Annotated in this window: 42 protein-coding genes and 10 tRNA genes (1 of these 52 running past the window's edge); 32 read left to right on the forward strand and 20 right to left on the reverse strand. The window is 39.6% G+C overall.

Annotated elements, in window-relative coordinates:
* On the reverse strand, positions 1-1560 hold the 5' portion of the coding sequence (gene fadE, locus I6F47_RS16295; RefSeq protein ID WP_197184197.1) for an acyl-CoA dehydrogenase FadE. The gene continues 897 nt to the left of window position 1, outside the view; only the first 1560 of its 2457 coding nucleotides appear in the window; it begins with the start codon at positions 1558-1560; its stop codon lies off the left edge, out of view.
* A gap of 324 nt (positions 1561-1884) precedes the next feature.
* Here fadE and I6F47_RS16300 point away from each other — a divergent pair, with 324 nt between their 5' ends.
* Positions 1885-2649 carry a class II glutamine amidotransferase gene (locus I6F47_RS16300; protein ID WP_197184198.1) on the forward strand — a complete coding sequence of 255 codons (765 nt, stop codon included), beginning with the start codon at positions 1885-1887 and terminating at the stop codon, positions 2647-2649.
* Positions 2650-2687: 38 nt separating this feature from the next.
* On the opposite strand, the gene I6F47_RS16305 is transcribed toward I6F47_RS16300, so the two are convergent.
* The 5 genes from I6F47_RS16305 to cmoA form a co-directional block, all read right to left on the reverse strand.
* Positions 2688-3422 (reverse strand): DUF3108 domain-containing protein, encoded by a 735-nt coding sequence (locus I6F47_RS16305; protein WP_007586948.1) that lies wholly within the window; start codon positions 3420-3422, stop codon positions 2688-2690.
* Between the two features lie 16 nt (positions 3423-3438).
* Complete coding sequence (gene purN / locus I6F47_RS16310) at positions 3439-4086, reverse strand: phosphoribosylglycinamide formyltransferase (RefSeq protein WP_007586949.1); 648 nt, start codon at positions 4084-4086, stop codon at positions 3439-3441.
* Positions 4086-5138, reverse strand: a complete 1053-nt coding sequence (gene purM, locus I6F47_RS16315; protein ID WP_002959993.1) for a phosphoribosylformylglycinamidine cyclo-ligase — start codon at positions 5136-5138, stop codon at positions 4086-4088. The genes purN and purM overlap by 1 nt, the downstream gene beginning before the upstream one ends.
* A gap of 190 nt (positions 5139-5328) precedes the next feature.
* On the reverse strand, positions 5329-6297 hold the full coding sequence (gene cmoB, locus I6F47_RS16320; protein WP_138488804.1) for a tRNA 5-methoxyuridine(34)/uridine 5-oxyacetic acid(34) synthase CmoB: 969 nt from the start codon (positions 6295-6297) through the stop codon (positions 5329-5331).
* A gap of 12 nt (positions 6298-6309) precedes the next feature.
* On the reverse strand, positions 6310-7035 hold the full coding sequence (gene cmoA / locus I6F47_RS16325) for a carboxy-S-adenosyl-L-methionine synthase CmoA (protein WP_007378000.1): 726 nt from the start codon (positions 7033-7035) through the stop codon (positions 6310-6312).
* Between the two features lie 116 nt (positions 7036-7151).
* Here cmoA and I6F47_RS16330 point away from each other — a divergent pair, with 116 nt between their 5' ends.
* On the forward strand, positions 7152-7838 hold the full coding sequence (locus I6F47_RS16330; protein ID WP_007586957.1) for a DUF3334 family protein: 687 nt from the start codon (positions 7152-7154) through the stop codon (positions 7836-7838).
* 148 nt (positions 7839-7986) lie between these two features.
* Here I6F47_RS16330 and I6F47_RS16335 read toward each other — a convergent pair whose 3' ends face one another.
* The 6 genes from I6F47_RS16335 to I6F47_RS16360 form a co-directional block, all read right to left on the reverse strand.
* Positions 7987-8664 carry a response regulator gene (locus tag I6F47_RS16335; protein ID WP_165722930.1) on the reverse strand — a complete coding sequence of 226 codons (678 nt, stop codon included), beginning with the start codon at positions 8662-8664 and terminating at the stop codon, positions 7987-7989.
* Between the two features lie 4 nt (positions 8665-8668).
* Positions 8669-10027: an ATP-binding protein gene (locus I6F47_RS16340; protein ID WP_231609244.1), complete on the reverse strand. Its 1359-nt coding sequence runs from the start codon at positions 10025-10027 to the stop codon at positions 8669-8671.
* A gap of 221 nt (positions 10028-10248) precedes the next feature.
* The gene (locus I6F47_RS16345; RefSeq protein ID WP_165722928.1) at positions 10249-10755 is read right to left on the reverse strand and encodes a hypothetical protein; all 507 of its coding nucleotides are present in this window, start codon (positions 10753-10755) and stop codon (positions 10249-10251) included.
* Positions 10756-10791: 36 nt separating this feature from the next.
* The gene (locus I6F47_RS16350; RefSeq protein WP_197184199.1) at positions 10792-12975 is read right to left on the reverse strand and encodes a YHYH protein; all 2184 of its coding nucleotides are present in this window, start codon (positions 12973-12975) and stop codon (positions 10792-10794) included.
* A gap of 230 nt (positions 12976-13205) precedes the next feature.
* The gene (locus tag I6F47_RS16355) at positions 13206-13706 is read right to left on the reverse strand and encodes a M48 metallopeptidase family protein (RefSeq protein ID WP_165722927.1); all 501 of its coding nucleotides are present in this window, start codon (positions 13704-13706) and stop codon (positions 13206-13208) included.
* A 24-nt stretch (positions 13707-13730) separates the two neighbouring features.
* The gene (locus I6F47_RS16360) at positions 13731-14579 is read right to left on the reverse strand and encodes a DUF72 domain-containing protein (RefSeq protein ID WP_165722926.1); all 849 of its coding nucleotides are present in this window, start codon (positions 14577-14579) and stop codon (positions 13731-13733) included.
* Between the two features lie 247 nt (positions 14580-14826).
* Here I6F47_RS16360 and aspS point away from each other — a divergent pair, with 247 nt between their 5' ends.
* From aspS to I6F47_RS16375, 3 genes are all read left to right on the forward strand, one after another.
* Entirely contained in the window at positions 14827-16605 is a 1779-nt protein-coding gene (gene aspS / locus I6F47_RS16365; protein WP_165722925.1) for an aspartate--tRNA ligase, read from the forward strand.
* Positions 16606-16723: 118 nt separating this feature from the next.
* The gene (locus I6F47_RS16370; RefSeq protein ID WP_197184200.1) at positions 16724-16954 is read left to right on the forward strand and encodes a hypothetical protein; all 231 of its coding nucleotides are present in this window, start codon (positions 16724-16726) and stop codon (positions 16952-16954) included.
* A gap of 16 nt (positions 16955-16970) precedes the next feature.
* Positions 16971-17567 (forward strand): pentapeptide repeat-containing protein, encoded by a 597-nt coding sequence (locus tag I6F47_RS16375; protein WP_197102628.1) that lies wholly within the window; start codon positions 16971-16973, stop codon positions 17565-17567.
* 72 nt (positions 17568-17639) lie between these two features.
* Here I6F47_RS16375 and I6F47_RS16380 read toward each other — a convergent pair whose 3' ends face one another.
* A complete protein-coding gene (locus tag I6F47_RS16380; RefSeq protein ID WP_010555318.1) occupies positions 17640-17963 on the reverse strand; it encodes a hypothetical protein in 324 nt (107 codons plus the stop codon).
* A 129-nt stretch (positions 17964-18092) separates the two neighbouring features.
* Between I6F47_RS16380 and I6F47_RS16385 the strand changes: the two genes are divergently transcribed.
* Complete coding sequence (locus I6F47_RS16385; protein WP_197184201.1) at positions 18093-18848, forward strand: alpha/beta hydrolase; 756 nt, start codon at positions 18093-18095, stop codon at positions 18846-18848.
* A gap of 12 nt (positions 18849-18860) precedes the next feature.
* Complete coding sequence (locus I6F47_RS16390; RefSeq protein WP_197184202.1) at positions 18861-19379, forward strand: hypothetical protein; 519 nt, start codon at positions 18861-18863, stop codon at positions 19377-19379.
* 60 nt (positions 19380-19439) lie between these two features.
* Here I6F47_RS16390 and I6F47_RS16395 read toward each other — a convergent pair whose 3' ends face one another.
* On the reverse strand, positions 19440-20642 hold the full coding sequence (locus I6F47_RS16395; protein ID WP_007586983.1) for a bifunctional alpha/beta hydrolase/OsmC family protein: 1203 nt from the start codon (positions 20640-20642) through the stop codon (positions 19440-19442).
* Between the two features lie 267 nt (positions 20643-20909).
* Between I6F47_RS16395 and I6F47_RS16400 the strand changes: the two genes are divergently transcribed.
* On the forward strand, positions 20910-21749 hold the full coding sequence (locus I6F47_RS16400) for an isopenicillin N synthase family dioxygenase (RefSeq protein ID WP_007586986.1): 840 nt from the start codon (positions 20910-20912) through the stop codon (positions 21747-21749).
* 200 nt (positions 21750-21949) lie between these two features.
* Positions 21950-23344, forward strand: coding sequence for a DEAD/DEAH box helicase (locus I6F47_RS16405; RefSeq protein ID WP_007586988.1), 1395 nt, complete (start codon positions 21950-21952; stop codon positions 23342-23344).
* A 127-nt stretch (positions 23345-23471) separates the two neighbouring features.
* On the opposite strand, the gene I6F47_RS16410 is transcribed toward I6F47_RS16405, so the two are convergent.
* Positions 23472-24215, reverse strand: coding sequence for a DUF3307 domain-containing protein (locus I6F47_RS16410; protein WP_197184203.1), 744 nt, complete (start codon positions 24213-24215; stop codon positions 23472-23474).
* Positions 24215-24838, reverse strand: a complete 624-nt coding sequence (locus I6F47_RS16415) for a hypothetical protein (RefSeq protein WP_197184204.1) — start codon at positions 24836-24838, stop codon at positions 24215-24217. The genes I6F47_RS16410 and I6F47_RS16415 overlap by 1 nt, the downstream gene beginning before the upstream one ends.
* 150 nt (positions 24839-24988) lie before the next feature.
* On the opposite strand from I6F47_RS16415, the gene I6F47_RS16420 reads away from it, so the two are divergent.
* The 8 genes from I6F47_RS16420 to I6F47_RS16455 all read left to right on the forward strand — a co-directional run bounded on the left by I6F47_RS16420 (position 24989) and on the right by I6F47_RS16455 (position 32493).
* Positions 24989-25492, forward strand: coding sequence for a LabA-like NYN domain-containing protein (locus tag I6F47_RS16420; protein WP_007586991.1), 504 nt, complete (start codon positions 24989-24991; stop codon positions 25490-25492).
* A 174-nt stretch (positions 25493-25666) separates the two neighbouring features.
* Positions 25667-26587 carry an NAD(+) diphosphatase gene (gene nudC, locus I6F47_RS16425; protein ID WP_165722920.1) on the forward strand — a complete coding sequence of 307 codons (921 nt, stop codon included), beginning with the start codon at positions 25667-25669 and terminating at the stop codon, positions 26585-26587.
* A 9-nt stretch (positions 26588-26596) separates the two neighbouring features.
* Positions 26597-27778 (forward strand): cystathionine beta-lyase, encoded by a 1182-nt coding sequence (locus I6F47_RS16430; protein ID WP_024608065.1) that lies wholly within the window; start codon positions 26597-26599, stop codon positions 27776-27778.
* A 143-nt stretch (positions 27779-27921) separates the two neighbouring features.
* Positions 27922-28749 carry an ABC transporter permease gene (locus tag I6F47_RS16435; protein WP_024599820.1) on the forward strand — a complete coding sequence of 276 codons (828 nt, stop codon included), beginning with the start codon at positions 27922-27924 and terminating at the stop codon, positions 28747-28749.
* Positions 28746-29654 (forward strand): ABC transporter ATP-binding protein, encoded by a 909-nt coding sequence (locus I6F47_RS16440; RefSeq protein ID WP_007377980.1) that lies wholly within the window; start codon positions 28746-28748, stop codon positions 29652-29654. The genes I6F47_RS16435 and I6F47_RS16440 overlap by 4 nt, the downstream gene beginning before the upstream one ends.
* Positions 29654-30028 carry a PH domain-containing protein gene (locus I6F47_RS16445; protein ID WP_007377979.1) on the forward strand — a complete coding sequence of 125 codons (375 nt, stop codon included), beginning with the start codon at positions 29654-29656 and terminating at the stop codon, positions 30026-30028. The genes I6F47_RS16440 and I6F47_RS16445 overlap by 1 nt, the downstream gene beginning before the upstream one ends.
* 201 nt (positions 30029-30229) lie before the next feature.
* Positions 30230-31024: a putative porin gene (locus I6F47_RS16450; protein ID WP_002962833.1), complete on the forward strand. Its 795-nt coding sequence runs from the start codon at positions 30230-30232 to the stop codon at positions 31022-31024.
* A 665-nt stretch (positions 31025-31689) separates the two neighbouring features.
* Positions 31690-32493, forward strand: coding sequence for a putative porin (locus I6F47_RS16455; protein WP_165722919.1), 804 nt, complete (start codon positions 31690-31692; stop codon positions 32491-32493).
* 67 nt (positions 32494-32560) lie between these two features.
* Here I6F47_RS16455 and I6F47_RS16460 read toward each other — a convergent pair whose 3' ends face one another.
* Complete coding sequence (locus I6F47_RS16460) at positions 32561-34408, reverse strand: M2 family metallopeptidase (protein ID WP_197184205.1); 1848 nt, start codon at positions 34406-34408, stop codon at positions 32561-32563.
* A 167-nt stretch (positions 34409-34575) separates the two neighbouring features.
* On the opposite strand from I6F47_RS16460, the gene I6F47_RS16465 reads away from it, so the two are divergent.
* Complete coding sequence (locus I6F47_RS16465) at positions 34576-36852, forward strand: acyl-CoA dehydrogenase (protein WP_165735706.1); 2277 nt, start codon at positions 34576-34578, stop codon at positions 36850-36852.
* Positions 36853-36933: 81 nt separating this feature from the next.
* Here I6F47_RS16465 and I6F47_RS16470 read toward each other — a convergent pair whose 3' ends face one another.
* Together I6F47_RS16470 and cysK are read right to left on the reverse strand one after the other, a co-directional pair.
* Positions 36934-37368 carry a hypothetical protein gene (locus I6F47_RS16470; protein WP_197184206.1) on the reverse strand — a complete coding sequence of 145 codons (435 nt, stop codon included), beginning with the start codon at positions 37366-37368 and terminating at the stop codon, positions 36934-36936.
* A 142-nt stretch (positions 37369-37510) separates the two neighbouring features.
* Positions 37511-38479, reverse strand: coding sequence for a cysteine synthase A (gene cysK, locus I6F47_RS16475; RefSeq protein WP_002963138.1), 969 nt, complete (start codon positions 38477-38479; stop codon positions 37511-37513).
* Between the two features lie 362 nt (positions 38480-38841).
* Here cysK and I6F47_RS16480 point away from each other — a divergent pair, with 362 nt between their 5' ends.
* The 14 genes from I6F47_RS16480 to I6F47_RS16545 all read left to right on the forward strand — a co-directional run bounded on the left by I6F47_RS16480 (position 38842) and on the right by I6F47_RS16545 (position 44566).
* Positions 38842-39993: a dicarboxylate/amino acid:cation symporter gene (locus I6F47_RS16480; protein WP_007587010.1), complete on the forward strand. Its 1152-nt coding sequence runs from the start codon at positions 38842-38844 to the stop codon at positions 39991-39993.
* A 108-nt stretch (positions 39994-40101) separates the two neighbouring features.
* Positions 40102-40752: a UvrY/SirA/GacA family response regulator transcription factor gene (uvrY, locus tag I6F47_RS16485; RefSeq protein ID WP_002963136.1), complete on the forward strand. Its 651-nt coding sequence runs from the start codon at positions 40102-40104 to the stop codon at positions 40750-40752.
* 9 nt (positions 40753-40761) lie between these two features.
* The gene (gene uvrC, locus I6F47_RS16490) at positions 40762-42585 is read left to right on the forward strand and encodes an excinuclease ABC subunit UvrC (RefSeq protein ID WP_021032122.1); all 1824 of its coding nucleotides are present in this window, start codon (positions 40762-40764) and stop codon (positions 42583-42585) included.
* Between the two features lie 42 nt (positions 42586-42627).
* Positions 42628-43173 carry a CDP-diacylglycerol--glycerol-3-phosphate 3-phosphatidyltransferase gene (gene pgsA / locus I6F47_RS16495; RefSeq protein ID WP_032827134.1) on the forward strand — a complete coding sequence of 182 codons (546 nt, stop codon included), beginning with the start codon at positions 42628-42630 and terminating at the stop codon, positions 43171-43173.
* 212 nt (positions 43174-43385) lie between these two features.
* Positions 43386-43461 (forward strand) — tRNA-Gly (locus I6F47_RS16500).
* Positions 43462-43493: 32 nt separating this feature from the next.
* A tRNA-Cys gene (locus I6F47_RS16505) sits at positions 43494-43567 on the forward strand.
* A gap of 37 nt (positions 43568-43604) precedes the next feature.
* A tRNA-Leu gene (locus I6F47_RS16510) sits at positions 43605-43691 on the forward strand.
* 64 nt (positions 43692-43755) lie between these two features.
* Positions 43756-43831: transfer RNA gene (locus tag I6F47_RS16515), tRNA-Gly, on the forward strand.
* Between the two features lie 39 nt (positions 43832-43870).
* Positions 43871-43957 (forward strand) — tRNA-Leu (locus I6F47_RS16520).
* A 64-nt stretch (positions 43958-44021) separates the two neighbouring features.
* Positions 44022-44097, forward strand: a tRNA-Gly gene (locus tag I6F47_RS16525).
* 39 nt (positions 44098-44136) lie between these two features.
* Positions 44137-44223: transfer RNA gene (locus I6F47_RS16530), tRNA-Leu, on the forward strand.
* Positions 44224-44272: 49 nt separating this feature from the next.
* A tRNA-Gly gene (locus I6F47_RS16535) sits at positions 44273-44348 on the forward strand.
* Positions 44349-44367: 19 nt separating this feature from the next.
* Positions 44368-44441 (forward strand) — tRNA-Cys (locus I6F47_RS16540).
* A gap of 38 nt (positions 44442-44479) precedes the next feature.
* Positions 44480-44566, forward strand: a tRNA-Leu gene (locus tag I6F47_RS16545).
* Between the two features lie 968 nt (positions 44567-45534).
* Here I6F47_RS16545 and I6F47_RS16550 read toward each other — a convergent pair.
* Positions 45535-46950: an alanine/glycine:cation symporter family protein gene (locus I6F47_RS16550; protein ID WP_197184207.1), complete on the reverse strand. Its 1416-nt coding sequence runs from the start codon at positions 46948-46950 to the stop codon at positions 45535-45537.
* Between the last annotated feature and the right edge of the window lie 375 nt (positions 46951-47325).

The following is a 47325-nucleotide window of genomic DNA, read 5'->3' on the forward strand; positions in this document are numbered from 1 at the left end:
TACAAATGGATGACAGCGAATTGCACCTTGACCATAAATAATCATATTACGGGTCAAGATGTTTGCACCTTCAACGGTAATGGCAATAGGTGCACCTTGATAGCCACGACCTAAATAGTTATTTGGCCCAAGCATGATGCCCTTACCGCCAAGTACATCCATTGCATGAATAGTTGCATCACGCATTTGCTCTGTCAGGTGGTATTTAATAATGGCAGAAACAACAGATGGCTTTTCGCCTAAATCAACAGCACCCGTAGACATACTAACCGCAGCATCAGAGCTGTAAGCGTAACCAGCTAATTTAGCTAGTGACTCTTCAACACCTTCCATTTTACCTATAGGTAAACGGAACTGACGACGAATGCGGCTATAAGCACCTGTCGCAATGGCAATCATTTTAATGCCACCGGCAGAGTTTGACGGCAATGTGATTGCACGACCAACCGATAAACATTCAACCAACATGCGCCAGCCTTGACCAGCCATATCTGGACCACCAATAATATAATCAAGTGGTACGAAAATGTCTTTACCGCGAGTAGGACCATTTTGAAATGGAACGTTTAGCGGGAAATGTCGGCGACCAATTTCAACTCCAGGCGTATCCGTTGGAATAAGTGCACAGGTGATGCCTGGCTCTTTATTGTCGCCAATTAGGCCGTCTGGATCTTGTAACTTAAACGCAAGTCCAAGCACTGTAGCCACTGGGGCAAGTGTTATGTAACGCTTATTCCACGTTAAACTAACACCCACAACCTCTTCACCATTCCATTGCCCTTTACATACCACACCGTAGTCTGGAATTGAGCTTGCATCAGAACCCGCTTCTGGCGAAGTTAACGCAAAACATGGAATTTCTTGACCGCTCGCTAGGCGCGGTAAGTAATGATCTTTTTGCTCTTTTGTACCATAGTGTTGTAATAATTCACCTGGGCCTAAAGAGTTCGGTACACCAACAATTGACGAAAGTAATGTTGATTTACTTGTTAGTTTTTGAAGTACACAAGACTGTGCAAATGCAGAAAACTCTAAACCGCCGTATTCTTTTTTGATGATCATGGCAAAGAATTTATTATCTTTTAGATATTGCCATACATCTTGAGGAAGGTCGGTTAACTCGTGCGTTGCTTCCCAATCGTCCAACATGCTACATACTACTTCAACAGGGCCATCAACAAAGGCTTGCTCTTCAATAGTAAGTTTAGGAACTGGATATTGGTGAAGTTTTTTCCAATCTGGGTTACCGCAAAATAAGTCAGCTTCCCACCACGTCGTACCGGCATCAATAGCTGATTTTTCAGTATCAGACATGCTTGGCGTTACTTTTTTAAACGTAGCAAAAATTGGCTTGATGATATATTGCTGACGAAGGCCAGTAACAGAAAGAGGAACCGCGATGATCAAAAAGATCAACCAGCTAATTAAACCAAAAGCACCCGCAAAGGTACCAATTAATAAAGTTATAGCCGAAACACCAAGTGCTGTGTTCCAACTTGCTCTGTGGTAAACCGCAGTGCTAAGCAACGCGATTAGAACCAGTGTAAATATGAGTGTCATTTTTATTCCTTAATAGAGGTCAGACCACCTCACTTAGAGTAGCGCTAGTAACAGTAATTTTCAAGTACATAACGATGTTAAATTGTAGTAGAAAGTAACTTAAATACGATATTTAATTACCCGACAGAGGAACGCACAATAACTATCGTATAGTCAAAGCATTAACCGTAAGTAGTGTTAACGTAAAAATAAATAAATCTAATAGCAAAATGACACTTTTTAAGTAAGTATAGCCGTTATAGCGGGCTGCAAATTAGTGTACGCTTAATACACAAATATAACGCTATTTATTTTAATGTATGGTTTTTAAGGGTTATTTTATTAATGTGTGAATTACTTGGCATGTCAGCCAATGTGCCTACCGATATTTTTTTTAGTTTTTCAGGCCTTTTAGAGCGTGGCGGGAACACGGGACCACATAAAGACGGGTGGGGCATTACGTTTTACGAAGGTAAAGGTTGTAGAACCTTTAAAGATCCGCAGCCGAGTTATCAATCTGAAATTGCAAAGCTCGTTAAAGCATACCCAATTAAAAGTGTCTCGGTTATTAGCCATATTCGCCAAGGTAACCGCGGGCGAGTATGTCTTGAAAATACTCATCCTTTTACGCGAGAGTTATGGGGGCGTGAAATCACTTACGCTCATAACGGGCAGTTATCTAATTATCATGATTTAAAACCGCAGTACTATCGCCCAGTGGGTAACACCGACAGTGAACTCGCTTTTTGTTGGTTACTTGATAAAATTCGCGAAAAATACCCAAAGCGTCCAAGTAATATGGCGTCGGTTTTTAGATACGCTGCTAAGTTGTCGCATACGTTGCGTGAAAAAGGGGTGTTTAATATGTTATTGACCGACGGGGTGTTTGTTTTAGCGTATTGCACTAATAACTTACATTACATAACGCGCCGTGCGCCATTTGGTAAAGCAACGTTGATTGATGCCGACATGGTGGTTGATTTTCAACAAGAGACCACACCAAACGATGTAGTGACGGTAATAACAACAAGGCCATTAACTAACGATGAGCGTTGGCAAAAAATGGAGCCGGGAGAATTTGCATTGTTTAAGATGGGTGAGCTAATTTAGCCCACCTATTTTAAATATTAACTTTAGTTTAATTAAATTTAGTTAGCTTCTTGAGGTTGTTGTGCTGTTGCAGGCGCAACAGCTGTAGGTGCAGTAACAGTAAATGAATTCATTTGAACTTCAAACTGCTCCATACCTTTTTCGCCTTTCCACATACGTACCAGCATGTAATCCATTTCTGGCGCAAACCATGCAATTGCTTGGCGTTTATCGTTATCGTATAAACGTTTTACTTTAATGGCTTCTACATTACCGATAGGTAGGGAGATCATCTCTTTTTCAACAACTTCAAAGTTGTAGTCGCGGCGGTTACCTTTTTTGTCTATAAGCGGGAATGAAAAGCTCGTTTCGCCTTTTTTCAATCCTTCGCGCACTTGCACTTGGTATGAAATAGCATCCTGAAATTCATCAGTCCATTCGCATTTAAGTGGGTATTCGCTAGCGCTGCTAGTCACTACTTTGTTTGTTGTATCAAAATCAATTTTATAATCTTTATCTGGGCCTGTACCGGTGCGGATCATATTGTAATGATGCGGGGTAACCTTGCCATCTTTAAAGGTAAACTTTGATGTTTCTTCACGAGAATCAGAGAAAATCATCCACTCAATATTGCTGTGGTATGTTAGTTCATAAGTATCGTCGCCCATTTTTTTGAGCTCACGAACAGCTTCACCATGATTTTTACCTTTGCGTAAAATATCGTAGTTAGCTTGATATTGGGTCAATTCGCCTGCAATTAGGCTAGTTGGAAGTAAAGCGCCCGCACATAACAACAGGGCACTTATTTTTTTATTGTGAGTAGTGCGCGCCGTGTGCAGGAAGTTGTTTTTTGTCAAGAACTGCATAATCTGCTTCCATAGTAAGTCTGTGTTCACTGAACCACTTGACCACCAAAGGATAAATTATATGCTCTTGCTCATGCACGCGTTTTGCTAATGTTTCTGCTGTATCATCCTTGAGTACAGGTATTTGCGCCTGAAGAATAACGGGACCGCCGTCTAATTCTTCAGTAACAAAGTGAACACTTACGCCATGAACATCGTCTTTTGCATCAATTGCTCTTTGGTGGGTATTCAGCCCCTGATACTTAGGCAACAAAGATGGATGAATGTTCAACATTTTTCCAACATATTTTTGCACTAAGCCAGGAGTAAGAATACGCATAAACCCAGCTAATACAACTAGATTTGGCATAAAAGAGTCGATAACGTTCATTAATTGCGCATCGTACGCTTCGCGCGAGTCAAAATCTTTATGACTGAGCACTTTTGTAGCAATACCTGCTTTTTTTGCACGCTCTAGGCCATAAGCGTCTGCTTTGTTACTAATAACAGCCGCTATATGTCCGTTTATCTCGCCACGTTCGCAGGCATCTATGATGGCTTGTAAATTAGAGCCACTACCTGAGATTAAAACTACCAGACGAGTCGGTGCCATTACTTAGCACCACCTACAATTTCAACTTGCTCTTCGCCAGCTGCTGCATCTTGAATTTCACCAAGGTGCCATGCATTTTCGCCCAAGTCTTTTAGCATTGTTAAGCTTTGCTCAAGTTTGTCTGCAGGAACTACTAAAACCATACCTACACCACAGTTAAATGTACGGTACATTTCGTGTGTAGTAATATTACCGTTTTCTTGTAACCAGTTAAAAATAGGTGGCCACTGCCAGCTATCACCTTTAACTACAGCTTTTGCTGAAGCGGGTAATACGCGTGGAATGTTTTCCCAAAAACCGCCGCCAGTAATATGCGAAAGCGCATGTACGTCAACGTTTTTGAATAACTCAAGTAAAGGTTTTACGTAAATACGAGTAGGCTCAAGTAAAGTTTCGCCTAAAGTTTTACCTTCAAAGTCAGCGCTGGTATCAGCTTTTGACACTTCAAGTACTTTACGAATTAAAGAGAAGCCATTTGAATGAGGACCACTTGATGCAAGTGCAATAAGCTGATCGCCTGCAGCTACTTTTGTGCCATCAATAATTTTAGATTTTTCTACAACGCCTGTACAAAAGCCTGCCATGTCGTAGTCTTCACCATCATACATACCTGGCATCTCAGCTGTTTCGCCACCAATTAGGGCACAACCTGAAATTTCACAACCTTTGCCAATACCTGTAACTACGTCAGCTGCTGTGTCTACATCTAGTTTACCAGTTGCATAGTAATCTAGAAAAAACAGGGGTTCAGCACCTTGAACAATTAAGTCGTTTACACACATTGCAACTAAATCAATACCAACCGTATCGTGTTTTTTTAAGTCGATTGCTAAACGTAGTTTAGTACCAACGCCATCTGTACCTGCAACTAATACTGGTTGCTTGTAGCCTTCAGGAATTTCGCAAAGTGCGCCAAAACCACCAATTCCGCCCATTACTTCAGGACGACGAGTTTTTTTAACTACGCCTTTAATACGCTCAACAAGTGCATTACCAGCGTCGATATCTACGCCCGCGTCTTTATAGCTTAGAGACTGTTTTTGTTCGCTCACAGGTTTTCCTCAAAATAGTTGTTTTGGGTTGCTTAGAAACGCGCGTATTTTACAACAATTGCAAGGTCGCGGCTAGCTCAAATGTAATTTTGAAATAATTAACAAGGACACTTGTCCGCTGTCTGTTGTTTAAATAAACAAAAAAACGCCCGTAGGCGTTTTTTTAGTATTAAAGGCGTTAAATTAACAGCTATGCTTTTGCGGTTAATATGGCTCGAAGTGGAGCGGGGTAGCCTTCAATTGTTTTACTTGTATCGTTTGGATCTAAAAAGTCGATTAACGATTCGTTTTCCATCCAATCGGTTTTGCGTTGCTCTTCAAGCGTGGTAATAGCGCAATCTTTTATTTGCACATCTTTAAAGCCAACGCGTTCCATCCAGAGTTTTAATGCTGCAGTACTTGGAATAAACCAAACGTTGCGCATTTTAGCGTAGCGGTCGGTAGGGACTAATACTGTGTTTTCATCACCTTCAATTACTAGCGTTTCAAGTACGAGTTCGCCGCCTGGGCGAAGCTGGGCTTTTAACTGTGCTAAAAAGTCGATAGGTGAGCGACGATGATAAAGTACGCCCATCGAAAAAACTGTATCAAACGCTTTAAGTTCCGGTAATGCTTCAACACCTAGTGGCAGTAAATGCACATTTTCGTCTGGGTTGTAGTGTTTAATTGCCTGAAACTGACATAAAAATAAATCAGACGGATCAATACCCACTACAAACTCTGCGCCTTCACCACGCATACGCCATAAATGATAACCTGAGCCACAACCAATATCTAAAACAGTGCGACCTTTTAATGGCTCAATATGAGGAAGCAGGCGGTCCCACTTCCAATCACTGCGCCACTCTGTGTCTATTTCAATTCCGTGCACACTAAATGGGCCTTTGCGCCATGGCATCATGCGTTTTAATAAATGCATGGCTTGCTTTTGCTCGCCATCACTCATCTCCCCTGGTGCACCAATTTCTACCTTAGTAGAAATATCAACGTGCGAAGTCGCCACCTCTGGCAAGTTTTTAAGTACTTTTTGCCATTTAGGTAAATCACCGTGGCTAGCCTCGTTTTGCCAATGTTTTAATTGTGCAGGTAGGGTTTCTAGCCAATGACTAAGTGGGCTTTGTGCGATAGATGCGTAAAATTGGTTAAACCATTGAGACATGGATGACTCTCTTTATTTAATTGCTACCATTGAGCAAAAATTAAAACATTGATACCACACTTGAGTTTGGCTAAAACCAATATCTTGTAAGCGAGTAAAGTGAGCGCTTAGTGTATCTGGGCGCATAACGTTTTCGATGGCGGTACGCTTTTGGCTTATTTCAAGCTCAGAGTAACCATTGTGTCGTTTAAAGTCGTGGTGCAAATCAATCAATAAATTATCGCATTGCTCGTTTTCAGCTTTAATTTTTTCGCTCAACAGCAATACGCCGCCAGGTTTTAAATTAGCGTATATTTTTTCAAGCACGGCTTGACGCTGAGCATGCGGAATAAACTGCAGCGTAAAGTTCATTGCTACTACTGAGGCGTTTTGAATCTCAAGTTCGTTAATATCGCCTAAAGTAACAGTAACAGGTACATCTGATTTAAAACCTTGTAAATGTACCTTACAACGCTCAACCATAGCTTGAGAGTTATCTACCGCTATTATATGGCAGTTATCGGTGCGAATATTTCGTCGCATGCTAAGTGTTACTGCGCCCAGTGAGCAGCCTAAATCATAAAGATTTGAGTTACTTTGCGCGTATTCACCCGCAAGTTTACCCATTGTACTTACAATAGTTGCGTAGCCCGGTACCGAGCGCTGAATCATATCTGGAAAAACTTCGACTACATTTTGGTCAAAGCTAAAATCTTTTACTTGTTGCTCAGAGGCATAAATACTGTCTTTTATGGTCACGAAGGCAGTCTCTTTGTAAATAATGGCGCTATTTTAACATTTTATACTGGATAGTCAGTGATAAATTCAGTAGCTTGACTAGAATTATGAATAATAAGTATAAAAGAGAAGATTAAATGAGCAAAAGTAAGGTCATCAGCACAGACGATATATTAGCAACCCTTTGTCATTCAGTGACAGGCGTACTCACTTCAGCCAGTGGTAATGGTATTAGCTACTCAGCCATGGTGCAAAAAATAACACGTACATGTATGCGACCAGATATTGGCTGCTTTGTTTTATTTGACGGCGGTTTTACAGGGCTTGTAATTACCAACTTTACTTCGCAAGCGGCGATGGAAATTTATGGCGATTACATGCGAAACATGGGAATGCCAGAAGATGAAATAGCGCATAGCCATTTATCAGACGACGTATCAAACGTACTAGGCGAGTTGATGAATCAAATTGTTGGCGACTTTACGTCTAAAGTGCGCGAGCAGTTACATACTTCAATTACGCAAAACCAGCCAAAAATGATGGCAATAAACAAGCAAGTGCAAATATCGGTAGATACCACCATGGATCGCCCGCAAGCCCGCCGCGTAACATTCACTACAAGTAAACAAAATATCTTTTACTTGGAATTAGCGATGGATAAAACAGAGTTTATTAAATTACACGACTTTGATATTGCAGAAGCACTAGACCCTGATGACATAATTGAAAACGAAGCACGTAAAAAAGCGGACAAAGAAAAAGCATCTACCGCAGTAGAGCAAGACGATGCCGATGACGACTTTATGGCAGGCTTAGGACTTTAATTATATGTAGGTTGGGTAGAGCGAAGCGAAACCCAACGACTGCTCAGCTATTAATCTTTAGTTATGAGTGTTCGGGTTAGTGATTAAAATAAAAGCGCGATTTATATCGCGCTTTTTCGTCATGTTAGCTTTATTTGAATAAGTAAACCTACTCTTTAAACTTATAACCCACACTATAAACCGCAGCTATTGGGTTTAGTCCTGCTTGAATGTCGTTAATCTTTTTTCGTATATTTTTAATGTGTGTATCTATGTTGCGATCGGAGATGTCGGTTGTGTCGCTGTATACGTTATTAATAATATCTTCGCGGGTAAAAACACGCCCTACGTGACTTATAAATAGTAAAAAGATTTTAAATTCGACGGCGGTAAAGCCAATGCTTTTTCCGTTAAGGCGTGCTTCGAAATCGTCTTTGTGCAATTGAAAATTATTATGATTGATGATATTTGTTTTAGGCTGGCTGGTTCTTCTTAGTACGGCTTTTATGCGTGCTATAACTTCTTTAGGGCTGAAAGGTTTGCATATGTAGTCATCGGCGCCGAGCTCTAAACCCAGTAAGCGGTCTATTTCTTCACTTTTTGCGGTAAGCATAATAATAGGCACACTTGAAAAGACTCTAATTTGCTTACATAGCTCTGTGCCATCAACATCTGGCAGCATTAAATCAAGAAGTATTAAATCTACAGCGTTTTGTTTTACAAAACTAACTACACCTTTGCCGCTATTAAAGTGCTCAGTTTCGTAATTTTGTTGCTTAGCATAGGCAATAAGTACCTCTGCAATGTTTTCTTCGTCTTCAACGATAAGTATTTTTTGTGATGCCATTATTTTAACCTAAAAGTGTCAGCGTTATTTTTACTTCTAGCCCACCAAGTGGTGAGTTGTGCAACGATATTTGACCGCCATGTGCCTCTACTATTTGTTTGCAAAGTGCAAGTCCTAAGCCCGAGCCGCCGTGCTCTCGGCTTCGAGACTTTTCAACGCGATAAAAACGCTCAAACAATTTTTGTAATTCGTTTGGTAAAACACTTGGGGCTGAGTCTTGTAAAATAAGCTCAATGTTATTGGGTGTTTTGTTGGCAAGTATTATTACTTGCCCACCTTTATGCGTGTATCTGCAGGTATTTTCTAACAGGTTTGAAAATAATTGCACAAGGCGTTCTTTATCGCCATTTATTATACATTTGCCGGCTTTGGTTAAACTTTTGCTGTCTACATTTAATTCACGCTCTTTAAAGCGAGCGGTGTAGTTTTCAATTGATTGCTCAAAAATGTTTATTAAATCAATGTGTGCATTGCTATAGGTTAAATTAACGCTATCTGTTTGTGCTAGTTGGGCTAGGTCGTCAACAATGTGACTTAAATTATCTACTTGGTTTATGAGTAAATTAATGCGCTTTGTATCGGCTGTAAATACGCCATCTTGTACGGCTAGTAAATGCGAGCGTAGTACGGTAAGTGGGGTTCTTAATTCGTGGGATGTGTCTGACACCCATTGAAATCGCATTTGTTGGTTTTGCTCAAGCGTGTGGGCTAAGGCGTTAAAGTTGTTGGATAGGGTACCTAGCTCATCTTTACTAGAGGGGATGATTCTGCTGGCAAAATTTCCTTTTGTTAACTCATCGGTGCCAGTCACTATTTGCTTTATTGGTTTTATTAAATGGCGAGATAACACAATAGCCATAATAAATGCGAGCACAATAACGAGTAATGTGATCATAAAATAGTTATGAAATTGCGCTGCTAAAAACGCTTTTGTTGGGCTACTTTGCACAAGTTTTGAAGGGACTAAACCTATCCAGCCTATAACGTTATTGTTTAATAAAATAGGTTCTATATGTGGGTTGTCGTTTAAATTAGCCCTACCAATAACAACCTTTTTATTTTGATCATATAAACTTATACGTTGCCCTGTTTTAAGGGAACCTGCAGGTAAGTGTACCCACAATAAAGAAGGCGTTGCATTGCTGTTATTTGGTTTGGGTGGGGTGCTTGTGTGTTTATTCGCTTTGGGCTCGCCTGGCTTTTTTTGCGGCTCTACAATAGAGCGCCATAATTGCGTGCTTTGTGTAATGGGTTGCCAACTGCCTAATCCGCTATAAAGCTCAATAAGTTGATGCTTAACCATTGCTACATGTTTTGTTTCTTCTTGTTCAACAAAGTCGTTAAAACCTGACGAAAAGGTCATGTATATAAACACAAACATAAGCCCAACAAGGGCGATATTAGTGATAAAAAAAGCTAAAAAGAATTTATGTATTAATTTCACTGATTGGCAAATAGTAAAAATCATGACGTTAACGTACCAAGCAGTATTGCATATTGATTATGTGCCTACAATTAGCGTATTTAGGGAGTTGCTTACTAAAATCCTTTTTAAGTAAGCTTTTAGGTATGTTGATTCTTGGGCTAGAACTTTATTTTTGCGGTATCGCCAGCACCCAGTAACTTATATTGTGGTTTTACAAAGCTTGCGTGTACTGCGCCTAAACTTTTAGGGAACGATATGGCAAGCTCATCTACTGTTGTAAATGTGTGCTTCGCTTGAAAAACAATTTCTAGGTCGTGCGCTTCGTTGCTGCTGGTGGTAAAAGCGACGCGTTCAAACACGATAATTTGCTGATTTACACGTAAGCTCGTTTTTTGTTTAAGTGCATTTTTTACAAACTCTTCTTGTTGCTCGGCACTTAAGTTTGTAGGCATAAGCTTATCAATATCGCCCATAAGCCATGCTTGCTCGCTTTGCAGCGCTGAAATTAAATGCTCAGCATTAGTTAATACTTTAACCTCAACTTGCCCGTCTCTTAAAATTACTTGGGCTGTTGTGTTTTTTAATACATGTGCGCTCACTTGAGCGCACATACTTGTTAAAATACACGCTAGCATTAGCCATTTTAATTTTTTAAAAAAATACATAATTACTACCTTTTATTGAAGCGGAGACCTTTTTGTTTATTGAGGTTGCTCAATAGTTACTTTACAAATAAGGGTGTTGTCGGTTTCTAAGTCTTCGCCCCATATGAACTTTGCGTTTTTATCCCAGTTAATATCGTCGTAACCGTCTTTTGGTCCTACATCGGCAAAGTTGTGCTCTACTGCATTAGCCCAATTCGTATCGTCAAAGTTACTTTGCAGCCAGTTAGTTGGTGCTTCTTTTGACATAAACGCACAAGCGCCTTCGCCCGCTACAGGGTTTGTTTCGCTTTCGCATAATTTGTTAAGCGGCGCTTTGTGAAGTATTTCGCATTTAAAGCTTTTATTGCTTACCGCAATTACTTTATTTGTATCGGTGTTGGTAAGTTGCATAATAAAACCGCCATCACCCATTTGCTGATTTTTAGCACCGATGTATTCAAGCCCTGTGTCGTTTTGCTTAAAGTCTTTAATTATTAAATTAAGCTCAATAGGGTAGTTTGCAGAAAACGTAATGCTTTCGGCATTAAATGAGCGTTCTGTGGTTATAGGCACAGAATCTTCAACAAGTAACTGCTCGCCTATGTAGGCTGTAAACCAGTTATCAGCCCATGCTTCTAGCTTTAAGTTGTGCTTGCCTGTAATGGTAGGATTTGTATTTTTCTTAGTGACTGTAGGAGTAAGGTGATTTGGTTGCGGACCTCTACAAAATGTACCTGTTTGAACTTTGCCACCATTACTGATGGTTTTTTGTTTAAAGCTATAGCAGTCTTTTCCCTGTGATGCAGGGCTGTAGGTAGTAAAGTAGTTTTCGCCTTTATATGAGTAGCTCATTGTACGGCTGCCGTTTTCAGAGATTGTGTGCGTTAAGTTTTCAACGTCTCCTTGTGGCGGGCGCAGATCGGCTCTTATACCTTGAGTATCGCCACTCAGTGGTGCCACTCTTGGTAATTTTGCGGTATCTACTTCACCTACTAAGCACTGAATAATATACGGCGGCGTAGCTGATGTTTGGTAGCGATAGCCAAATGTGTCATCGGTTTGTCCGTTACATACATCAAGGTCACCTTTGGCAATTGCACTACCGTCTGGGTTTTTACTGCTATACAGCGGGTAACCATCGTAAGCCCAACCAATAATGGCATCGCTTGATTGGTTTTTCATTGTGTCAATCATACACGTTGGCGATACATGATAATGGTAGTCATCACCTCGTCCTGCGTGTCCGCCACATATATCTAACTGTCCAAGTGCTAAAGTGTCGTGTTTTTCATCGTAGCTATTTACGTCCAGTTCACCTTGCGAAGAATAGTCGTATATTGGTACGCCATTAACGGCAACACCTACGGCTGCATCAATTGTTGTTATTGTTTTTGCTTTTTTCGGGTTTAACTTTATAGGTGCGGCGTAGTCTTTAGCTGGAACGGGTATTTGCTCGTTAGTACCTGTAATACCTGTCATTACGTCATGATCAGGATAAGTAGATGAGGCAATATAAGCATATTGTTCATCGCACGTAACAGATACGCTTTTATTAAACCCTGCATTACTTACTGATTGTGTAATAGCATCGCAACGAGGTGATTTTACGTTAGCGGTTAAATATGATTTATCAGGCTTTGGTTGCTCATTTGGTTTTAGTCTTGTATTAGGTTTGTGCTCGGCGCTACTGGCGCTTCGCGAGTATTTAACCGTCATACTTGCAGTATCGAGCGTAATATCTTTTACAGCAGCGAGTAATGCTGAGCGATCTACCTTTGTATCGCTATTAAAGGTAACCGGTGCAGATAATGCGTACACAGTATAAGTATAGCTTTTTTCACCCGGGCCTTTAGAGCAAGGTGGCGCGTATTGGTTTAAATCGTTTACGCTATTAGAGCCTACTTCACCGAGAGTTTCGCCCGCTTTAATTTGTGTTTTATTGGCGGTAATATTATACATGGTCCAATACCAATGCATTCCCTCTGGCGCTTTATGATCCATAATTAACGCATAATATTTGGTTGTGTTAGGTGCACCGCTCCAGTTAAGTGGAGGGCTAATGCTTTGCCCATCGCATGTATAAGTAATAGGCAAATCACCGCCATCGCTTACCTTTGAGCTTGTTAGAGTAAAATCATTGAGGTTTGATTGTTCAAGTGATTGGCTGTTTTGCTCGTTGCAGGCACTTAAGGTTAAGCAGCACAGTGCACTGAGTAAAAAGGCATAGGTATTTTTCATCATTTAAAACTCCAAAGATTAAGAGTACATAGAAAGAATTAGCTATTAAGAGTGTAGTTCTCAAATGTAGGGCAATTATGTAGTTTTAAACTTTTTTGTTTTTATTAAGGGCAGGCGTTAAGTTGTGAGTTGCTTACGGGGATAAAAGACTGGGTATGAACGCTTGGTTATGGAAGGAAATATTAACTTAAGCATGGGCGTTATTTTCACTCAGTTAAATAACGGTAAAACCCTTATTTTAAATAAGGATTTTCTCCCATTGCGACGACCACACAAAAAATTCTTAAATCTAACTCTAGCTGGTGATAACTCGGCTCCATATGGCAGCAAAGTTGATAAAAGCCTTTGTTGTGATCTTTTTCTTTAAAGTGGGCGAGCTCATGTACCACTAACGCTTTTAATAATGGCTCGGGAGCGCGCAGTAAGTCGCTGTTTATCGCTAAATCGTGCTTACGGGTTTTACCTTGCATTCGATACGTATGTGTACCAAGTGCGTTGGTGACCATGTCGCCTTGCTTTTTAAATGCTGCGCGCCCAAACGGTGGTGCATTTTTTAAATACTGTTTTTTAAGCTCGGTTGCGTAGTTATAAAGTAGTTTATCGCTAGTAATGGTATGTGCTTGCGGGTACTTTTTAAGTAAGTAGTCACATACCTTTTTGTTATTTATAAGGCTTAATACTTGCTCAACAATGTTAGCTGGGTAGCCGGTAAAGTAACGTGCGTATTCACTCATTATTATTGCTCTGTCGTTTTACTTTTAAAAAAGTGCTTGCTGGTGGGCTTCTTTTTCGCCAGTAAATGGGTTTAATGCTTTGTGATTATAACCAAGGTCCTTACAAAACTGCCTGGCTAATAAAGGTGCTTCTCGGTTATCTGCCGTATGAAAAAACACATAAGGCGTTTTTCCTTCATCAAGCCATTGTTTTACTTTACTCAGCCACGGTTTATAAAAGGGTTTATAGTCGTTTTCTAAGTCAGCTATTACAAAGCGCGCCATGGGCTCTGAGCCAGTAGCTATTGCATGTACCGGTAAGTGGGGCTTTTTTTGCTGTGCATCTATTAGCGCTTCGGTTGTTGGTTTTACCGCAAATAGGGCGCGAGTATCCATCGATATACGATTTATGTTGTTTGCCATTAATAACTGATTAAGCGCTATTTCGGCTTCGCCCTTTTGAAAAAACGCAGTATGACGTACCTCTACACCGTAATTAACCTCTTTTGGTAATAGGCTAATAAATTGTGCGAGTTTGGGTAAGTCACCAGGACCAAATGCTTTAGGTAATTGCAGCATGATTTGCCCGGTTTTTTCTAAAATAGGGGAGAACAAGTTAAGCCAATCAGTGAGCTCGGTTTGAACATTAGTTAGGTGCAGCTCGTGGCTAAAGCGACGATTAAACTTAAACGTAAATTTAAAATCGTCGGGTACGCTGTTTGCCCAGCGCAATACGGTGCTTGGCGCAGGATCAGCGTAAAAGCTGGTATTGCCTTCAACAGAGTTAAAGTGTTGTGCGTATTGACTAAGCATATCGGCGCTTTTACATTGGCTTGAAAATAAATTGCCTTTCCATGCATTACTCGACCACTGCGGGCATCCAATATATAACATACAAACTAGCGCCTTATTATAAAGTGGCAATAGTGTAGCAAATAACAAAACAAGCTGCTGTAAATTCAGGGGCAAAAGCGGCACACGCCCTAGCATCTTGATGTTAGTTGAGTATAATGCAGGGCTTAATTTGATTATTTTTAGATTGCTAGCGGCTTTATTTGTATTGTGGTGACCTGTTTTTTAAATCACACGCCTTAAAACAAATAAATATAACCGTTTAAGCCTTTTATCTGACAGGAAAACTATGCGCTCTATATATTGCGGACAGCTAAATAAAACTCACATAGATCAAGAAGTTGAACTATGTGGCTGGATCAACAAACGACGTGACCTTGGTGGACTTATCTTTGTCGATTTACGCGATAGAGAAGGTTTAGTACAAGTTGTATTCGACTCTGACATTGAAGAGTTAATGAGTTCAGCTAACACACTTCGCCAAGAATTTTGTGTTCAGCTAAAAGGTACTGTACGTGCACGCCCTGAAAGCCAAGTAAATAAAGATATGGCAACAGGTGAAATTGAAGTTTTAGGTACTGAGCTTACAATTATTAACCGCTCTGAACCGCTACCACTTGATTTTAACCAAGTAAACTCAGAAGAGCGTCGTTTAAAATACCGTTACTTAGACCTACGTCGTCTAGAAATGAGTGACCGTATTAAATTACGTGCTAAAGCAAGCAGCTTTGTTCGTCGCTTTTTAGATGAAAATGGCTTTTTAGACATCGAAACACCTGTACTTACTAAAGCAACGCCAGAAGGCGCACGCGATTACTTAGTGCCAAGCCGCGTTCATAAAGGTAGTTTTTACGCTTTACCACAGTCTCCACAGTTATTTAAGCAATTGTTGATGATGTCGGGTTTTGACCGTTACTACCAAATTGTTAAATGTTTCCGTGATGAAGATTTACGTGCCGATCGTCAACCAGAATTTACCCAAATAGATATAGAAACCTCGTTCATGAGCTCTGATCAAGTACGTGGTATGACTGAAAAAATGATCCGCGAGATGTGGCAAACATTGTTAAACGTTGATTTAGGCGATTTTCCAATCATGCCTTACAGCGAGGCAATGAGCCTTTACGGTTCTGATAAACCAGATTTGCGTAACCCAATGAAATTGGTTGATGTTGCAGATTTAGTTAAAGACGTAGAGTTTAATGTTTTCTCAGGTCCGGCTAACGACGAAAAAGGTCGCGTTGCTGTGTTAACTGTACCGGGTGGCGCTAAGCTTTCTCGTAAACAACTTGACGATTACACTAAGTTTATTGGTATTTACGGCGCTAAAGGTATGGCGTGGATGAAAGTAAATGACCACACTGCAGGCGCTGAAGGTGTTCAATCACCAGTGGCTAAGTTTTTAAGCGAAGACGTAATTACTAAATTACTTGAGCGTACTAATGCACAGTCTGGCGATATCATTTTATTTGGTGCCGATAAGCGCAACACAGTAAATGAAGCAATGGGCGCACTGCGCGTTAAGATTGGTGTTGACTTAGAAATCACTAACCTTAATAGTTGGGCACCACTTTGGGTTGTAGACTTCCCAATGTTTGAAGAAGATGACGAAGGCACATTACATGCTGTGCATCATCCATTCACTGCACCAAAAGATATTACTGCAAGTGAGCTTGAAGCAAACCCTGCTGCGGCTATTTCAGATGCCTACGACATGGTATTGAACGGCTACGAAGTGGGTGGCGGTTCGGTACGTATTCATAATGCAGATATGCAAGAAACTGCATTTAGAATTTTAGGTATTAACGAGCAAGAGCAACAAGACAAGTTTGGTTTTTTACTTGATGCACTTAAATACGGCACACCACCGCATGCTGGTTTAGCATTTGGTCTTGACCGTTTAGCAATGCTTTTATGTGGTACCGATAACATTCGTGACGTTATTGCTTTCCCTAAAACAACACAAGCGTCGTGTTTATTAACCAACGCGCCAAGCAAACCTAACCTTGACTCGTTAGCTGAACTTGCAATAAGTGTTGTAGAAAAAGCGATACCTAACGAAGAGTAATCTTGTTTCGCTTTTTTGAGCTAAATTTAAAAACCCTCAAGTTATATGCTTGAGGGTTTTTTTATGGTTAAATTTATAGCAGAGTGTGTTTTAAACGAACAGATGAAAAGGAATTATTATGTCGATCAATGCAACCTTATTTGGTGAGTTTTTAGTTTTTATTATTGTGCTGTGTATTCCTATTTTTGCTGTAATTAGCTACAAAATAGGTAAGCGTAAAAGTACTATGCCGGGTGTTTTAGCTTTTGTGGGTGGCTGTTTAGCGCTATTTCCACTATTTGCTTTGATTTTTATTGCAGTGCTTGCGCTTAAAAAAGATTTACCTCAAAGTAATGGCTACACGGGTTAAATTTAATAGGTGAATTGTGTTGTTAAGTAACAATAACCAGTATTTTGATGAGCAATTTAATGCTTTGCAGTACGCAGAGCAGCTAACTGAAAACTCTGAGTTTGAAGAGTGTATATTTATCGATTGCGACTTTTCAGACGGGCAGTTTAAACATTGCCGATTTATAGAATGTAGTTTTAAAAACTGTAATTTATCGTCACTTAAATGGAACTACAGTTCGCTTGAAAATGTAAGTTTTAGCCACTGTAAATTAAATAGTTTGCAATGGGCTGATGTAGATTGGCCAGCGCTTAGTATTAACGCACCGGTGAGTTTTAATTATTGCGAGCTCAGTAATAGTTCTTTTTTTGAATTAACCCTCAAAGCCCTCAAACTAACACACTGCTTTGCCAAAAATGTTGATTTTAGACACGCTGATTTAAGCGGTAGTGAATTTACAGGAACAGATTTTCGCGATAGTGAGTTTTTTCAAACTAACTTAACAAAATGTGATTTTGTAGGTGCTACAGCGTTTAATATAGATTTGAATAATAATATTTTAACGAATGCTAAGTTTGATCGCTTCGAAGCACTTAATTTGCTTACCAGCCTTAATATAGAACTATGTGATTAATTTAGTTTAATATGATTACATATCTAGAAGCGACAGCTTGGCTGGGCTTCTAGATACTGCGTGACTGCGTAATTAACGGCTTGGGCCATTTTTATTACGTGCACTGGCAAGCTGTCTTGCGATTTCTAATAACGCAGGTGAAATATCTTCAGCGCCATCTTTAATTAGTTTTGTAACGTCACCTGACGAAAACAAACCGTCACGTGGTGATTTAATACCTAACTCACGAACAAAATCCTTCGTTTTACCTGTGCTGCCTGTTTCAATAAACTTAAAAATAATACGTTCATTGTTGTTTTTAGCAGGTGCTTTTAGTGTTTCGATTTCGTCATGTATTGCCGTTAGTTTGTCTTCTAGGATTTCTATACGTTCTTGAATGCTATTGTATGATTTCATTTATTGGATCTTTTACTAAATATATTTAAACAATGGCGGCTATTATCGCATAGTTTGACAATAGAGAATGCAAAGCTATAAAGTAAAAGTTATTTTTAATTAAAAACAATAATTTATATAAGTTTAAATATGCAAAAAATACTTAAAAAGCTTTTTATATTAAGCGCACTAGCTCTAAGTACATCAGTAATAGGCGCAACAAGCTATGCAAACGATGGCGTTATAACTGATCAAAGCCGCGATCGCACTATTCCTATCAATATTACATTACCAAGTAACAATGCTAAGTGTACTGAGCAAGTAAAATGCCCTGTAGCGTTTATTAATGCGGGCTACGGAATTAGCCATAATGAATATACGTTTGTTAGTAATGCGTTTAATCAGCGTGGATATTTAACAGTAGCCGTTGCACACGAACTAAAAAGCGACCCTTACCTTAATCGTGAGCAGCCTTACTTAACCACTCGCATGGAAAACTGGCACCGTGGCGTAGTAACACTTAAGTTTTTAGTTAATGAGCTAGCGAGTAAATACCCAGCGTATGATTTTACAAAGCTCGCCTTATTTGGGCATTCTAATGGCGGGGATATTTCCGCATTATATGGCTCTATTTATCCAAACGAAGTTAGCACTATTATTACGCTCGATCATCGCCGCATGTTGATCCCGCGCAATAAAAGCATTCGCGTACTTACTCTACGGGGTAGTGATTACCCAGCTGATGCGAATGTGTTGTTAAACGATTCAGAGCTGGATGCGTTTCCTGTTACACAAACACTAATAGAAAAATCGCGTCATAACGATATGTACGATGGTGGACCAAAATGGCTGGTGGATAGAATGAGTAAAGAAGTAGGGGCGTTTTTAGATACTAATAAGCTTTAGGAACGAGTAACAATGGAATTATATGAGCAAGTAGGCCGTAAATTTGTAACTGGCATTTATACTTGTGATCTCAAAGGTTCAATTTGGACAGAAGCTTTTAAATTTATATTAAGATCATATGACGAGTTACATATTAAAAAAGATAAAGTTCATCTTATTTGGACTGAGAACGGAGGGCAATTAAGGCGTAAGCTTTCAAATGATAAACTCTTACTCAGTGTCTTAAAGTTGACTCTTCCAAAATACACCGGGAAAGCATTGGTACTATATCGTGGTGAGTGCCAATTTTTATATGATCAAAATAAGATTGGTTTCTGTTGGACTCCTTTGCAAAGTGTTGCAGAGATGTTTGGTAGTGGTCTAAACGCAATTGAATCAGGAGGTGTTCTCTTAAAAGCTTATGCCCCAGAGTCCGCAATTCTCTCATCACCGAATAAGCACAGTACTGAGCAGATGGAAGAATTTGAGTATACGTGTGATCCTACAGCTTTGGTTAATATTGAAGCTATACAATTTTTTAATAAATTTTAATCAATCTTATATTTAAAAGCACAGCGCAGTGTTAGCTGCGCTATATTAATTTTATGGTAGTTACTCTACCAGTTCACTTACAATAACCGGGTTGTTATGCAGTGTTTTATGTACTGGGCATTTGTCGGCTATTTCGAGTAAACGCTGGCGTTGTGGCTCTGTTAAGTCGCCACGTAAGGTGATTTTACGGGTAATTGCTTCAAGGTTACCTGTTTGCTCACAATCGTCGCAATCTTTGTTGTAATCGCGAGTGTGATCAAGCTCTACTTTTACATGCTCCAGTGGTAAGTTTTTACGTGTAGCGTACATACGCAGTGTCATGGCCGTACAGGCACCAAGCCCTGCTAATAAGTGATGATACGGATCAGGACCTAAATTTTTACCGCCTACTTTTATTGGCTCATCTGCAAGCCAAGTATGATCTTTTGTACTTACGTGCTGAGTAAATACATGGTCTTTTTCTTCAACGAGTACATTGCCACCCGTTAAACTTGCCGTGTATTTAGTTTTGTCGTACTTAACATAACGGTTTGCCCACGTTGCAATTATTTGTGCTGCGTAGTCGGCATCGTTTTTATTTGTTAAAAGGTGATCGGCGTTATCTAGGCTAATAAAGCTTTTAGGATGCTTGGCTGATGCATAAATTTTTTCAGCTTCACTAATATTTACCGTCGCATCAATAGGGGAGTGCATTACTAATAATGCGCGCTTAAGTTTACTTATGTGGCTTTTATCGTACTTGGCTATATCGTCAATAAATTGCTTTTTAATGGTAAATTCACGGCCGGCTAAGTTTACTTTAGCTTCACCTGCTGCGTTAATTTCATCAAGGTGTGCTTCAAAGTTATGCGCTACGTGCTGCGCATCTGACGGTGCACCAATGGTTGTAATAGCCGATACTTCAGGAATATGCTCCGCAGCAGCAAGAACGGCAGCCCCGCCTAAACTGTGGCCAATGAGTAGTTGCGGCGCCGCAAAATGCTCACGTAAATGATTTGCCGCAGATACTAAATCTTGAATGTTTGATGAAAAGTTACTGTTAGCAAAGTCGCCATCGCTATTACCTAAACCGGTAAAGTCGAAACGTAGTACGGCAATGCCTTGTTGTGTTAAAGCTCGGCTAATACGGGTGGCTGCTGCAATGTCTTTACCGCAGGTAAAGCAGTGTGCAAATAGCGCGTAAAACTTAACGTCACCAGAGGGAAGTTCAAGTTGGCCGGCAAGTTCTAAATCGCCGCTTTTAAAAGATACTTTTTGTCGCATGGGGAGCCTTATTTACACAAATAAAATATATTATATTAGTAGACCATATATAAGCACTAAACCTTGCAAATTCAACGTTTTTTTGTAAGTTGATCTTGATCAAGCCAAGTGGCGGTGACTATGCTTTGCGGACATATGTCCTTATGTTTTTGAGGTCATTTGTCTATCCTCGCATAGCGCTATAATGAAGGCTTTGCTACTTTATATAAGTAATTTAGCACTATTAAAAGCAACTCACTTCACACAACCTATTCACTGGAACGTACAATGCAATTACCTACTGTTGATTATAAAGCTCCCGATGCGGCTGCACAATTTGTTGAATCGTTAAGAAATACTGGATTTGGCGTTTTAAAAAACCACCCAATCCCACAGTCTTTAGTTGAGTCTATTTACAAAAATTGGCAAGACTTTTTTAACTCAGAGCAAAAGCACGACTTTTTATTCTCTAAAGACACTCAAGACGGTTACTTTCCGCCTTCAGTATCTGAAGTAGCGAAAGGCTTTACAATAAAAGACATTAAAGAGTACTTCCATGTGTACCCTAAAGGTCGCGTTCCTGCAGAGCTTGAAGCTGATGTACGTGAATACTACCGTTTAGCAAGTGAATTTGCTGGCACGTTATTAAGTTGGGTTCAGGCTGAATCTCCGGCTGATGTACGTGCTAAGTTTTCGATTGATTTAAAAGACATGATTGCAGGCTCTGAGCAAACATTGTTACGTATCCTACATTATCCGCCTATGACGGGTGATGAAGAGCCAGGTGCTATTCGCGCAGCAGCCCATGGCGATATTAACTTATTGACTGTATTACCAGCTTCTAATGAGCCTGGTTTACAAGTTCAAAAAACAGATGGCGGTTGGTTAGACGTGCCATGTGATTTTGGCAGCTTAATTATTAATATCGGCGACATGTTACAAGAAGCGTCGGGCGGGTATTTCCCATCGACAATTCACCGTGTAATTAACCCAACGGGTAAAGCATCTACTAAATCGCGTATTTCACTACCGTTATTTTTACACCCGCATCCAGATGTTGTGCTTTCAGAGCGCTACACGGCAGATAGCTACTTGCAAGAACGCCTGCGTGAGTTAGGTGTTAAGTAACTCTTATACTTAGAGTAATTAAGTATAAATATAAAACGGCTTATGGCCGTTTTTTGCATTTTTAAGCAACTTGAGCACAGGTTTAATTTTATTAAGCTATGCTCAATTGCTCGCAACGTAAATAATGGCATGCATTCTTAGCTACTACAGGTATAATGCGCGCAACTGGCTAACGTAGCCTAATTTAAAAGAGAGTTTATATGAGTTTTGAAGGTTTAGGTTTATCACAGTCTTTGGTTAATGCGGTTTTAGAAAAGGGCTATGAAACGCCAACGCCGATTCAGGCTCAAGCAATTCCTGCAATTATTGAACGCCGTGATGTTATGGCAGCAGCGCAAACAGGTACAGGTAAAACAGCGGGTTTTACATTACCACTTATTGAGCGTTTGTCGTCAGGCCCTAAAGCTAAAAGTAACCACGTACGTGCACTTATTTTAACGCCTACACGTGAGCTTGCTTTGCAAGTAAGCGAAAACGTTGAAGAGTACGCTAAGCATTCGGATGTGAGCTCATTTGTAGTTTACGGTGGCGTTAAAATTAACCCACAAATGCAGCGTCTTCGTAAAGGTGTTGATATTTTAGTAGCAACGCCGGGTCGTTTAATCGACTTACATAATCAAAATGCAGTTAAATTTGATAGCGTTGAAGTGCTTGTACTCGATGAAGCTGACCGCATGTTAGACATGGGCTTTATTCACGACATTAAACGCTTAATTGCTAAAATGCCTGCTAAACGTCAAAACTTGATGTTTTCGGCTACATTTTCAGATGAAATTCGTGCATTAGCAAAAGGGTTAATTAATGACCCAGTTGAAATTTCAGTTGCTGCAAAAAATACCACTGCAAAAAGTGTTACTCAGTGTGTTTACGCGGTAGATAAAACACGTAAAACAGCATTGCTAAGCCACTTGATTCGCACTAACGATTGGCAACAAGTATTAGTGTTTAGCCGTACAAAGCACGGTGCTAACCGCTTAGTTAAACAACTAGAGCGCGATGACATTGTAGGCGCGGCTATCCATGGTAATAAATCACAAGGCGCACGTGTTAAAGCACTTGATGGTTTTAAAAGTGGTGAAGTACGCGTACTAGTAGCAACAGACATTGTTGCACGTGGTTTAGACATTGTTGAATTACCGCATGTTGTTAACTACGACTTACCAAATGTATATGAAGATTACGTTCACCGTATTGGCCGTACAGGCCGTGCCGGTGCGTCGGGTCATGCGATTTCGTTTGTAACAACAGAAGATGCTGTTGATTTATACGGTATTGAGCGCTTTATTGGTGAGCTTATCCCACGTGCTGAAGAAGATGGTTTTGAGCCTATTAACCCAGTAGCAGAGCGCGCATTAGATGCTCGCCCACTGCCGTCTAAAAAGCCTAAGAAAAAGCAGCCTTTTAATAAGCCTAAATCTGATAGCAGCAAGCCTAACAGTAAAAAGCCGAACAATGGTGGTAATGGTACCGGCCCTCGTCGTGGTGGTTCTAAAAAGCCAGCAGCTAAAACAGATGATAATGCGCAAAACCCATGGGCAAAGCGTGAATCTGTTGGCGGTAGTGGCCAACGCCGTCGTCGCACAAATAACGATTAATGATCATATTGGCGTTTAATTAATTTAGAACTTGGTTAAAGGCTGATACAAAAAACGCGCTCTCTTCTTTTGAATAAATAGAAGCAGCGCGTTTTTTATTGCCTGTAATTTGTACTTACTGTATTGCCTACCTGATTAAATAGTTAATACCCAAGCCGAAAAATAAAGTAACACTTACGCTAAGTAGTGTGCCGAGCATAACGTACTCGGTAAGTTTTTTATCTTTGCTTGCGCTTAAATCGCCAAACCTAAATACCGACTTTGCCGCAAGTAAAAAGCCAAGCCCTGCAAATTGGTCAAGCAATATAAAGCTCAGCATAAGTACGCGCTCAAGCATACCTATGCTTTGCCCTGCAAGTGGTAAGCTACCAGTACTTGAAAAGTTACTTGTTAAACGCTCTAACATCATTCTTATAAATACGGCGCTAGGACTTAAAATAATTAAATAACCGCATACCACCCACAGTATTTTGGGATCAGTGAGCATATTATTAATTGCTGTCATAAAGCTATTGTTATCAGTTAGCCAAATACTGAGCGCAATAATAACGAGTATGTGCGCTATTTGATCAAGTAAAAAAGGCACCACGCCTTTATTAGAATACGATTTAGCTATATCAATAAAGTAATGGCTCAACATAATGCTCGCCGTGGCAATTAAAACACTGCTTAGTTGTTGCCACCCGAATGTGTATTCCCACACGGTAATAATGAGTGCACTTGTTACACCATGCACAAGTACATGAAAATAAAGCTTACTGGCTTTAAAGTGACGGGTGTTTCTGTCGTTTACCCAACTCATAGGTTGCCAGTAAAAATCAGCGAGTAAGTGGCCAATAATAAGCGCTACCAGTAAAAGTGAAAACTCCATTATTCACCTCCTTTAATTATATTTTTTATAACGTGTTGTGTGTGCTTAATAAAGCGTTCTATAAGTTGGTAGTGCGCTAAATTTAGTAGTTTTGTTACATTTTCGCGACTTGTTTTAAGCTCTTTAGCCAGTGCCGCGTGGCTGTTGTCTGATGATGTTAAATAGACATACAGGGCATTTGCTTGTTTTTGTGTGATTTTAGTGAGTAATACGTCGGCAAAGGCTAAATTAAGATTTAAGCTTTCATCAAGCTGCTGCTCATTAATATTAAAAACAAAGCGTTGATTACCTATTTTATCAAGGCCTTGCCCCGAAAGGGTAAAAGCAGAACCGATTGCTGTTTTTATATCGCTGCGTGGGTTATCTATTTGCCCAAGTGCCAAGCTTTGTCGTAGTTCATAACCTGACGATTTAAGGTGTAAATATACAAGTATGGCATTTTTAAAAAGAAGCTCAGGATTATTAACTTGTAACTGAAAGGCATCGCCTCGGTATATATTCCAAAGTGTTTGCTCCCCCGAAATGTTTCGCAAACTTTGCTCTAGTTGATAAAGCATGGCATCGTATTGCTGCTTAGGGATTGTTTGCGATTTAATAATATCGCCGCTGATCACACCAATCATAAAAATCTCAAAATGGTTACTTTTTAATATGTAACCAATATTGGTTACATAAGGGTATGTAACTAATTTAGGTTACTTAAATATAAATTGCAAGGTACACTTATTTTATAACGTTACTTTTATTGCTATTAATCCTCACTAGGACACTAAATGACTTTACAAAACGAGCAGCAAAGCACGAAACCACGCGTAGGTATTTTTGTTGATGTGCAAAATATTTATTACACGTGCCGCGAGAGTTACGGAAAAAACTTTGACTACAATGCGTTTTGGCGGGTAATGCAGGCGCAATACAATATTGAGTGTGCTTTTGCGTACGCTATTTATCGAGGTGATGAAAAGCAAAATCAGTTTCAAAATATTTTGCGTGCGATTGGTTTTGACGTAAAGCTAAAGCCATTTATTCAACGCCGTGATGGAAGTGCTAAAGGCGATTGGGATGTAGGTATAACAATAGACATGTTAGAGCAGGGTAAAAGCCTTGATAAGGTTATTTTGCTCTCTGGCGATGGTGACTTTGCTTTGTTACTTGGGCATTTAAAAAATCAATATAATGTACCGTGCGATGTATACGGTGCTGACCGGTTAACCGCTGAGGTATTAAAACAAAGCGCAGAGCAATTTCATTTAATTGATAATACTTTGCTACTTTAACAGTAAAAAATAGTTAAAAAAGTGCAAGCTAAGTGCCTGCAACATGAGAGATTTTAATACAAAGCCGTAATAGATGAATTAAGCCTTGTATAGGCTTTTTTTATTACTGTAATCAATTGGGTTTGCTAAATGATTATGGTAATTTTAAAGCATAACGAGTTACCAAGGACTTACATGCTTCATTATAGCAACATGCCACTAGATAGAGGCTCAAATTTTCGTAAAGACCCATCGTGGCTTAAAGCGCAAATGTCGGCGCAAAGTAAATGGGTTTTAGTTAAAAATAATCAAACCCTATTTATTAAAGATACCCCTAAAGTAAGCTATTTAACGTATCAACAAGTGGCGCATTTAGATTTAACGAGTGCTATTTTTGTTGGTTTAAATAATGCTAAACATGGTGTGTTTGCATTGGATGTATCTGATCTGGATGAAAGCGTACTTACGCCTTTAATAGAGGGCGCTCAGTTTTTTGATATTCGCCAATATGGGCCTCAAGTAACCATTAAATATGCCTCAATAGCCGCCCTTGCGAGAGGGTTATGTTATTGGCATGCCACGCACCGTTTTTGTGGGCGCTGCGGTAGTAAAAACCGTTCAGTGGAAGCCGGGCACTCTAGAGTGTGTGAAAACGAAAACTGTAAGCATCCTACATTCCCGCGCACCGATCCTGCGGTAATTATGGTGGTTACTAAAGTCTTTGCTGACGGAGTAGAACGCTGTTTATTAGGTCGCCAAGCCGCGTGGCCTATTGGTATGTATTCGTCGCTTGCTGGATTTGTAGACCCAGGGGAGACACTGGAACAAGCTGTTGCGCGTGAAGTTAAAGAAGAAGCAGGTATAGAGGTTGATAACGTACGTTATGTTGCATCTCAGCCATGGCCGTTCCCATCGTCCATTATGCTTGGTTTTTTTGCAGAGGCGACATCTGAGGAAATTAACGTAGATAAAGAAGAGCTAGACGATGCAAAATGGTTTAGTCGTGAAGACTTAGAGCAATTTGGTAATTGGCACGAAGAAGGGGAGCATTTAAAGCTGCCTAGAACCGACTCTATTTCTCGTTATTTAATTGAGCATTGGCGCACAAACCCTTAAGGATTAACAATGTCGAGTAAAAGTAATAAAAACACTCAGCTGGTATCATCAGGGCGCAAAAAAGCCTATACACATGGCGTAGTAAATCCCGTTGTACAGCGTGCATCTACCATTGTATTTGATACTGTAGCAGATTTAAAAGAAGCTGCTAAAACCCGTGGCGATAAAACGTTATTTTATGGGCGCCGGGGCACAACAACACACTTTGCACTACAAGAAGCGATTACAGAACTTGAAGGCGGCGAAGGCTGTGCACTATACCCTTGTGGCGCAGCGGCGATTAGCCAAGTATTTTTATCGTTTTTAAAAACCGGTGATCATATTTTAATGGTTGATAACGTGTACGAACCAACTCGCGATTTTTGCGATAAAATTTTAGTGGGGCTGGGCATTACAACAACCTACTACCCGCCAACCATTGGCGCAGGTATTAAAGACTACATTCAGCCAAATACCAAAGTATTGTTTTTAGAATCCCCAGGTTCTATTACGATGGAAGTGCAAGATGTGCCTGCTATGGTAAAAGTAGCCAATGAGCATAGCGTAATGACCATACTTGATAATACCTACGGCAACGGTTTGCATTATCGTCCGCTAGAGCACGGTGTTGATATTAGTATTCAGGCTGCAACGAAGTATATTGTCGGCCATTCAGACGTGATGATGGGTGTGGCTGTTGCTAATAAAAAGTACTGGCCAACCTTGCGCGAAAACTCGTACTTACTAGGGCAATGTACCAGTGCCGATGATGCGTATTTAGCGCTTAGAGGCCTTCGTACAATGGGTGTGCGTTTAAATCAACATGAAAAAGCAGCAATAGAAGTAGCTAAATGGCTTGAACAACATGAGCTTGTTGATCATATTCGCCACCCTGCATTTGAAACCTGCCCAGGGCATGAGTTTTTTAAACGTGACTTTGATGGCAGTAATGGGTTGTTTTCATTTGTGATGAAAACTGGTAATCAAAAAGCGATTGATGCATTTTTAGATAGCCTTGAGCATATTAAAATGGGCTTTTCGTGGGGCGGTTTTGAAAGTTTAGTAACCGCTAATTTAACTATGAAAGGGCTGCGTTCAAATACAGGTTGGGATTTAGGCCCGGTTATTCGCTTGCATATTGGTCTTGAAGATGTTGAAGATTTAATTAGCGATTTAAGCCAAGCACTTGAGGTTTATAAGCAGCATTTATAATTTATATCGCAATTTATGCTGTTACATTTAAATGTATTGTTACAAAGCTCACCATAGGTGGGCTTTTTTTTGCTGGTAATTCAAGGTGTTTACACTTAGTGTGGATAAATACACAGAAAATAAAAAGTCATTAAGGATAGTCAATGGCAACACCATTACCGATAAACGTAGGGCGATTAACGCAAATAGCGGGATTTGAGCTTGTACGTATGTTTTTAACTAAACGTGGACTTATTGCATTAGCTGCCTTTGCATTGGTGTGGCTAATAATACTGCGCTACCCAATAGGACAAGCAGTAGGCATTGTAAGTGCGCCCGATTTTGAGCAAATAGCCCGTGATATATCAGGTTCTATTGGTTTAAGTAAGTTATTAGATTGGCCTGAGGCCGAATTTGCTATGTACTGGTTAATAGCCCTGTATAGCTTTCCCGTTTTTGGTTTATTTATTTGTAGCGATCAAACAGTAGGCGACAGAGAGCGCGGCACACTGAGGTTTTTATCACTGCGCTCCACTCGCTTTGAAATACTGTTTGGCCGTTTTTTAGGGCAGCTAGCAGTATTAGCCTGCTTAGTGGGCATTACTCTTGTGGCTACGCTCGCTGTACTAGGGTTTAGAGATCCAAGTTTACTGGCTGGTGGTTTTGCCCGTGCGCTTTCTATATTTTTAATATTAGTGATTACTCTGTGCCCATTTGTAGCACTTATGACGTTAATAAATACCTTTGCTCGCTCATCGCGTTTATCTATTGTATTGGCAATTTTATATTTTGCAGCAGGCGGTATTGTTGTGGGGATATTGCAATGGCAAATACCCGCATTAGGCTTGCTTGATTATTTATTTCCGGGTGTGCAAATAGAGTTATTAGCGGGGCAAAATTTACCATTATTAAGCGCTGTGGCTATTCCCCTTGTGCAAACAGCGGTGTTACTAAGCGTTGCTCAACGTATTTTTGCAAGGAGCTCACTATGAGACCATTAATTACAGCCAGCGGTTTGAGTAAATCGTATGGTGCAAAACTTGCGCTTAATAATGTGGACTTTGAGATTAATAAAGGTGCGCCAGTGGCGCTTGTTGGGCCAAATGGTGCGGGTAAAACCACCTTATTTAGTTTGTTGTGCGGCTATATAGCGCCAAGTAAAGGCAGCCTTGAAATATTAGGGCATAAGCCAGGGAGCGCTGCTTTATTTAATAAAGTAAGTGCATTACCACAAGATGCACAACTTGACCCTCGTTTTAATATAGATAAGCAACTCGCCTTTTATGCAAAACTGCAAGGTATGGGTGCTAAGCAAAGCCAAACTGAGGCGCTACGTGTACTTGACTTGGTTGGCTTAAAAGAAATTGCAAAGCAGCGTGCGGGGGACTTATCGCACGGTATGCGCAAGCGCGTTACGATAGCGCAAGCACTTATTGGCGCGCCACAAATTGTAATGCTTGATGAAGCAACCGCAGGGCTTGATCCGATTCATGCCAGAGAAGTACGTGAGCTAGTATCTGAATTAAGTGAGCAGGCTACATTTATTTTAAGCTCTCACGATTTAACTGAGCTTGAGCGACTATGCTCACAGGTACTTCATTTAGATAAAGGCGTACTAAGCGAGCATCAAACAAAAACAAATAATACCGATAAACACTTTTATACATTAATGCTAAGCGAAGCTTATCAAAATGTTGAGCAACAGCTTCAAGCAATTGCAGGGGTGAGCCGGGTGTATATGAGCCAACATAAAGAATATGTTGTTGAGTATCAGCCAACGAGCGATCCACTTGATATTGCACTACTGAATTTTTGTCATCAGCAACACTGGCAGTACAGGCAGTTAGTTAATGGTCACACATTAGAGAATCAAATATTTAAACAGGAGAAAGTATAATGGGTTTACTTAGCGGACTTATGGGTAATGCAAGCGAAGTTGACGATTCTGATTTAGAGAAAATCCTCGCCAATACATTAATTGACGGCGAGCAAGTAGAAAAAGCATATAAAGTAGTACGTGATATGTTTATTTTTACTAATAAGCGCTTAATCTTAATTGATAAGCAAGGTATGACCGGCTCTAAAATGGAAATGGTGAGTATTGCTTACTCTAAAATTACCAAGTTTAGTAAAGAAAGTGCAGGCCATTTTGACTTAGATGCCGAGCTAAAAATATGGGTTGGCTCAGATCCAACACCAATTAGTAAAGAGTTTAAGTCTGGCGATAATATTAACGATGTTTATCGTATTATTAGCCAACACGCGCTTTAAGCTGCGGTACATGTTTTAAGTAGTTGTTGACTAGATGTTGCAACTACTTTAATTTTACAGTTTACAACACTTCCTTACAATTAACTTAATAAATACAACTGGTTAGTTAAGTTTTCATTCAGTTTCCTAACGTTAGCATGTGCCTCGACTTTAGCAATACAGCTAGAGCATAAAAAGCAATGTACATAGGGAAGTCTTACAATGAAAAAATTAGCAGTTATTATTTCGAGCATTTTATTATCTAGCACTGCGGCTGCTGCAGACAGCTACAATTCAATTAGTAACCTAAGCTATAAAAATAGCGATAACAACGACACCGTTGCTGTAGATTCTATTTACTACTTATCTCCTAAAAAAACTTTAGGTCCGTACGATCAGTTTGAATACATCAATAAACAAACTAACGTATATGGTGGCTACGCTGATGACGACTTTGGCGATTTAACATCAGTTGGTGGTGAATACTTCATTAATGAATTTGTTGTTGGCGCATCTTACGAAAACCTCGACCCAGATTCAGGTTCTAACAGTGAGCTTTATAAACTGACGGGTGGTTACTTTTTCAACCCTGATTTACTTGCAAAAGTAACACTAGTTGAAAACAAAGACGGCGATGATTACGCATTATTTGATTTAGCTTACAACTACATGCTAAACAGCACTGATTACGTAGGTGTTACACTTACATCAGACGACGATTTTGATTACCGTGCAGTAGCTGCTAAATACTTTATTGATTTACAGCAAGGTAACTATCTTACTTTTGAAGGTAAATACGAAAGCATTGATGATGCAGAAAACCAATGGGTAGCAGAAACTAACTACTACTTCTCAAAAGCAACATCTGTATTTGCTAACTACAATAAGCAAGATACTTATAGCTTTGGTGCTCAACACTTTATCAATAAAAATATTGGTGTAAAGGTGGGTTACGAAAACAACGCTGATGATTCTGATAACGATGCGTACTTTGCTAACATGCGTTTTCAGTTTTAATTAAGTCCCGTACTTAGTTAATACAAAAGTAATATTAAAAAGCCCGCTAAATTTAGCGGGCTTTGTCGTTTTTAAACGTTTGAGCTTTTAACTATAAACTTTTACCAGCCATTATTAGGGCCTTTATTATACTCATCTAAATAACTCCTTTAAGTTATAAATAGAGTCGCCATGAATGGCTAAATTGTTATTAAGGTCATTAAGTGCAGTCGATGATAATAGCTATAAAATAGTAAGTATTGGAGTTTTTTTTGCTAGTAAACAATGGTTATTGGAAAAAAACAGATAAAAATATGCACTGATACAAACCTATTTTTCATTATAAATACAGAAATAATGAATTAAACAGAGTAATTTTTTGAGAAATTAGAAAAATTTAGTGAGAGGAAATTATATTGATGAGATTTATCGAATAATTAAGTTGTGTTCAATTTAGCGACAGTTTGTACCGCATTTGTTACTTTTTAAATTTAAATGATGACATGATATTGTCTTGTAGATTTGGCAGATACTTTGTATTTACATTTACGTATAAATTATTACAATTCCACTGAGTTTAATCTGACCTTTTATTCAGTTTTTGTTCATTTTTTTGGCGTTAGGATGCGCCCCGACTTTGGCTAGACAGCTGAGGCATAAAAAGTAATATTTATAGGGAATTTAAAATGAAAAAATTAGCCGTTATCATTTCGAGCATTTTATTATCAAGTGCTGCAACCACTGCAATAGCCGCAGATACTTACCAATCAATCAGCCATGTAGGATATGTGGACGTAGATGGTGATGACACAGTAAGTGTTGACTCAACATATTATTTTTCTCCAAAAGCGACTTTAGGTCCTTACGATCAATTTGAATACATCAATAAGCAAACAAATGTTTATGGTGCATACAGTGATAATGATCTTGGAGATGTTACTAGCATTGGCGGTGAGTATTTTGTAGAAGATTTTGTATTAGGTGCACAGTACAATAATTTCGATAGTGATTTTGGCTCAAGCACGGATGTAATTGAACTTTCAGCTGGTTACTTCTTTAACCCAAACCTTGTATTAAAAGCAACGTTTGTAGATTTCGAAGATGCTGACAATCAGTTTGTGTTTGACTTAGCATATAACCATCAGTTAAACAGCACTGATTATATCGGCTTTACAGTAACAGCAGATGATGAGTTTGATTACCGTGCAGTAGCAGCTAAGTACTTTGTTGATTTACAGCAAGGTAACTACTTGACTGTTGAAGGTAAGTTTGAAGATGTTGATGGCGGTTCAAGTAACTGGGAATTAGCATCTAACTACTATTTCAGCAAAGCAACATCGGTGTTTGTTACAGTTAATAAAAATGATGACTACACTCTTGGTGGCCAACACTTTTTCAACAACAATGTTGGTTTAAAAGCAGGTTACGGCAATAACTGGGATGATTCTGATTATGATGCTTACTTTGCAAATGTAAGCTTACAGTTCTAATTTAACAGAAAATTAGAATATGAATAAAAAGCCCGCTCATTTGAGCGGGCTTTTTGTTCAGCGCTATTTACCAGCCGCAGTTGCGGCCTTCGTTTTGTTTATCTAAATATGTTTGTAATGGTGCAAAGTAATCGAGCATTGCTGTTGCATCCATTTGCGGCTTACCTGTTACAGTTTCAAGCGCCTCTTGCCAAGGGCGAGACGAACCCATTTCAAGCATAGCGTTTAGCTTATCCCCTGCTTCTTTTGAGTTATAAATAGAGCAGCGATGAATGGCTTTATCGTTACCGGCAATTTCACATAAGCTGCGATGAAACTCAAATTGCAAAATATGCGCTAAAAAGTAACGTGTATAAGGCGTGTTACCCGGAACGTGGTACTTAGCACCCGGATCAAAATCATTTTCGCTACGTGCGATAGGAGCTTGCACTCCTTGGTATTTTTCACGTAGTTCCCACCATGCTTTATTGTAATTTTCCGGTGCTACTTCCCCTGAAAATACCTGCCAGCGCCACTGATCAACCATTAAGCTAAACGGCACAAAGGCGACTTTATCAAGTGCCATTTTCATTAATAAACCAATATCTTTAGATTCATCAGGTACTTGTTCAAGTAAGCCGATTTCTTTTAAGTAACCCGGTGTAACCGATAAGGCAATGGTGTCACCAATGGCTTCATGAAAACCATCGTTTGCACTTTCTTGATAAAATAAAGGCTGCTTATTATATGCGCGTTGATAAAAGTTATGACCTAATTCATGGTGAATAACTGAAAACTCTTCGCCTGTGCGCTGAATACACATTTTAATGCGTAAATCGTCTTTGCTATCGATATTCCATGCTGATGCATGACACTGCACATCTCTGTCTTTTGGTTTTACAAACAGTGAACGCTCGTAAAATGTCTCTGGTAGTGCGTCAAAACCCATTGAGGTAAAAAAGTTTTCAGCCCCTTTTACCATTTTAAGTTCGTCGTAATTATTTTGAGCTAATAACTCGGTTACGTCGTAACCCGGATCGGCGTTTTCTGGTGCAACTACATCGTAAATATTACCCCATGCTTGCGCCCACATATTACCAAGTAAGTGCGCTGGTATTGGCTGATCTTGAGGTACTTTGTCGGTGCCGTACTTTTCACCTAACTTTGCGCGAACATGACAGTGTAGCGAGTTATACAGTGGTTTAACTTGGCCCCAAATACGGTCAAGCTCGGTGGTGAAGTCATCAGCAGGCATATCGTATTTACTGCGCCACATAGCGCCCGTATCGGCATAACCAAGCTCCTTTGCACCTTCGTTGGTCAGCACTACTTGTTGCTCGTAAAGTGAGCGCATTGGTTTTGATATTTGACGCCAGCCTTGCCATAAATCAAGTAGTTCGTTGTAATCTCGGCTGGTGGCCATTTTTGAAGTCATGTCGCCAAGGCTTAAACAGGTGCCGTCTTCTTTACAGTATTCACCTTTACCGTATAGCCCGCCAAGCTCTGCGACAATTTGTGAAAGTTGTGCTGTTTTATCAGCGTCTTGTGGGGCAGGAAGTGTAAGTGCTAGTTTTAGTTTATCAAGCTTACGGCGAGCATCGTAATCAAGCTCTAGTTCGTCGTATTTTGCAGCTTCATTTGCTAAACGCACGACTGTTTCGGTCATTTTACGGTTAACTTCAGCCGATAGAGCCGACGTATCATGAGTAATAAAGTTTGCGTAAATCCACTCTGCACGGCTCGATTCTAAATAAAGTGCACTTAGTTCTTTTTCTGTGTTTGTTATAAATGTTTTTGCATCTTTAGCTGTTACAGCTTTTTTAGTGTGTGCTGAATCGGTAGTGTCTATAGTTACTTGCGCATCGCAGGCCGTTAAAGCAAGAGTACTTGCTACCATTAAGGCGCTCATACTTAGTTTAAATCGAAAGGGGGTCATGCTATTCCTTTAATTTATTGTTATTAAAACGTTGATAATAGCAGTGATGTTTAAAACAATAAAATGAATGCGTTAAGGCTCACGACTCGTCGTGCAATGATTGTATTTAAATTAAGATGGGTCATAATTAAGTTACTATTTTCATTCAATGTGTAAGGAATGTGCGCATGTTAATATTTATAATATTGCTGGTCGTGGTGGTGGTTATTTTTGCGGTTAAAGATATTCGCCTAAACTTGATTAGTCGTCCTACGTTTAAAATGTTCAAAAAGGTGCTTCCGCCATTATCGCAAACAGAGCGAGAGGCGATGGAAGCAGGTGATGTTTGGTGGGATGGTGAGTTATTTAGTGGTAACCCAGACTGGCAAAAACTGCACCGCTTTCCTAAACCAGAGCTTAGCGATAAAGAAAACGCATTTATGGCTAACCAAGTAGAAACCTTATTGGCGATGCTTGATGATTATCAAATTGTACAAAAAGACAAAGACTTACCAAAAGAAGTGTGGGATTACCTAAAAACAGAAGGTTTTTTTGCGCTGATCATTCCTGAAAAATTTGGCGGTCGTGAGTTCTCGGCAATTGCTAATTCAACGATAGTGTCAAAAATTTCGACTAAAAGCTTAACAGCCGCAGTCACTGTTATGGTGCCTAATAGCTTAGGTCCGGGCGAGTTACTTCTTCACTATGGTACTAAAGAGCAGCAAGATCGTTGGCTGCCAAGTTTAGCTAATGGTACAGATGTTCCTTGTTTTGCATTAACGGGACCAGAGGCGGGCTCTGATGCTGGCAGCATTCCTGATTCAGGCGTGGTGTGTATGGGTGAGCACAATGGCGAGCAAGTAATGGGCCTGCGTTTAAATTGGTCAAAGCGTTACATTACACTTGCACCCGTGGCTACTGTACTCGGCTTAGCATTTAAAATGTATGACCCTGATGCTTTATTAGGTGATAAGAAAGAGCTAGGCATTACATGTGCTCTAATACCAACCGATCATCCGGGTGTTGAAACGGGTGAGCGTCATTATCCGCTTAATATGGCCTTTATGAATGGTACTACTTACGGTAAAGATGTATTTATACCACTGGACTGGATCATTGGTGGGCAAGAGTGTGCAGGGCGTGGCTGGAGAATGCTTGTTGAGTGTTTAAGTGCAGGGCGTGGTATATCACTACCGGCATTAAGTGCAGCAACTGGACATTTAGCTTCAAAAATGACATCGGCATACGCCATGGTACGCCAGCAGTTTGGTGTATCTATAGGGCAGTTTGAAGGAGTGCAAGAGGCACTTGCACGTATTGGTGGTTTAACTTACACACTTGAGTCGTGCCGATTAATGACCGCAGGTGCGATTGATTTAAAATTAAGCCCGTCGGTTGTAACAGCGATTGCTAAATACCATATGACTGAAATGGGTCGTACGGTAATGAATGATGCAATGGATATTCATTCAGGTAAAGGAATTCAAGTAGGGCCTAATAACTATTTGGCACATGGCTATATGGGTATTCCAGTATCAATTACGGTTGAAGGCGCGAATATTTTAACGCGTAACTTAATGATATTTGGCCAAGGTGCAACACGCTGCCATCCATTTGTTTTAAAAGAAATGGAAGCCGCTGCAATGGAAGATGACGACGCAGCACTTGAACAATTTGATGGTTTATTAATGAACCATATAATATTTGCAGCAAGTAATGCTGGTATGGCATTTGTGCATGGCTTAACACGTAGTTATTTTGCTAAAGCGCCTGTAGGTGGTGAAACGGCTGTTTATTATAAGCAACTGAGCAGAATGAGCCGAGGCTTAGCTATTTGCACAGACGTGGCTATGTTAATGCTTGGCGGTGAGCTTAAACGAAAAGAAATGATATCGGCACGTTTGGGTGATGTATTAAGTCATTTGTACTTAGCATCAACTGTTTTAAAACGTTATGAAGACGAAGGGCGCCAACAAGCTGATTTACCATTTGTAAAATATGCTATTGAGAACTCATTATTTGAAATTGGCCAAGCGTTTAATGGCTTCTTTAAAAACTTTTCAAATCCGGTTGTTAATTTTACCCTTAAACGTATCGTATTCCCGCTTGGAAATCATTACCACAGACCAAGTGATGAAATAGCACAAAGTATTTGTGAGCGTATGACTCAACCGGGTGTATTTAGAAACCGCTTAACGCATTTATGTTATGTAGATGAAAATGCAGGTACAGGGGTCATGGAAAGCGCATTTTTAGCTATGCATGATATGCAAGCGCAGTTTAAAGATCTAAAACAATGGCAGCGTAAGGGCAGTGTGCCTGCAACGCTTGATATTGAAGGTGCTATAAATTATGCGCTTGAAAATAAGTTGTTAGAGCAAACGGATGCTGATGCAATGCATCACGCTAATAAGTTACGAAAGAAAGCCATTGCAGTTGATAATTTTCAACCAGGTGATCTTTAGTGCAGTACTTTAAATACTAACTCAAGCATGATCAAAAAGGCCTTACAAATGTAAGGCCTTTTTATGTTTAATTCATTTATTTTAACGAGCGTAAGGGTCGGCAACTATTTTATCTATGTACCATTTGCCCTTTTTACGAAGCATTTTTACACTGCGCATTTCGTCAATTTTATCACCATTTAAATAGCCGGTAAAAATAAGGTTTATTTTGGCGTTATCACCGTATTGTTCACGGATGCTCATATTGGTCATATCAACTTCAATGGTTACTTCATCATATTGCATATTTACTAAGTTACGGGAAAACTGTTTTGCAGTGCCGTAGGATTTCATGATGCGCGTAAGATTGGGTGTTGCCATGGTGCTGGCTTTTTGAAGGTCTTGCTGGTTATAAAGCGCATCAAAATAAGCGGTTGCTGTATCGCCAGGAGTGTCGCCAAGTGTTTTGGTATCGTCTCCACAGGCTGATAAAAATAAACAGATAACCAAACTTAATAAACTCGTCATTTTTTTCATATTAGTTATTATTAATTAGTTTTTTTAAAGTGTGTGGTTTATCTAGGAAGATGTAAAGGTATGGGGGGCAATAAATAGAAAATTGGATAATAAATAATAAAAAAGGATGCCTAAAGCATCCTTTTAAAAATCTTAAAATTACTTATTGTACTAACTCTTGCTCACTAAATTCTTCATCAAACATTGGACTTGATAAGTAACGCTCAGTTGCACTAGGTAGGATAACAACAATATTTTTATCTGCGTTTTCAGGTTTTTCAGCAATTCGCTTAGCTGCAACAACCGCAGCACCTGACGAAATACCGACTAAAATACCTTCTTTTTTCATTAACTGATGCGCCATTGCAATTGCGTCTTCGTTAGATACAAGCTCGGCACCATCAATTAAGTCCATATCTAAGTTGCCAGGGATAAAGCCTGCACCAATACCTTGGATTTTATGAGGGCCAGGTTTAATTTCTTCGCCGGCAAGCGTTTGGCTAATAACAGGAGAGTTAGTTGGCTCAACAGCAATAGACTTAACGTTTAAACCTTTTTCTGTTTTAAGGTAGCGGCTAACACCTGTAATAGTACCACCAGTACCTACACCTGCTACAAAAAAGTCTACTTTGCCGTCAAGCGCATCGTAAATTTCAGGGCCTGTTGTTTCAAAGTGAATTTTTGGGTTTGCAGGGTTTTCGAATTGTTGTAATAAAATATACTTATCAGGTGCTGTTGCTTGAATTTCTTTTGCTTTTTCAATTGCGCCGTTCATACCTTTAGCACCGTCGGTAAGTACTAGATTTGCACCTAATGCTTTTAATAGCTTGCGACGTTCTAGGCTCATGGTGTTTGGCATAGTAAGCGTTAACTTGTAACCACGTGCTGCTGCAACAAATGCAAGTGCAATACCGGTGTTCCCCGATGTTGGTTCTATAAGTTCTTTACCTTCAACAAGCTGACCTGACTTTTCAGCTTCCCAAATCATCGATGCACCAATGCGGCATTTGATACTAAAGCTTGGATTACGAGATTCAACTTTAGCGTATACATTCCCACCTGTAACACGGTTAAGTTTTACCAGCGGTGTATTACCGATGCTTAGTGAGTTATCTTCAAAAATAGTAGACATAATGTTCCTTTAGATGCAATCTGATCAACGTGTTAATAGCCTTTGCTACTAACTATATAAACACACTTTACTGTGAGTTTAAAAAAACTAAAGTAAAGTTTGGCTATAACATATATCTATTGGGCTTATAACCAGCCGAAATAAAAATCAATTATTAACGGTGCTTTAGTTATTATAGGTGCGGGCTTAATTTGAAATTTAAAGAGTAAAAACTCGTTTAGTCAAAAAATGTTCGAAAGAGCATTGGATCAAGCTATATTTGTTCGTTATTTGTGCATATGAATGTAACTTGAATAGTTTTATCACACAATGCGTCTAAAACATGATAAAAACACGTATCTAAATTCAATTAAGCAATCACAATGAAGTTAATCTTAAAATTAATTGCCGGTATTGTGGCCGGTATCTTAGTCGGACTATATGTACCTATAACTGGTGTTGAACTTTTATTTACAGTAAAAGAGCTGATTGGTCAAATTATCTCCTTTACCATCCCTCTTATCATTTTATTTTTTATTGCATCGGGTATTGCTGGCCTACCAAAAGGGTCTGGTCACTTACTTGGTAAAACAGTCGGGTTTGCTTACAGCTCTACCATTATTGCAGGTACGCTTGCATTTTTATTAGTAAGTGCTGTTATCCCTTTTTTAAGTGGTGGCATTACATTTGAAGCAGAAGTTGCTACTGAAATAGGTAGTTTTATTGATTTAGAAATTCCACCTCTGATGGGTGTAATGACCGCATTAGTGACTGCTTTTGTATTTGGTATAGGCATGAGCCAACTAGAACTTGATACGCTTAAAAAGGTGTCTGATCAGGGTCGTGATGTAGTGGACGGGTTATTATCGAAAGTAATTATTCCAGCTTTACCATTTTACATTGCTGGCGTATTTGCCGAAATGACGGTGGCAGGCACTGTGGTAGATACGTTGCAAACATTTGGTGTAGTACTAATTGCAGCGCTTGTTATGCATTGGTTATGGTTAAGCGTTTTATATATAGCGACAGGTATATTGTTAAAACGTAATCCAATCGAATTAGTTAAAAATATGCTACCAGCTTACTTTACAGCGTTAGGTACTATGTCAAGTGCAGCAACGATTCCAGTATCGCTTCAATCAAGTAAAGCAAATAACGTTAAAGAAGATGTAGCTAACTTTACAGTGCCACTTTGCGCGACTATTCACTTATCTGGCTCAACTATCACTATAGTAACCTGTGCAATGGCTGTTATGTTTTTATCGCCAAGCATGGAAGTTCCTTCATTAATGGGTATGCTACCGTTTATTATGATGTTAGGTGTAGTAATGATTGCAGCACCGGGTGCGCCAGGTGGTGCAGTCATGTCGGCGCTTGGTTTATTAACAAGCATGCTTGGGTTTAATGAAGGTGCTGTTGCATTAATGATTGCACTTTATTTAGCACAAGATAGCTTTGGTACTGCGTGTAATGTAACGGGTGATGGTATCATTGCGTTATGGGTTGACAGATTTAGCGAAAAATCGTCATCTTAAACTATTAGAGCGAGGCAATAATATTAATTATTGTTTCGCTTTATGTATGTTACTGTGGCAAATTAATTTAATTAAATTGCATGTTGTTAGGTAAGTGAGGATGTTCCATTGATTAATGTACTTTTAGTTGATGACCATGAACTTGTACGAACAGGAATCAAGCGTATTCTTGATGACGTACGAGGGTTTAAAGTAATTGGCGAAGCTAAAACTGGCGAAGAGGCTGTACAGTTTTGTCGTCAGCATGCGCCAAACATAGTATTAATGGATATGAATATGCCAGGCATGGGCGGATTAGAAGCGACTAAAAAGATTTGTCGTTACTGCCCAGATGTAAAAATTATTGTGCTTACTGTTAATTGTGAAGACCCGTTTCCGAGCAAGGTAATGCAAATTGGTGCACATGGCTTTTTAACTAAAGGTGCAGGCTCTGACGAAATGGTTCGTGCCATTCGTTGTGTTCATGCTGGTCAGCGTTACATTGCACCTGAAATTGCACAGCAGATAGCGCTTGCACAAGTGACAGGCCGCACAGATGAAAACCCTTTTCAGAGTTTATCTGAGCGCGAACTGCAAATTATGCTTATGATCACCAAAGGTGAAAAAGCACAAAATATAGCTGAACGCTTAAATCTAAGCTCTAAAACAGTAAATAGCTATCGTTACCGTATGTTTGAAAAGTTAAATGTAGGTGGTGATGTTGAGCTTACCCATTTAGCTATTCGTCATAAAATGATTGATATAGACGTTTCGTACTAACTATAATTTATGTCTGAATTCGATCACGTACATTTTCTCAAAACGCTATCAAGTGAGCCGGGCGTATACCGCATGCTTGATAGTGATAACCAAGTTATTTATGTTGGTAAAGCAAAGCATCTAAAAAAGCGTGTGAGCAGTTACTTTAGAAGTAACATTACCGATAGCAAAACACGCGTTTTAGTGAGTAATATTTGCAACATTGAAGTCACCCTCACCAATACTGAAACCGAAGCGCTGCTGCTTGAAAATAATCTAATAAAAAAATATCAGCCTCGGTACAACATATTATTACGCGACGATAAGTCGTACCCCTATATTTTACTCACTAGCCATAAACACCCTCGTTTAGCATTTCATCGTGGCAGTCGTAAAATTAAAGGTGAGTACTTTGGGCCTTTCCCAAGCGCAGGAGCGGTATCTGAAAGCTTGCGCTTAATGCAAAAAATATTTCCTGTTCGTCAATGTGAAGATGCTTATTACCGCGCAAGAAGTCGCCCGTGTCTGCAATATCAACTTAAACGTTGCTCAGCTCCATGTGTAAATAAAGTAACTGATGATGATTACAGTGAGCAGGTCGACTATGTTCGTAAATTTTTAACGGGTAAATCTCACGAAGTTATTGCTGATTTAATAAAAAAAATGGAAGCAGCCAGCCTGCAATTAAACTTTGAATTGGCGGCAAAAGTTCGCGACCAAATAATGCTACTTCGTAAAATGCAGGAGCAACAGTCTATTTCTGGTAACTTTGCAGAAATGGATGTTGTCGGTTTTGCGCATTTAAACGGGTTAAACGGCATTCATTTATTAATGATCCGCGATCATAAAGTACTGGGTAGTAAAACCTATTTTCCAAAAGTACCTAAAGATTCGAGTGAGCAAGAAATATTGACTTCATTTTTAGGACAGTACTATTTAGCGCCAGGAGCAACAGGGCGTATTGCAAAAGAAATCATATTACCGTTTGAAATAGAAGAGAGCGGGGCACTCGGCGAAGCGCTTACACAAATAAGTGAGCGCAAAGTAATCCTTAAAGTGGTCACTCGTGGTGAGCGTGCGCAATACTTACAACTGGCCAATAAAAATGCATTAAACAGTATTGCGGTTAAACAAAGTACCCAAGACTCTATTAATAAACGTTATGCACAATTAAAAGCAACACTGCGACTTGACGATATTACCCGAATGGAGTGTTTTGATATAAGCCACACCATGGGGGAGAACACCGTTGCAAGTTGTGTTGTATTTGACTCACAAGGCCCAAATACAAAAGAGTATAGGCGCTACAACGTAACAGGTATTACAGGTGGCGATGATTATGCTGCAATGGAATTTGCACTTAACAAGCGCTATAACAAGTTAGTAGACGAAGACAAAATTCCAGACGTTATCTTTATTGATGGCGGTAAGGGGCAGTTAGGACGCGCTGAGCAGTACTTTTCTAATTGGCCGCACACTAAAATGCCTTTATTAGTCGGTGTTGCAAAAGGAACGAGTCGTAAACCCGGTCTTGAAACACTATTGATTGACGGTGGACGCAAAACCATTCCGATGGATTCAGATGCGCCTGCGCTTCATTTGATTCAGCATATACGTGATGAGTCTCACCGTTTTGCTATTGCAGGGCATCGTAATAAACGACAAAAACAACGTACACAATCACTACTAGAAGAAATAAATGGAGTAGGTTCTAAGCGTCGCCAAACATTATTAAAATATTTAGGGGGCATGCAGGGTGTAAAAGCTGCTAATATAGAACAGTTAAAGAAAGTTCCTGGGATCAGCCCTGACATGGCTGAGAAGATATTTAACCATTTGCATGACAAGGGCTAGCCCTACATGCGAATATAGCAAAAAAGACATATCCAAGTAGTTATGTGGAATATTCCAAACACACTCACAACATTTAGACTTTTTCTTATCCCCGTTTTTTTGGTGATATTTTATTTGCCTTATAGCTGGGCTTTTTTTGCTGCCGCCTTTATTTTTTGGCTTGCATCGATCACCGATATATTAGACGGTTATTTGGCAAGAAAGCTTGAGCAATCAACTCCTTTTGGTGCTTTTTTAGATCCTGTTGCTGACAAAGTAATGGTATGTGCTGCACTTGTAGCGTTATCTGATCAGTACCAGTCAATGTATATGACAATACCTGCTCTTATTATAATAAGCCGTGAAATTATCATATCTGCACTTCGTGAATGGATGGCAGAGCAGGGTAAGCGTGGTAATGTAGCTGTATCAAATATGGGTAAAATAAAGACGGCTGCACAAATGTTAGCCATTATCGGTTTGATTTGGCAATATGATACGTGGATGAACTATTTAAGTTTTGGACTACTGTACATTGCGACCTTTTTAACCTTGAGTTCTATGATGCAATATTTACGTGCAGCATGGGGTGAATTGACTAAAAATTAACTCTAAATGTATAATAACGCACCGTTTTAGATAAAAAACAAGCAAACAGTTCAAAACTAGCATTTTTTGTATTGACGCGTTTAATAATCTCTGTAGAATGCGTCCGTGTTGAGAGGGCATAGCCCCCGAGATAAACAAAACGGTAATTAATCAGTTACCTGAATGTTCACATAAATCATCATGTGCTAATTCAAATAACTGATAAATAAAATGCGGTACTAGCTCAGTTGGTAGAGCGCGACCTTGCCAAGGTCGAGGTCACGAGTTCGAGCCTCGTGTACCGCTCCAAGTTTATCTCAAGGTTATTACTCCAGTATTGGGGCGGAATGGCAGAGTGGCCATGCACCGGATTGCAAATCCGTTTACCTCGGTTCGACTCCGGGTTCCGCCTCCATTTCAACACTCCACACGCTTTAATTAGCAAACTCGATGCCCGAGTGGTGGAATTGGTAGACACAAGGGATTTAAAATCCCTCGACTAACAAGTCGTGCCGGTTCAAGTCCGGCCTCGGGCACCACTTTGTGGTTTAATTACATTACCAAGTGTAATTTGTAAAATGGTTAATTTAGAATTAATATGATGCGGTACTAGCTCAGTTGGTAGAGCGCGACCTTGCCAAGGTCGAGGTCACGAGTTCGAGCCTCGTGTACCGCTCCAAATTAGTTTTATCCACTTGCTTTTAATAGCAAACTCGATGCCCGAGTGGTGGAATTGGTAGACACAAGGGATTTAAAATCCCTCGACTAACAAGTCGTGCCGGTTCAAGTCCGGCCTCGGGCACCACTTTGTGGTTTAATTACATTACCAAGTGTAATTTGTAAAATGGTTAATTTAGAATTAATATGATGCGGTACTAGCTCAGTTGGTAGAGCGCGACCTTGCCAAGGTCGAGGTCACGAGTTCGAGCCTCGTGTACCGCTCCAAATTAGTTTTATCCACTTGCTTTTAATAGCAAACTCGATGCCCGAGTGGTGGAATTGGTAGACACAAGGGATTTAAAATCCCTCGACTAACAAGTCGTGCCGGTTCAAGTCCGGCCTCGGGCACCACTTTAAATTATTTTACCAAGATGATTTGAAGTTGATAAAACAGTATTTTGCGGTACTAGCTCAGTTGGTAGAGCGCGACCTTGCCAAGGTCGAGGTCACGAGTTCGAGCCTCGTGTACCGCTCCAAATTATCTGGATACATTTAGGCGGAATGGCAGAGTGGCCATGCACCGGATTGCAAATCCGTTTACCTCGGTTCGACTCCGGGTTCCGCCTCCATATAATTTACTCCACACGCTTTAATTAGCAAACTCGATGCCCGAGTGGTGGAATTGGTAGACACAAGGGATTTAAAATCCCTCGACTAACAAGTCGTGCCGGTTCAAGTCCGGCCTCGGGCACCATCTCTTTATTAAGCGCTCTGCTTAAAAAATCTAATAAATCTTCTAATATCTATAAAATATCCGGNTTAAAAAATCTAATAAATCTTCTAATATCTATAAAATATCCGGTAAAAATCCTGATTTATCATTTTTATGTTTTCTATGATTTATATTATCTTGATATGCACTATTTTATGCATGGTCTACCCAATAATAGCGTTGTGTGATAGTTCATTAAGAGTTTGTATATCTATCGTATTAAAGATATATATGAGTAAGCATAATGTAATATTTCCAAACCCAATCCTATAGCGCCTCAAATAAACCAGCCATGCAATCCTTAGCGACACACAGTACTTAATGCTAATGAATACACTTTGAACTGAACTAAGCGTCATAGACTTATGATACCAACCAGTAAAGTAGGCCATTAGCTTTAAAAAATTCAAAACAGTAAAGCAATCTACACCTCGAGAGCAAATAACCTTGAAAGCAAAGTTCAAACACCTATGTGCTGGTAGCATAAAGTAATACCAATCTGCTTATATATGGGGTCTATTTAAGGTTAAGGAAATTACGCTAGATTTAGGCAAAAATTTTTGTATCTAGTGTTCTAAATAAAAATTTTTAACGACGTTATAGTGCAATTTAATTCGTTAAATTGCTCAGAGATTTATGCAGGTTGGTATAGTTGTCGAATTGGTTGCTAACACATGCTCATTGGAAGTTAAAAATCGCGGGTAAGAGTAAGTCTAGAGTTATGGTGAGAACTTCAAATAGGTAAACAATAAAGTGCTTATACATAATGCAGAGCTGTGGGCATTAAACATCTGTTTTTGTAGGTTGTCTTCTCTAGGCTGATAATCAGATAATGTCTATACAGTTCTTATCGTCCGTAACAGCTTTTACTTATAAATGATCGAGTGCTATGTGTCAGGACTTTTTATTTTTAGAACTAAAAAAGCGAGCCGTAGCTCGCTGTTTATTGTTTATTTCCAGGCCTCGGGATCGACCTCTTTAGCAAGTTTAGGGTGCTTACTTTTGTCAAAGGTGGGTATTAAGCCCTTTTTGCGTTGTTCGTTGTAATCTTTAGAGAGCCATACAACAACACCTGAAAGCATAAATAGCGCTATAACGTTTACAATGGCCATTAAACCCATTGATATATCTGCCAGCGTCCAAATTAAACCAAGCTCACCAACAGCACCAAACATCACCATACCTAAAACAACAAGTCTAAAGATAAACATACCTTTATTAGAGTTGTGCTCTAAAAACATTAAATTTGTTTCAGCGTAAGAGTAATTAGCCACAATAGAAGTAAAAGCAAAAAACAATATAGCAATGGCAATAAAGTAAGTACCCCAGTCGCCGACATGTTCTTGCAATGCTGCTTGTGTAAGTTCAATCCCCATAACACCAGATTCAGGTACTAATTGCTGCGATAGTAAAATAAGAGAAGCAGTCGCTGTACAAATAACAATAGTATCAATAAATACACCTAGCATTTGCACATAACCTTGTGATGCTGGATGAGGAGGGTAAGGTGTCGCAGTGGCTGCAGCATTAGCTGCACTACCCATACCAGCTTCGTTTGAGAATAAGCCACGCTTTATACCTTGGATCATAGCTTGTGTAACACCATAACCAATTGCACCTGCACCAGCTTGTTCAATACCAAAAGCACTTTTTATTATAAGTACAATTACATCAGGTAATGCAGTAAAGTTAATAGCGCATACATAAAGAGCCACTAACAAGTAAGCTAATGCCATAAATGGGACAACCATTTCAGCAAAACGAGAAATCGTTTTCAAACCACCAAAAATAATAATACCAGAGCCAATAACCAAGCAAATGCCTACTATATACTTAGGTGCATCAAACGCTACTTCAAATGCTGCAGCAATAGAGTTTGACTGTACGGCGTTAAATACCAAACCAAAGGCTAAAATTAAGCATAACGAGAATAAAGTCCCCATCCAGCGTTTACCTAAGCCGTTTTGCATATAATAAGCAGGGCCACCTCTAAAATTGCCATCAGCATCTTTTGTTTTATAAGCCTGAGCCAAAGTACTTTCAGCAAAGCTTGTAGCCATACCTATTAATGCAATAAGCCACATCCAAAAAATAGCACCTGGCCCACCTAGGTATAAGGCAACAGCAACACCAGCCATATTACCTGTACCAACACGTGCAGCTAACGAAGTACAAAAAGCCTGAAAGGATGAAATTTCATTATCGGCACATTTACGAGAGCCAAACATAACTTTGAACATATGTGGAAATTGCACAAACTGAATAAAGCCTAGTCGAAAAGTAAAAAAGAGGCCTGCTGCTATTAATAAGTAGACGAGAACTTGGCCCCATAGAAGGGCACTTATACTGTTTATTATGTCTGTCATGGATACTGCCTAAATACATGAGTTAAAAAAAGTGACCGCAACTTATCACATCAGGATAAAAGTGTTTAGTTTTAAAGTTCAAAAGCAGAGTTATCAACAGGGTTTTGTGGGTAACTTGTGCTTATCGTGTGTGCTTGCTTGGGGCTTAATTTTAATTACTATTTTATGCAAATAACGCTTGCGTAAAATCCGCCGCTCCCTATAATGCGACCCCACTGAGACAGGAAACGCCAACGCATAGCGAGGCAGGAACAACTCAGAGAGTTAAATAAAACTTCGGTTTTAAATTATCGAAAGAAAGTTTAAAACTAAGTGTTGACTCGAAAAATAAAGGGTGTATTATTCGCATCCCTTGAGACGCTAAAGCGACTCAAA

This window comes from Pseudoalteromonas sp. NZS37 (genome assembly GCF_015864265.1).
GTDB classification, from domain to species: Bacteria; Pseudomonadota; Gammaproteobacteria; order Enterobacterales; family Alteromonadaceae; genus Pseudoalteromonas; species Pseudoalteromonas arctica.

Coding starts and splice junctions, on each gene's coding strand:
- I6F47_RS16300 (WP_197184198.1), top strand. CDS start 1,885: ATGTGTGAATTACTTGGCATGTCAGCCAATGTGCCTACCGATATTTTT.
- purN (WP_007586949.1), bottom strand. CDS start 4,086: ATGGCACCGACTCGTCTGGTAGTTTTAATCTCAGGTAGTGGCTCTAAT.
- cmoB (WP_138488804.1), bottom strand. CDS start 6,297: ATGTCTCAATGGTTTAACCAATTTTACGCATCTATCGCACAAAGCCCA.
- I6F47_RS16330 (WP_007586957.1), top strand. CDS start 7,152: ATGAGCAAAAGTAAGGTCATCAGCACAGACGATATATTAGCAACCCTT.
- I6F47_RS16335 (WP_165722930.1), bottom strand. CDS start 8,664: ATGGCATCACAAAAAATACTTATCGTTGAAGACGAAGAAAACATTGCA.
- I6F47_RS16340 (WP_231609244.1), bottom strand. CDS start 10,027: ATGACCTTTTCGTCAGGTTTTAACGACTTTGTTGAACAAGAAGAAACA.
- I6F47_RS16345 (WP_165722928.1), bottom strand. CDS start 10,755: ATGTATTTTTTTAAAAAATTAAAATGGCTAATGCTAGCGTGTATTTTA.
- I6F47_RS16350 (WP_197184199.1), bottom strand. CDS start 12,975: ATGATGAAAAATACCTATGCCTTTTTACTCAGTGCACTGTGCTGCTTA.
- I6F47_RS16355 (WP_165722927.1), bottom strand. CDS start 13,706: ATGAGTGAATACGCACGTTACTTTACCGGCTACCCAGCTAACATTGTT.
- I6F47_RS16360 (WP_165722926.1), bottom strand. CDS start 14,579: ATGTTATATATTGGATGCCCGCAGTGGTCGAGTAATGCATGGAAAGGC.
- aspS (WP_165722925.1), top strand. CDS start 14,827: ATGCGCTCTATATATTGCGGACAGCTAAATAAAACTCACATAGATCAA.
- I6F47_RS16370 (WP_197184200.1), top strand. CDS start 16,724: ATGTCGATCAATGCAACCTTATTTGGTGAGTTTTTAGTTTTTATTATT.
- I6F47_RS16380 (WP_010555318.1), bottom strand. CDS start 17,963: ATGAAATCATACAATAGCATTCAAGAACGTATAGAAATCCTAGAAGAC.
- I6F47_RS16385 (WP_197184201.1), top strand. CDS start 18,093: ATGCAAAAAATACTTAAAAAGCTTTTTATATTAAGCGCACTAGCTCTA.
- I6F47_RS16390 (WP_197184202.1), top strand. CDS start 18,861: ATGGAATTATATGAGCAAGTAGGCCGTAAATTTGTAACTGGCATTTAT.
- I6F47_RS16395 (WP_007586983.1), bottom strand. CDS start 20,642: ATGCGACAAAAAGTATCTTTTAAAAGCGGCGATTTAGAACTTGCCGGC.
- I6F47_RS16400 (WP_007586986.1), top strand. CDS start 20,910: ATGCAATTACCTACTGTTGATTATAAAGCTCCCGATGCGGCTGCACAA.
- I6F47_RS16405 (WP_007586988.1), top strand. CDS start 21,950: ATGAGTTTTGAAGGTTTAGGTTTATCACAGTCTTTGGTTAATGCGGTT.
- I6F47_RS16410 (WP_197184203.1), bottom strand. CDS start 24,215: ATGGAGTTTTCACTTTTACTGGTAGCGCTTATTATTGGCCACTTACTC.
- I6F47_RS16415 (WP_197184204.1), bottom strand. CDS start 24,838: ATGATTGGTGTGATCAGCGGCGATATTATTAAATCGCAAACAATCCCT.
- I6F47_RS16420 (WP_007586991.1), top strand. CDS start 24,989: ATGACTTTACAAAACGAGCAGCAAAGCACGAAACCACGCGTAGGTATT.
- nudC (WP_165722920.1), top strand. CDS start 25,667: ATGCTTCATTATAGCAACATGCCACTAGATAGAGGCTCAAATTTTCGT.
- I6F47_RS16430 (WP_024608065.1), top strand. CDS start 26,597: ATGTCGAGTAAAAGTAATAAAAACACTCAGCTGGTATCATCAGGGCGC.
- I6F47_RS16435 (WP_024599820.1), top strand. CDS start 27,922: ATGGCAACACCATTACCGATAAACGTAGGGCGATTAACGCAAATAGCG.
- I6F47_RS16440 (WP_007377980.1), top strand. CDS start 28,746: ATGAGACCATTAATTACAGCCAGCGGTTTGAGTAAATCGTATGGTGCA.
- I6F47_RS16445 (WP_007377979.1), top strand. CDS start 29,654: ATGGGTTTACTTAGCGGACTTATGGGTAATGCAAGCGAAGTTGACGAT.
- I6F47_RS16450 (WP_002962833.1), top strand. CDS start 30,230: ATGAAAAAATTAGCAGTTATTATTTCGAGCATTTTATTATCTAGCACT.
- I6F47_RS16455 (WP_165722919.1), top strand. CDS start 31,690: ATGAAAAAATTAGCCGTTATCATTTCGAGCATTTTATTATCAAGTGCT.
- I6F47_RS16460 (WP_197184205.1), bottom strand. CDS start 34,408: ATGACCCCCTTTCGATTTAAACTAAGTATGAGCGCCTTAATGGTAGCA.
- I6F47_RS16465 (WP_165735706.1), top strand. CDS start 34,576: ATGTTAATATTTATAATATTGCTGGTCGTGGTGGTGGTTATTTTTGCG.
- I6F47_RS16470 (WP_197184206.1), bottom strand. CDS start 37,368: ATGAAAAAAATGACGAGTTTATTAAGTTTGGTTATCTGTTTATTTTTA.
- cysK (WP_002963138.1), bottom strand. CDS start 38,479: ATGTCTACTATTTTTGAAGATAACTCACTAAGCATCGGTAATACACCG.
- I6F47_RS16480 (WP_007587010.1), top strand. CDS start 38,842: ATGAAGTTAATCTTAAAATTAATTGCCGGTATTGTGGCCGGTATCTTA.
- uvrC (WP_021032122.1), top strand. CDS start 40,762: ATGTCTGAATTCGATCACGTACATTTTCTCAAAACGCTATCAAGTGAG.
- pgsA (WP_032827134.1), top strand. CDS start 42,628: ATGTGGAATATTCCAAACACACTCACAACATTTAGACTTTTTCTTATC.
- I6F47_RS16550 (WP_197184207.1), bottom strand. CDS start 46,950: ATGACAGACATAATAAACAGTATAAGTGCCCTTCTATGGGGCCAAGTT.